This window comes from Marichromatium sp. AB31 (assembly GCF_003718685.1).
In the GTDB taxonomy this organism is placed as follows: domain Bacteria; phylum Pseudomonadota; class Gammaproteobacteria; order Chromatiales; family Chromatiaceae; genus Marichromatium; species Marichromatium gracile.
Genome location: NZ_RHFI01000011.1, coordinates 56827 through 113840 on the forward strand (window position 1 = coordinate 56827; position 57014 = coordinate 113840).

46 protein-coding genes (2 of these 46 only partly in view) are annotated in these 57014 nt (G+C 67.9%); 21 read left to right on the forward strand and 25 right to left on the reverse strand.

Features of this window, described 5'->3' with window-relative positions; all coding sequences use genetic code 11:
- The 4 genes from EBL84_RS10040 to EBL84_RS10055 form a co-directional block, all read right to left on the reverse strand.
- Positions 1-1145, reverse strand: the 5' portion of a protein-coding gene (locus EBL84_RS10040) for an ATP-binding protein (RefSeq protein WP_123140682.1). 724 nt of this gene lie to the left of the window's left edge; the window shows 1145 of its 1869 coding nt (coding positions 1-1145); its start codon is at positions 1143-1145; its stop codon lies off the left edge, out of view.
- A gap of 85 nt (positions 1146-1230) precedes the next feature.
- Positions 1231-2169 carry a U32 family peptidase gene (locus EBL84_RS10045; RefSeq protein ID WP_123140683.1) on the reverse strand — a complete coding sequence of 313 codons (939 nt, stop codon included), beginning with the start codon at positions 2167-2169 and terminating at the stop codon, positions 1231-1233.
- Between the two features lie 148 nt (positions 2170-2317).
- On the reverse strand, positions 2318-3313 hold the full coding sequence (locus EBL84_RS10050; RefSeq protein WP_123140684.1) for a peptidase U32 family protein: 996 nt from the start codon (positions 3311-3313) through the stop codon (positions 2318-2320).
- 20 nt (positions 3314-3333) lie between these two features.
- Positions 3334-4308, reverse strand: coding sequence for a TIGR01212 family radical SAM protein (locus EBL84_RS10055; protein WP_123140685.1), 975 nt, complete (start codon positions 4306-4308; stop codon positions 3334-3336).
- Between the two features lie 206 nt (positions 4309-4514).
- On the opposite strand from EBL84_RS10055, the gene EBL84_RS10060 reads away from it, so the two are divergent.
- The 6 genes from EBL84_RS10060 (at position 4515) to EBL84_RS10085 (ending at position 13117) form a co-directional block, all read left to right on the forward strand.
- Positions 4515-8372, forward strand: coding sequence for an FAD/FMN-binding oxidoreductase (locus EBL84_RS10060; protein WP_123140686.1), 3858 nt, complete (start codon positions 4515-4517; stop codon positions 8370-8372).
- 301 nt (positions 8373-8673) lie between these two features.
- Positions 8674-9603 (forward strand): chemotaxis protein CheV, encoded by a 930-nt coding sequence (locus tag EBL84_RS10065; RefSeq protein WP_123140687.1) that lies wholly within the window; start codon positions 8674-8676, stop codon positions 9601-9603.
- 108 nt (positions 9604-9711) lie between these two features.
- Positions 9712-10005, forward strand: coding sequence for a PilZ domain-containing protein (locus tag EBL84_RS10070; protein ID WP_123140688.1), 294 nt, complete (start codon positions 9712-9714; stop codon positions 10003-10005).
- A 77-nt stretch (positions 10006-10082) separates the two neighbouring features.
- Positions 10083-11804, forward strand: coding sequence for an AAA family ATPase (locus EBL84_RS10075; RefSeq protein WP_123140689.1), 1722 nt, complete (start codon positions 10083-10085; stop codon positions 11802-11804).
- Between the two features lie 17 nt (positions 11805-11821).
- Positions 11822-12283, forward strand: a complete 462-nt coding sequence (locus tag EBL84_RS10080) for a TIGR02281 family clan AA aspartic protease (RefSeq protein ID WP_123140690.1) — start codon at positions 11822-11824, stop codon at positions 12281-12283.
- Between the two features lie 147 nt (positions 12284-12430).
- Positions 12431-13117 (forward strand): putative metalloprotease CJM1_0395 family protein, encoded by a 687-nt coding sequence (locus EBL84_RS10085; protein WP_123140691.1) that lies wholly within the window; start codon positions 12431-12433, stop codon positions 13115-13117.
- Between the two features lie 126 nt (positions 13118-13243).
- Here the strand turns inward: EBL84_RS10085 and EBL84_RS10090 are convergent, their stop codons facing one another.
- Positions 13244-13474 carry a putative motility protein gene (locus tag EBL84_RS10090; protein WP_132230476.1) on the reverse strand — a complete coding sequence of 77 codons (231 nt, stop codon included), beginning with the start codon at positions 13472-13474 and terminating at the stop codon, positions 13244-13246.
- Positions 13475-13876: 402 nt separating this feature from the next.
- On the opposite strand from EBL84_RS10090, the gene EBL84_RS10095 reads away from it, so the two are divergent.
- From EBL84_RS10095 to EBL84_RS10115, 5 genes are all read left to right on the forward strand, one after another.
- Positions 13877-14194, forward strand: coding sequence for a hypothetical protein (locus tag EBL84_RS10095; RefSeq protein WP_123142081.1), 318 nt, complete (start codon positions 13877-13879; stop codon positions 14192-14194).
- Positions 14195-14266: 72 nt separating this feature from the next.
- Positions 14267-14557 carry a PilZ domain-containing protein gene (locus EBL84_RS10100; RefSeq protein ID WP_123140694.1) on the forward strand — a complete coding sequence of 97 codons (291 nt, stop codon included), beginning with the start codon at positions 14267-14269 and terminating at the stop codon, positions 14555-14557.
- Positions 14558-14740: 183 nt separating this feature from the next.
- Positions 14741-15703: a hypothetical protein gene (locus EBL84_RS10105; RefSeq protein WP_123140695.1), complete on the forward strand. Its 963-nt coding sequence runs from the start codon at positions 14741-14743 to the stop codon at positions 15701-15703.
- A gap of 121 nt (positions 15704-15824) precedes the next feature.
- Entirely contained in the window at positions 15825-17036 is a 1212-nt protein-coding gene (locus tag EBL84_RS10110; RefSeq protein ID WP_123140696.1) for an HDOD domain-containing protein, read from the forward strand.
- A gap of 117 nt (positions 17037-17153) precedes the next feature.
- Positions 17154-18008: an HDOD domain-containing protein gene (locus tag EBL84_RS10115; RefSeq protein WP_123140697.1), complete on the forward strand. Its 855-nt coding sequence runs from the start codon at positions 17154-17156 to the stop codon at positions 18006-18008.
- A gap of 25 nt (positions 18009-18033) precedes the next feature.
- On the opposite strand, the gene EBL84_RS10120 is transcribed toward EBL84_RS10115, so the two are convergent.
- The 4 genes from EBL84_RS10120 to motA form a co-directional block, all read right to left on the reverse strand.
- Positions 18034-18762, reverse strand: coding sequence for an OmpA family protein (locus tag EBL84_RS10120; protein WP_123140698.1), 729 nt, complete (start codon positions 18760-18762; stop codon positions 18034-18036).
- Positions 18759-19850, reverse strand: a complete 1092-nt coding sequence (locus EBL84_RS10125) for a hypothetical protein (protein ID WP_123140699.1) — start codon at positions 19848-19850, stop codon at positions 18759-18761. The genes EBL84_RS10120 and EBL84_RS10125 overlap by 4 nt, the downstream gene beginning before the upstream one ends.
- A 183-nt stretch (positions 19851-20033) precedes the next feature.
- Positions 20034-20903 carry a flagellar motor protein MotB gene (gene motB / locus EBL84_RS10130; protein WP_123140700.1) on the reverse strand — a complete coding sequence of 290 codons (870 nt, stop codon included), beginning with the start codon at positions 20901-20903 and terminating at the stop codon, positions 20034-20036.
- 5 nt (positions 20904-20908) lie between these two features.
- Positions 20909-21769, reverse strand: a complete 861-nt coding sequence (gene motA, locus EBL84_RS10135) for a flagellar motor stator protein MotA (RefSeq protein WP_123140701.1) — start codon at positions 21767-21769, stop codon at positions 20909-20911.
- A gap of 149 nt (positions 21770-21918) precedes the next feature.
- Between motA and EBL84_RS10140 the strand changes: the two genes are divergently transcribed.
- Positions 21919-23316, forward strand: coding sequence for an HDOD domain-containing protein (locus tag EBL84_RS10140; RefSeq protein WP_190287933.1), 1398 nt, complete (start codon positions 21919-21921; stop codon positions 23314-23316).
- Here EBL84_RS10140 and EBL84_RS10145 read toward each other — a convergent pair.
- The 3 genes from EBL84_RS10145 to EBL84_RS10155 all read right to left on the reverse strand — a co-directional run bounded on the left by EBL84_RS10145 (position 23309) and on the right by EBL84_RS10155 (position 29756).
- Positions 23309-24307: an HD domain-containing phosphohydrolase gene (locus tag EBL84_RS10145; protein WP_123140703.1), complete on the reverse strand. Its 999-nt coding sequence runs from the start codon at positions 24305-24307 to the stop codon at positions 23309-23311. The genes EBL84_RS10140 and EBL84_RS10145 overlap by 8 nt on opposite strands.
- Before the next feature lie 6 nt (positions 24308-24313).
- Positions 24314-28393 carry a response regulator gene (locus EBL84_RS10150; protein ID WP_123140704.1) on the reverse strand — a complete coding sequence of 1360 codons (4080 nt, stop codon included), beginning with the start codon at positions 28391-28393 and terminating at the stop codon, positions 24314-24316.
- 424 nt (positions 28394-28817) lie between these two features.
- On the reverse strand, positions 28818-29756 hold the full coding sequence (locus EBL84_RS10155) for a putative 2-dehydropantoate 2-reductase (RefSeq protein WP_123140705.1): 939 nt from the start codon (positions 29754-29756) through the stop codon (positions 28818-28820).
- Between the two features lie 300 nt (positions 29757-30056).
- Between EBL84_RS10155 and EBL84_RS10160 the strand changes: the two genes are divergently transcribed.
- Positions 30057-30308, forward strand: coding sequence for a hypothetical protein (locus EBL84_RS10160; protein ID WP_123140706.1), 252 nt, complete (start codon positions 30057-30059; stop codon positions 30306-30308).
- A gap of 86 nt (positions 30309-30394) precedes the next feature.
- On the opposite strand, the gene EBL84_RS10165 is transcribed toward EBL84_RS10160, so the two are convergent.
- From EBL84_RS10165 to EBL84_RS10190, 6 genes are all read right to left on the reverse strand, one after another.
- The gene (locus tag EBL84_RS10165; protein ID WP_123140707.1) at positions 30395-32125 is read right to left on the reverse strand and encodes a nickel-dependent hydrogenase large subunit; all 1731 of its coding nucleotides are present in this window, start codon (positions 32123-32125) and stop codon (positions 30395-30397) included.
- Between the two features lie 56 nt (positions 32126-32181).
- Positions 32182-33489 (reverse strand): (Fe-S)-binding protein, encoded by a 1308-nt coding sequence (locus EBL84_RS10170; protein ID WP_123140708.1) that lies wholly within the window; start codon positions 33487-33489, stop codon positions 32182-32184.
- Complete coding sequence (locus EBL84_RS10175; RefSeq protein ID WP_123140709.1) at positions 33486-34148, reverse strand: hypothetical protein; 663 nt, start codon at positions 34146-34148, stop codon at positions 33486-33488. Before EBL84_RS10175 ends, EBL84_RS10170 begins: the two co-directional genes overlap by 4 nt.
- Complete coding sequence (locus EBL84_RS10180; RefSeq protein ID WP_123140710.1) at positions 34145-35242, reverse strand: hydrogenase small subunit; 1098 nt, start codon at positions 35240-35242, stop codon at positions 34145-34147. The genes EBL84_RS10175 and EBL84_RS10180 overlap by 4 nt, the downstream gene beginning before the upstream one ends.
- A gap of 17 nt (positions 35243-35259) precedes the next feature.
- Positions 35260-35700, reverse strand: a complete 441-nt coding sequence (locus tag EBL84_RS10185; RefSeq protein ID WP_123140711.1) for a hydrogenase expression/formation C-terminal domain-containing protein — start codon at positions 35698-35700, stop codon at positions 35260-35262.
- Between the two features lie 120 nt (positions 35701-35820).
- Positions 35821-36321, reverse strand: coding sequence for a hydrogenase maturation protease (locus EBL84_RS10190; protein WP_123140712.1), 501 nt, complete (start codon positions 36319-36321; stop codon positions 35821-35823).
- 74 nt (positions 36322-36395) lie between these two features.
- Here EBL84_RS10190 and EBL84_RS10195 point away from each other — a divergent pair, with 74 nt between their 5' ends.
- Positions 36396-36626, forward strand: coding sequence for a HypC/HybG/HupF family hydrogenase formation chaperone (locus tag EBL84_RS10195; RefSeq protein ID WP_123140713.1), 231 nt, complete (start codon positions 36396-36398; stop codon positions 36624-36626).
- A gap of 8 nt (positions 36627-36634) precedes the next feature.
- Here EBL84_RS10195 and EBL84_RS10200 read toward each other — a convergent pair whose 3' ends face one another.
- On the reverse strand, positions 36635-37093 hold the full coding sequence (locus tag EBL84_RS10200) for a hypothetical protein (RefSeq protein ID WP_123140714.1): 459 nt from the start codon (positions 37091-37093) through the stop codon (positions 36635-36637).
- A 311-nt stretch (positions 37094-37404) separates the two neighbouring features.
- Between EBL84_RS10200 and EBL84_RS10205 the strand changes: the two genes are divergently transcribed.
- The 5 genes from EBL84_RS10205 (at position 37405) to EBL84_RS10225 (ending at position 42819) form a co-directional block, all read left to right on the forward strand.
- Positions 37405-38241, forward strand: coding sequence for a pyruvate, water dikinase regulatory protein (locus EBL84_RS10205; RefSeq protein WP_005220989.1), 837 nt, complete (start codon positions 37405-37407; stop codon positions 38239-38241).
- A 229-nt stretch (positions 38242-38470) separates the two neighbouring features.
- Positions 38471-39565: a Re/Si-specific NAD(P)(+) transhydrogenase subunit alpha gene (locus EBL84_RS10210; protein WP_123140715.1), complete on the forward strand. Its 1095-nt coding sequence runs from the start codon at positions 38471-38473 to the stop codon at positions 39563-39565.
- A gap of 44 nt (positions 39566-39609) precedes the next feature.
- Complete coding sequence (locus tag EBL84_RS10215; protein ID WP_005220991.1) at positions 39610-39906, forward strand: proton-translocating transhydrogenase family protein; 297 nt, start codon at positions 39610-39612, stop codon at positions 39904-39906.
- A 13-nt stretch (positions 39907-39919) separates the two neighbouring features.
- Complete coding sequence (locus tag EBL84_RS10220; RefSeq protein ID WP_123140716.1) at positions 39920-41323, forward strand: NAD(P)(+) transhydrogenase (Re/Si-specific) subunit beta; 1404 nt, start codon at positions 39920-39922, stop codon at positions 41321-41323.
- 338 nt (positions 41324-41661) lie between these two features.
- On the forward strand, positions 41662-42819 hold the full coding sequence (locus EBL84_RS10225) for an AI-2E family transporter (RefSeq protein WP_123140717.1): 1158 nt from the start codon (positions 41662-41664) through the stop codon (positions 42817-42819).
- An 81-nt stretch (positions 42820-42900) separates the two neighbouring features.
- Here EBL84_RS10225 and ppsA read toward each other — a convergent pair whose 3' ends face one another.
- Complete coding sequence (ppsA, locus tag EBL84_RS10230) at positions 42901-45276, reverse strand: phosphoenolpyruvate synthase (protein ID WP_123140718.1); 2376 nt, start codon at positions 45274-45276, stop codon at positions 42901-42903.
- A 365-nt stretch (positions 45277-45641) separates the two neighbouring features.
- Here ppsA and EBL84_RS10235 point away from each other — a divergent pair, with 365 nt between their 5' ends.
- Positions 45642-46724, forward strand: a complete 1083-nt coding sequence (locus EBL84_RS10235; RefSeq protein ID WP_123140719.1) for a hypothetical protein — start codon at positions 45642-45644, stop codon at positions 46722-46724.
- Positions 46725-46968: 244 nt separating this feature from the next.
- Here EBL84_RS10235 and lpdA read toward each other — a convergent pair whose 3' ends face one another.
- The 4 genes from lpdA to EBL84_RS10255 form a co-directional block, all read right to left on the reverse strand.
- Positions 46969-48660 (reverse strand): dihydrolipoyl dehydrogenase, encoded by a 1692-nt coding sequence (gene lpdA, locus EBL84_RS10240; RefSeq protein WP_123140720.1) that lies wholly within the window; start codon positions 48658-48660, stop codon positions 46969-46971.
- Between the two features lie 114 nt (positions 48661-48774).
- Entirely contained in the window at positions 48775-50463 is a 1689-nt protein-coding gene (gene aceF, locus EBL84_RS10245; protein WP_123140721.1) for a dihydrolipoyllysine-residue acetyltransferase, read from the reverse strand.
- Positions 50464-50493: 30 nt separating this feature from the next.
- Entirely contained in the window at positions 50494-53148 is a 2655-nt protein-coding gene (gene aceE / locus EBL84_RS10250; protein WP_123140722.1) for a pyruvate dehydrogenase (acetyl-transferring), homodimeric type, read from the reverse strand.
- Positions 53149-53275: 127 nt separating this feature from the next.
- Positions 53276-53935: a biliverdin-producing heme oxygenase gene (locus EBL84_RS10255; RefSeq protein ID WP_190287934.1), complete on the reverse strand. Its 660-nt coding sequence runs from the start codon at positions 53933-53935 to the stop codon at positions 53276-53278.
- A 93-nt stretch (positions 53936-54028) separates the two neighbouring features.
- On the opposite strand from EBL84_RS10255, the gene EBL84_RS10260 reads away from it, so the two are divergent.
- A complete protein-coding gene (locus EBL84_RS10260) occupies positions 54029-55597 on the forward strand; it encodes a GAF domain-containing protein (RefSeq protein ID WP_123140724.1) in 1569 nt (522 codons plus the stop codon).
- Here the strand turns inward: EBL84_RS10260 and fusA are convergent.
- Positions 55594-57014, reverse strand: the 3' portion of a protein-coding gene (gene fusA / locus EBL84_RS10265; RefSeq protein WP_123140725.1) for an elongation factor G. It continues 628 nt past the right edge of the window; the window shows 1421 of its 2049 coding nt (coding positions 629-2049); the start codon falls outside the window, past its right edge; its stop codon occupies positions 55594-55596. The genes EBL84_RS10260 and fusA overlap by 4 nt on opposite strands.

Genomic DNA, 57014 nt, shown 5'->3' on the forward strand with positions numbered 1-57014 from the left:
GCGCGCAGCCGCTCGTCGACCTCGGCGCGCAGCCGCCGATTGGTGCGGGTGAGCTCCTCGGTGCGGGTGGCGACCCGGGCCTCGAGTTCGAGGTTGATGCGCTCGAGGGTGGCGCGCGCGCGCTCGGTGAGTGCGGCATGGGCGCGGCGGCTGCGCTGGCGCTGTAACAGCAGCGCGACGCCGAGCGCGGTGACCGCGAGCAGCGCGCCGGCGAGCGCGGTGAGCTTGAGGCTGTCGCGCATCACCGTGCTGGTGTTGGAGAGCACGTGGACCTGCCAGCCGGCGTTCTGCATCGCGCGCGATTGCAGCAGGTAGGGCGGTGGCTCCGGCCAGGATGCGGGCGGGCCGAGCCGGACCAGGGTGCCGTCGGCGGTGGTGTCGCGCACCGCCAGCTCGAGTGGCTCGAGGCTGGCGTCGAGATAGCGGTTGCTCGCGCGGATGCGCCGTCTGACCTCGGGGGCGAGCGGGTGCAGGGTGCGAAAGCGTTGTGCCGGTTCGGTGGAGATGAAGATCACCCCGTCGGGGTCGGTGACGAGGAAGACATGCCCGGACTTCGCCCAGCGTCGCTCGGCCTCGGTGACGTCGATCTTGACCACCACGGCGCCGAGGATCTCGTGGTTCTCGCGCACCGGGTAGGCGAAGTAGTAGCCGCGTCGCTTGGAGGTGGTGCCGAGGGCGAAGTAGCGCCCGAGTTCACCGTCCATGGCGTCGTGGAAGTAGGGGCGGAAGCTGAAGTCGCGGCCGACGAAGGGGCGCTCGGCGTTCCAGTTGCTCGCGGCGATGGTCAGTCCCGCGGCGTCCATCAGATAGGTGTCGGTGGCGTCGCTGATGCGGTTGACCGTTTCCAGATAGCGGTTGAGCGCGACGATGCTCTCGCGCCCGCCCGGGGTGCGGAGGAACTCGGTCAGGCGCGGGTTGGTGGCGAGCAGCTCGGGCAGCGGTTCGTACTTGGCCAGCAGCCCCTGGAGATGGACGACGTAGAGGTCGAGGTCGTTGCGCGCCTGCTCGGCCAGCCGCTCGACGCCGTCGTGATAGGCCCAGCGCGCCAGCCCCCAGAGCCCGGCGCAGACGAGCGCGAACAGCGCCAGCCAGGGGAGATGGCGGGCGGGGTGCGGGCGGGGGGATGGCGGCTGCTCGACGATCAAGCGTGTCTTCCGGCCCGGGGCCGGACGCGCCGTCCCGCGTGATGGCGGGCGGCGCCTCGGGCCCCGAGGCGCCGGGGTGGCCGGATCAGGCCGGTCCGGGCACGGCGACGCCGGTGCCGCCGGCATAGCCCGCGGCACCGGTCCAGTAGCCGTCGCACAGCCCCGAAGGGGCGTACTCGCGTAGCTTGGCCAGGCCTTCGCCATGGCTCATGTCACCACGCAGACAGGCGTCGAACACGGCGATGATGTCGCTGGTGTGGCGCGACTGCGGGCTGATGCGCAGCAGCTCGACGCCGAGCGCGGTGACCTCGTCGAGCGCGCCGAGCAGGGTGTGGGTGCTCGCCGACTGGGTCTGGATGCCGTTGAGGGTGAGGAAGTGATCGCCCTCCTGGGTGTCGATGGTCAGTCCGTCGGGGTAGTCGATGCAGCAGAACTGGCAGTCGTCCTTGGCGAGATCGCGGTTGTAGGCGGTGAAGCAGCGTGCCGAGTAGGCCAGCGGCAGCCGGCCGAAGGCGAACAGCTCGCACTCGACGCCCTCGGGGCGGGTTGCGATCAGTGCGCGCGCGGTGTCGCGACCGAGTTCGACCGGCAGCACCCAGCGCTTGAGTCCGTGGCGGGCGAGAAAGGCCAGGGTGCGATCGTTGTAGAGGTTGATCGAGTGACCGGCGACGAAGGGGTGGCCGTCGAGATACTCCAGCGCGCCGAGATCGTTGGCCTCGACCAGGAAGCGCCGGTCGGAGCAGAGTCGCTCCAGGGTCTTGAGTTCGCCGTCGGACTCGATCAGCGCCAGGGTCGAGATCACCGGCTCCTTGCCGGCGGCGGCGACGCGCTCGGCCAGCTCCCAGTAGTCCTCGGGACGCAGCAGGCGGCGCTTGGAGCAGATGGTCTCACCGAGATAGATGGTCGCCACCGGGGTCTCGAGCATCTCGGCGTAGAAGTCCATCACCTGTTCGCGCGGCCAATGGTAGAGCAGGGGGCCGAGCGAGAGACGGGGGCGCTGGTTTGGCGTGTGCTGGGGTTGCATGGCTATCGGGTGTCAGTGGGGCTGTTGGGATGGATTGACCGGGGCGGCGATCGTCGTCACGCCCCCGGCTGTGTCCGTTCGGGTCTGGCGGCCGGGGAGCGACGCGTCGACCGGAGCGTGGTGACGCGCCGCCGATTCCCGGTGATCGCTAGTGCCACTGGCGGTGGTAGGGGCCGAGCGTGGTCTGGGTGCCCTCGGAGACCTGAGCCAGTGCCGCCCGCCAGTCGTCGCGCGGGCGGAAGTTCTGGGGGTCGCGGCGGCAGGCGTCGATCGCCTCGCGCCATACCCGGGTGACCTGGGTGACGTAGCGGGTGCTGCGCTGGCGTCCCTCGATCTTTATCGCGCTCACCCCGGAGGCGATGATATCGGGGAGGATCTCCATGGTGTTGAGGCTGGTCGGCTCCTCGATGGCATAGCGCAGCTTGCCGTTGACCTGATAGCGACCCTTGCAGATGGTCGGATAGCCGGCCGGCTCGCCGTGACCGCGGCGTTCGAGCAGCACCCCGCCGAGGCGCGTCTCCTGGCCCTCGGCGGTGTCGATCCACTCGACGTGGGAAGCCGGCGAGCAGGCGCCGAAGGTATTGGGCGACTGGCCGGTGGCATAGGAGGAGAGCAGGCAGCGGCCCTCGACCATCACGCACAGGCTGCCGAAGCCGAAGATCTCGACCGGTACGTCGCAGCGTTCGATCAGGTGTGCGACCTGGGCGAGCGAGAGCACGCGCGGCACCACCACGCGCTTGATACCGAACTGGCGGTGCATGAAGTTGATCGCCGCCGGGTTGGTCGCCGAGCCCTGCACCGAGAGGTGCAGGTTGAGCTGCGGGTGCGTGTTGGCGGCATAGTCGAGCACGCCCATGTCGGCGGCGATCATGGCGTCGACGCCGAGATCGGCGGCGCGGTCGACCGCCGCGCTCCAGCGCTCCCAGCCATTCGGTTGGGCATAGGTATTGACGGCGACCAGCACCTTGACGTTGCGATCGTGCGCGTAGCGCAGGCCGTCACGGATCTGCTTGTCGCCGAAGTTCAGGCCGGCGAAGTGACGGGCGTTGGTATCGTCGCGAAAACCGATGTAGACGGCGTTGGCGCCGTTGTCGACGGCGGCCTTCAGCGCCGGCAGGTTGCCGGCGGGACAGACGAGTTCCATGGTGGATGGTCTCCAGCGAGTCAGGCGGTACTTGCAAGTTTGCGGCAGGACGAGGGCGTGATCAGGTCACCCTGTCGGGTGCCGCGCCGATACAGCTCGGCTTCGATGCCGTTGAGCACGGCCCATTTCTGGCTACACCAGTCGGGGGCGAGCAGGATATCGCGCGAGGCGGTGCCGGTGACCCGGTGGAAGGTCACCTCGGGCGGGGTGCGCTCGATGATGTCGGCGCAGGTGTCGACGTAGTCCTCCAGCGCGAGCGGCTGGTAGTGACCGCGTCGCCAGTCGACCGCCAGGCGGGTGTGGCGCACGACGTGGAGGGCGTGCAGCTTGAGTCCTTCGACACCGACGCCGAGCACGCGCTCGAGGCTCTCGATGGCGTGGTTGCGTCCCTCGCCGGGGAGACCGACGATGAGATGGGCGCAGACCGGGATGCCGCGGCGGTGTGCTGCCTGCACCGCGCGCTGGTAGTCGGCGAAGGTGTGACCGCGGTTGACGCGCTCGAGGGTGCGATCATCGGCCGACTGCAGTCCGAGTTCGAGCCAGATCTCCTTGCCGCGGGCGCGATAGCGCGCGAGCAGGTCGAGCACCGCCTCGGGCACGCAGTCGGGGCGGGTGCCGATCGACAGCCCGATGACATCGGGGTGGACGAGCGCGCTGTCGTAGCGCTCGCGCAGCGCGTCGATCGGGTCGTAGGTATTGGTGTAGGCCTGGAAGTAGGCCATGAAGCGGCGCGCCCCGGTGCGCTTGGCGAGCACGGTGCGGCCCGACTCGATCTGCTCGGCGATCGAGGGCGGCTCCTTGGCGTTGGGGCTGAAGGAGACGTTGTTGCAGAAGGTACAGCCGCCCCGGCCCTTGGTGCCGTCGCGGTTGGGGCAGGTGAAACCCGCGTTGAGGGCGAGTTTGTGCACCCGCTGACCATAGCGGTTCAGCAGATACTGTCCAAAGGTATTGACGCGATCGCTGAGGATGCGCTGTTGAGCTTGGGGCGGGGGCATCCGACTAAAGCTAACCGTGCTCGATGAATAACCGTTTGATCCAGATCAACGAATGGGCAATCCGGGATCCGGGGCGAAGGCCGACGCGGTGGTCGGGATCTGGGGCGGAGGCTGACCCCTGACAATCTCGGGGGCATGTTCGGGCCAGCTTTGCAGTACCATTTTGTAGTAATGCAAGAAAAACCCAATTCAAGAACTGGAACTTCATGATAGCCGAATCCCAGCCCCGCATCCGCGAGATCCCCTACAACTACACCTCGTACTCCGACCGCGAGATTGTCATCCGGTTTCTCGGCGAGCCCATGTGGCGGCTGATCGAGTCGCTGCGGGGGAGTCGACGGACCGGGCGATCGGCGCGGATGCTGTTCGAGGTGTTGGGCGACATGTGGGTGGTCTCGCGCAATCCCTATCTGCAGGAGGATCTGCTCGAGAATCTCGATCGTCGTCAGCTGCTGCTGCAGGCGATGCGTCACCGGCTCGATCAGTTCGAACAGCGACTCAACGACAATCAGCGTGCTGCCGAGCTGCTGGAGGCGGCGCGCGGTGCGGTCGCCCGGCTCGAGGACTGGTTCACCCAGGAGACGGCCCATCGCGACCGCTTGCGCAAGGCGCTTGCCGGCATCACCCACCCCGACAACCTCGACTTCGGCGGGCTGGCGCGGGTCTCGCACGCCACCGATGCCACCGACTGGCGCGTCGAGCTGCCCTTCGTGGTGATCTCCCCCGACAGCGAGGCCGAGGTCGCCGCCATCGTGCGCGCCTGCATCGACTGCGGTCTGTCGCTGATCCCGCGCGGTGGCGGCACCGGCTATACCGGTTCGGCGGTGCCGCTGCATCAGCACACCGCGGTGATCAACACCGAGAAGCTCGAGTCGCTCTCGGGCGTCGAGCGAATCGAGTTGCCCGGGGTCGAGGGCCGGGTGCCGACGGTGCGCTGCGGCGCCGGCGTAGTCACCCGGCGGGTCTCGGACCTGGCCGACAGCAACGGCCTGGCCTTCGCCGTCGACCCGACCTCGCAGGACGCCTCCTGCATCGGCGGCAACATCGCGATGAACGCCGGCGGCAAGAAGGCGGTGCTGTGGGGCACCGCGCTCGACAACCTCGCCTCGTGGCGGATGGTCACCCCGGATGCGCAGTGGCTCGAGATCGAGCGGCTCGATCACAACCTCGGGCGCATCCACGATCAGGCGCTGGTGCGCTTCCGTGTCTCGCGCTACGACACCGACGGGCGCACCCCGGTCGGTGAGCCCGAGATCCTGGAGATGCCCGGCGCCTCGTTCCGCAAGGTCGGGCTGGGTAAGGACGTCACCGACAAGTTCCTCTCCGGCCTCCCGGGGGTGCAGAAGGAGGGCTGCGACGGGCTGATCACCTCGGCGCGTTTCATCCTCCACCGCATGCCCGATCACGTGCGCACCGTGTGCATGGAGTTCTTCGGCACCGATCTCGATCTCGCGGTGCCGGCGATCGTCGAGATCAAGGACTATATCGAGTCCTTGCCCGAGGTGCTGGTCGCCGGGCTCGAGCACCTCGACGAGCGCTATGTGCGCGCCGTCGACTACAGCACCAAGGCCTCGCGCCGCGAGTTGCCGAAGATGGTGTTGATCGCCGATCTGGTCAGCGACGACGAGGCCGCGCTCGATGCCGCCGCGGCACGGGTGGTGGAGCTGGTGGGGGCGCGCGACGGCGAGGGCTTCATCGCCGTCAGCCCCGAGGCGCGCAAGCGTTTCTGGCTCGATCGCGCGCGCACCGCGGCGATCTCGCGCCACACCAACGCCTTCAAGATCAACGAGGACGTGGTCATCCCGCTCGATCGGCTCTCCGATTACAGCCGGGGCATCGAGCGGATCAACATCGAGCAGTCGATCCGCAACAAGGACGCGATCATGGCCGCGGTGCTCGACTACCTCGGCAGCGGACTGGAGGAGGCGCGGCGTGCCGGCGACTACGAGGTCTCGGAGGAGGACGTCGCCATCCTCGCGGCCAAGCGCGATGCCGCGCGCGAGGTGCTGGAGACGGCACGGGCGCGCTGGCGCGCGATCCTCGAACACCTCGAGGCCCCGGCCGCCGAACATCTCGAACTGCTTCACGAGAAGGAACGCGCGCGGGTGCGTGAAGGCGACACCCTGTTGGCGATGATGCTGCGTCGCGACCTGCGTCAGTCCTATGTCCGCGAGGTCGCCGCGCAGCTCAATGAGATCTTCTCCGGCAAGGACCTGGAGCGGGTGCGCACGCGTCTGGTCGAGATCCATCGCCGGTTGCGCGATTCGCGACTGTTCGTGGCGTTGCACATGCACGCCGGCGACGGCAACGTCCACTCCAACATCCCGGTGCACTCCTCGGACTACGCCATGCTCCAGGAGGCCGACGAGGTGGTGGCACGGATCATGGCGCTCGCCTCCGGGCTCGGCGGGGTGATCTCGGGCGAGCACGGCATCGGTCTGACCAAGCTGCAATATCTCGAACCCGAGAAGCTCGAGGCCTTCGTCGCCTACAAGGAACGGGTCGACCCGGAGCAGCGCTTCAACCGCGGCAAGCTGATGCCCGGTGCCGGGCTCGAGGGCGCCTATACGCCCTCGCTGCGGCTGGTGCAGCAGGAGGCGATCATCCTCGAGGAGACCGAGCTCGGCGCCCTCAACGACGACGTCAAGAACTGTCTGCGCTGCGGCAAGTGCAAGCCCAAGTGCATGACTCACGTGCCGCGCGCCAACCTGCTCTACTCGCCGCGCAACAAGATCCTCGCCACCGGGTTGATCATCGAGGCCTTCCTCTACGAGGAACAGACCCGGCGCGGGCTGTCGTTGCGTCACTTCGACGCGATGAACGACGTCGCCGATCACTGCACCGTGTGCCACAAGTGTCTCGCCCCCTGTCCGGTGAACATCGACTTCGGTGACGTCACCATGCGGCTGCGCCGCATCCTGGTCGCGCGCAAACGCAACCGCTTCTCCCCCGGGGCCTGGGCGGCAATGCGCTTTCTCAACGTCACCGATCCGCGGGCGATCCGTCTGCTGCGCACCGCGCTGGCACGCTGGGGCTTTGCCGGGATCAATCTCGGACACCGGGTGGCGCGGTTGCTGGGGCTGACACGCGCGCCCAGGCGTCATCCGGGGATCACCACCGGCAAGCCGAAGGCGGTCGGTCAGGTGGTCGAGCTGGTGGCGCGACCGATCCGGGTGGAGCTGCCCAAGCAGACCTTCCGCCAGGTGCTCGGGCTCGAGGACAAGACCCAGATCCCGATCCTGCGTGACCCCGGGATCACGCAGGAGGAGGCCGAGGCGGTGTTCTACTTCCCCGGCTGTGGCTCGGAGCGGCTGTTCTCCGACATCGGGCTGGCGACCCTGGCGATGCTCTGGCGCGGCGGCGCCCAGACCATCCTGCCGCCGGGCTATCTGTGCTGCGGCTATCCGCAACGCGCCGCCGGGCTGGAGGCGCGCGGTCAGCGCATCACCATGGAGAACCGGGTGCTCTTCCATCGCGTGGCCAACACCCTCAACTACATGGATATCCGTACCGTGGTGGTCTCCTGCGGAACCTGCATGGATCAGCTGCTGAAGTACGAGTTCGAGCGGATCTTCCCGGGGTGCCGGCTGCTCGACATCCACGAGTGGCTGATGGAGAAGGGGATGAGCCTGCAGGGCGTCGACGGGGTCAAGTATCTTTACCACGATCCCTGCCACACCCCGATGAAGACCCACGCGCCGATCAAGGTCGCGTCGAGTCTGATCGGCGATCCGGTGACGCTCTCGGATCGTTGCTGCGGCGAGGCGGGCACCCTGGGTGCACAGCGCCCGGACATCGCCAACCAGGTGCGCTTCCGCAAGCGCGAGGAGCTCGAGGCCGGGGTGCGCGCACTCACCGGCGCCCCTCGGGTCGAGCACGGCGAGGCCAAGCTGCTCACCGCCTGCCCGGCCTGTCAGCAGGGTCTGGCCAAGTATCATGACGAGACCGGTCTCGAGACCGACTACATCGTGGTCGAGATGGCGCGTCGCCTGATCGGCGAGGACTGGCAGCAGCGCTTCATCGCGCAGGCCCGCGCCGGCGGCGTCGAGCGCGTGTTGCTCTGAGTCAGCCGCCAGCCGCCAGCCGCCAGTCAGCGGGGAGTGGTGGCTGGTCGCTGCTGAGCTGGCGGTTGGCGGTCTTTTCGCCGGACGCGCTGCGCTTTTCGCGACCTAACTGGGTTCAGAAGGCTTGTTCCCCTTTGCGCCCTTCGCGCCTTTGCGGTTCAATCCTTCTGGCCGCTGGCCGCTGGCCGCTGGCCGCTGGCCGCTGGCCGCTGGCCGCTGGCCGCGCAACCTTGAAAGCGTGTGTGTGCGCCGTGTAGCATCGCGCGATACCCTGTGACGTCAGAAGCGATTGAATTTCCTCATGTCGAAGAACAATACCGGGTCGACCCTCGAGTCCAATCAGGCCGCTGGCACCCGGCTCGAGTTGCTGCTGTTCCAGCTCGAACACAAGCAGCTGTTCGGGATCAACGTCTTCAAGGTCAAGGAGGTCATTCCCTATCAGCCGCTGACGCGCCCGGCCGGCGCCCACCCGCTGGTCAAGGGCATGGCGACACTGCGCGGCATCACCATGCCGATCATCGACCTCTCGCAGGCGGTCGGTGGTCCGGAGATGGCCGAGCCGGAAAAGGGCTATATCATCATCACCGAGTACAACCGCTCGGTACATGGCTTCCTGATCCGTCGCGTCGACCGCATCGTCAACACCCAGTGGGACCAGGTGCAGCAGCTGCCCTCGCATCTGGGCAAGAACGTCTATGTGACGGCGGTGACGCTGATCCAGGAGGAGTTGGTCGAGATCCTCGATGTCGAGAAGGTGCTCGACCAGGTGGTGCACGTGAGCACCGATGTCTCCAAGGACCTGAGTGGACGGATTCATGCCGAGAATCGCCGGGTGCTGGTGGTCGATGACTCGGCGGTGGCGCGCCACCAGATCCAGCGGGCGCTCGAGCAGCTCGGTATCGAGTGCACCCTGCTCACCGACGGCAAACATGCGATCGACCTGATCCACCAGATGCAACAGGAGGGCATCGACGTTGCCGAGCACTTCAGCATGGTCGTCTCCGACATCGAGATGCCGGAGATGGACGGCTATCAGCTCACCTCGGAGATCCGCAAGGATCCGCGTCTCGCGGATCTCTATATCCTGCTGCACTCCTCGATCAGCGGGGAGTTCAACGTCGACATGGTGAAACGGACCGGGGCCAATAAGTTCATCCAGAAGTACAGCCCGGACGACCTGGCCGAGGCGGTGCTGGAGCGGTTGAAGGAGCCGCCGGCGACCAGCGCCTGAGGGTTGCCAGGGGGGGGCGGGCTCGGAGCGGTGCATGAGCCGCCCCGAGCGGTAGACAGGGACGCTCGATCCATCATGAGGATCCCTTTTATCCATTGAGGAGGCGCTATGCTGGTCGATGACGAACGTCGTAAATTCCTGAGACTGAACGCCGATACCGAGGCCAACGTCAAGCGTCTGGATGGCGATGAGACGCTCTCGGTGCGCCTGACCGACCTCAGCCCGTCGGGTTGTGCGCTGGTCTGTGAGGCACCGCTCTCCCCGGGCGAGCGGCTCGAGGTCAGCATCAGCAGTCCGAGTGACCGTATTGCGCCGCTGGTCTGCAGCGGTCGTGTGGTGCGCGTCGATCGCGATGGCGAGCGCCAGGTCGTCGGGGTCGAATTCGTCTCCGACGCCGGCTGATCCCCTTACTTCACCTCTCAGGCGCGGGCCCGTCCGGTTATGGCGGGCCCGCGCTGGTTTTTGATGACGACTCTCTGATGGCGCTCGATCCCGATTGCTTGAGCCGCTTGCGGCTGACCCAGGACCCCTTCGACGAGCGCGCCGGCGAGGCCTTTCTCTACACCGACCTGCTGCTCGATCAGTTGCTCGAGTCCGCCGTCGAGCTGCTCGAGGCGCCGGGTGCGGTGCTGATGTTGACCGGCCCGGCAGGCAGTGGTCGAACGCTGCAGTTGATGCGTCTGCTCGGTCTGTTGCCGGATCGTTTCGAGCTGATCGCCTTTCGCGCGCGTCCCGGGACCTCGGTGGAGATGCTCGAGGCAACCCTCCGCGCCCAGCTTGGCGCCGATGGGCGGGTGGCGCGTTCGCTCGAGCAGTTGCTGGCGCAGCTGTTGAGCACCGGGGCCGAGCTCTGTATCGCGATCGATGATGCCCATCATCTCGGTATCGATCTGGTCCACGCCCTGATGCGGTTGCGTCATGGGTTGCTCGAGCGCACCGGTGAGCCGCCGCGTCTGGTGCTGACCGGCGACCCTGCGCTGGCGCGTTATCCACTCCAGCTCGAGTCCGACGATCCGGGGCGGATCAGCCGTCTCAGTCTGCGTCCGTTGAATCTCGAGCAGGCCCGCGCCTATCTCTGTCATCGGCTCGAGGCCGCCGGTCTGGACAATCCGCTCGGCCTGCTCGCGGATACCGATGTCGAGTCATTGCATGCCCGCAGCCAGGGCTGTCCGAAGGAACTCAATACACTCGCCGGCGCGTGGCTGGAGGCGCGCTGTTACGATGTCGAGACGGGTCCGCGCCAGCCCGAACCCGCTCCGCCTCCCCGGCAGCTCGCGCCTGAGACCGGCGAGAAGACCCCCGAGCAACTGATCGCCGAGCGTATCCGGGCGCTGTCGGCGAGTATCGATGAACACCAGGATGCGCCGCCGGCCGGGGCGGTGGCGCGGCGCGGCGCACCGGCCGAGGCGGTGGCTGGCGCGGCGCCGTCGGGTCGATCGATCAAGGCGCTGGCGTCGCTGCTGAGACGAACCAAAGGCGATCAGCCGGCGAGCAAAGCGGTCAGGGCGGGAAAGTCCGCCGCCGTCCCGGCGACGCCGATCTGGAACCAGCGCTGGTTCGTCCCGGCGATCGCCGGTGGCGCGGCCCTGGCGATCCTGTTGCCGGTGATCTTTCAGCTGCAGGGGCAGGATCCGCGTCCAGCCCCGTCGTCGGCGCCACGTGATCGTGCCCGTTTGTTGCTGGAGTCGGCAGAGGTTGCGCCACCACCGCGCCCGCGGCTGGCTCAGCCACCCGGGGAGCTGAGCCGTCCCGCGCCCGGCGCGGTGATGCCGCCAGCCCCTGAGCCCGCCCCACCACGTTCGTTGACGCAGCCGCCGCCCCGGGAGGAGCCGCCTGCGCCAGCTGCGCCGCCGCTCGAGCGCCCTCAGCCGGTCGCGCCGGCGCCGCCGCAACCCCGATCAGGCATCGATCTGACGGCGGATCGAGACTGGCTGGTGGCGCAGAATCCCAATCGCTACACCATTCAGCTGATCGCCGTCAGCAGTCTCGAGGCGGCGCGCGACTATGTGACGCGTCACCGTCTCGATGGCGTGCGCTTCCTGCCGATCCGCTCCCGCGATCGTGACTTCGTGGTCGTGCTCGCCGGGGCCTTTGCCAGTCGCGGCGAGGCCGAACGGGTTTATGCGGCCCTGCCCGATGCGGTACGCGCCGATCGGCCGTGGATTCGCGCGATCGGTTCGGTGCAGGGATCACTGCGGTGAGGGCGCATCGATGGGGAATGGCGCTCGTGCTGCTCTGTACCGTGACGACCGGCCCGGTGATGGCGCTCGACCCCTGTCCCGGCGGACAGGCTCAAGCCGCGGGGCCGGAGGCACGGTTCTATCGCGACAGTCGAGGCGACTATCGGTTGCGTGGTCGGATCGGTCGCTCGGCGGTGACCTTTCGGCTGGCGCCCGAGGCCGACACCGTGGTGCTCGGCGAGCGTGAGGCGGCCAGGCTGGGACTCAGATATTCACGCGGCCGCATCGTGCGCCATCAGGGGGCGGCAGGTGTGGGCCTCGGGCATGCCGTGGTGCTCGACAGCGTGCAGGTCGGCGGTCTCGTGCGCGAACGGGTCGCTGCAGTGGTCGTCACCGGCGACGGGTCTGGCGAGGTCCTGCTCGGGCAGAGCTTTTTGCGTGGGCTCAGGCGATGTCGTGATCCCGGAGCCATCGTGCTGCGCGCGCTGTATCATCGCTGATGCTGCCGGGATCGCTCGGTTGGTGGGGCAATGGCCGAATCGCGTAGCATTCTCATGGAGATCCAGGTCGCATTGTCGAGGTGATGCTGCGGCAGCGTCATGCGCTAACGGCTAGACTGAGAGACAGTCGATACCCGGTGAGTGCCGATGGAGATCCATTCCGGGGTCGGTGCGTCGCTTCGACCATCTCCCGCGCCCGTTGCCGATTCCTCCGGTGGCGCCACCCGCCAGCAAGAGACGGCATCCACCGCTGGTCGCGAGAGCGGTGAGAACGCACAGCCCCACCCCGTAGAGCAACCAGAACAGACGCCCCCGCCCGAAGAGCTGCGGCTGATCGAGCAGTTGCGCCAGCGCGACCGCGAGGTCCGCATGCACGAGCAGGCGCATGTCGCTGCGGGCGGGCGTTATGTCACTGGCGGTCCCTCCTATACCTATCAAACCGGCCCCGACGGGCGTCAGTACGCGATCGGTGGCGAGGTGCAGATCGACACCTCGGAGGAGGCCGATCCGGCGGCGACGCTGGAGAAGGCCGAAACCGTGCTGCGCGCCGCCCTGGCGCCCGCAGAACCTTCCGGCCAGGATCAGCGGGTTGCCGCACAGGCGCGCGCGATGCAGATCGAGGCCCAACGCGAGATGCGTGTCCTCGAGCAGGCGGATCAGGAGATGCGTCGAATGGAGGGCGAGGCGTCGGCTGCGCGGGCCGATGCGAATGCGCAGGATACGAACGCTGCGGGCATGCAGGAGCCGGGCGCCGAGCGTGACCGACTCGAGCGTAGGATTGCCGGATTCTTTGCGCCAGCGCGCTCGGCAGAACAGATCAACCAGTTCGCCTGAGTGTGGAGCGGTTAGCACCCGGGCGTTGGTGTCGTCTCTTGGCCGGGCTGTGTCGCCGGGGTGGCGTGTCCCGTCAGGCGGATGTGCTCCGGCGGGACACGCGCCTCGGTGTCGCGAGGCGTGGATTCAGGCGGTGACGTTGATGTTGCGCCCGACATTCTCCGGCAGCCCCCGCGTGCTCGAAGGCTCTTGCGGCGCCTGCTGAGGCGTCAGCGACTGGTCGACCTGCTGCGCGGCCTGTTGTGCCTGGGTGTCGAGTGCCTGGTTGAGCGATGCTGCACTCGTGTCGTTTGCGGTCTTGCTGCCGGCCATCGTGTTGGTTACGGTGGCGACGCCTGCCATCGATGAGATGTCCATGATCGAATCCCGTGTTCTCTGTGTGTCGATTGGCGATGCCGGGGCTTGTCGGTTTTCTGCTGCTGCGTCTTTACCTGTCCCGCATCGCGATAAACCGCGGCCGACTCCCGATCCTCTCAAGGGCGGTATCGCGGCGTCCGGCGCGAACTGGGGACGTTAAACCCCTCATCTGCGATGACTGCGGTTTACCTAAACTGTAGACCAAGGTGGCTATCCTTGACGTCGGGTGGCGCACAGTCCGGTGCGGCAATGATCTTGCCGTACCAACTATTGCTTGAGGGCGAGCCTGTGTAGACTCAAGTTCGTGGTGCCCGGGTCGTTATCGATGGGGGAGGCGATGTCAGCGTCTCCGCGCGGGATGCCGGGCTCGGCTCCCGGCGACAATGATCCTGGAGTCGAACGATGCTCGAGCAAGGTCCCCTCAGCCCCCGGTCAGGAACGCCGCCTCCTGCGACGAACCTGCCTTTGCCACAGTCTCTGCTGAGCGGCTTTCGTCCCGCCTTCTGCGACGTGCGCAGCGGCGAGGTCAGATTGTGCCGTACGATCGACGGCGAGCTGGCCGAGGCGCATACGTTTGAGCATCTGCCACAGGAGTGGGTGGCCGAGTGTGATGGCGGCGGCCGCCCGGTGCGGCTGCGCTCGGAGATTCGTGCGGGGTTCCTGCGTGGGATCGATTTCTGGCGGTTGTCGGATCTGTTGCGCCCCACGCTGGATGCTTGATCGATCGACATGCCCCGGCGGCTGTTGGCCGCCGCGATTCAGTGACGCGCCTGGGGCTAAGGGGGGGTGATAATGGATTCAGACAGGCGGCGTCATCCACGGTTGCCGATGCAGGTCGAGGTCGATCTCTTTCGGTCCGGTCGTCCGGCTCAGCGGGTCTGGACCAATGACCTCAGTGGCGGTGGGGTGATGATCCTGATGGATGACACCGACCGCCCCGCGGTTGGCAGCTGGGTCGAGCTGCAGGTGACCGGAACCCTCGGGGCAGGTGAAACGCCGCCCCTGGTGAGGGCGCAGGTGGTACGCCATCTGCCCGATGGTCTGGCGCTCTCGTTCGATGACGACGACGATCCCGTGGACTGATCCCCGCGCTTGCTCAAGATCTCGTGCTGGCGGCCGTTGTTGTTGCTGGGACGACGATTAAGCCTGCTCCCGCAGTGTCGGGAGGTGGGCGAGAGGGGCGTGTTGAGACGGAGTCTGCACGCCGATCAAGCGCGCGATCCCCTGGAGGCCGTCTCGTTCGTGCGCGCATCGGGAGTCGATGTCATGCTTGCCGCCCGTACCACCACGCTGTTCGCCACCGAACCCTTTCCCATGCGTCCAGCGCGTCCGCTGGCGCCGCCGGCGACTGCTCCTGCCAGTCAGCAGGTGGCCACCGCCGCGCTACCGAGCCAGGGCCTCGCTGCCGAGGTCGCCAATCGTGTCAATGCCGATCAGGACTATCAGATCCTGCGCAAGTCCTTCGATCTCGAAAAGGTTGCGGTTCCCCTCGCAGAAGGCCAATCCGGGACGCTCGATGCGCGTGCGACACGGATCAAGGAGCGGGTGATGAATGCCCAGGTCCGGCTCGCCCAGGAGCAGATCCATCGTCGTCTGGCCGAGCTCGAGCTCTCCTGGCAGAGCAGTAGCAGCCTGCGTCTCGAGTTCGGTGGCGGTGGCCTGCAGAGGCTCGAGTTTGCCCAGATGCAGAGTTTCAGCCTGAGTCTGCAGGCCGGTCCAGGCGGCGTGAACGTGCGTGACCCCCTGGTGCTCGACCTCTCCGGTGAGGGTATCCAGACCACCGGGATCGAGGGCGGGGTGAGTTTTGATCTCGACGCCGACGGTCAAGCCGAACAGGTCAGTTTCGTCACCGGCGGGACCTGGGCGCTGGCGCTCGATCGCAACGGCAATGGCCAGATCGACGATGGTCGCGAGCTGTTCGGTGATCAGAACGGTGCCGCCCACGGCTTCGGTGAGCTGGCGCGCTATGACTCCAACGGAGATGGGCAGATCAACGCCGACGATCCGGTGTTCGGCGCCTTGCGGCTGCTGCAGATCGGCCCCGACGGCACCCAGGTGCAGCGTACTCTGGCCGAGGCATCGATCCAGTCCCTGGAGACCGGCTATCAGCATACCCGCAAGGCGCTCAATGCCTATGATGTCGTGGCCCAGACCGGCCAGTTCGTGCGTGACGACGGTTCGCGCGGTGAGCTCGCCGATGTCCTGTTGGGCTATCGGGCCGAGGCGTGATCGCAATGCGGATCCCGTCCGGGACGCATGACACCGCTGATGCGTAGCGATGCTGGACGCAGGTGCGATACTGCTAGACTATGTGCGATCACCGCCTTGTCGACTGTTCAGGTAGCACTCAATGTCCCAGACGCTCGAGGTCCTCTCACTGCTCGCCGAGATGGACATCACCAAGGATCTCCCCCAGGCCGCGCGCGAGGAACTGGCCGCGCACTGTGGTTTCGGTGAGGTTCCGGCCAAGCAGCGCATCCGCCTGACCGAGTCAGGGGGGCAGCGCCTGTTCCTGGTCGACGGACACTTGGTGCGTCTGACCGACGGTTCGGGCGAACGCTTCCAGAGCTTTCGTGGCCTGAGTGATCCGATCGAGGTGTTCGATGGCGTGACCCGTGGCGAGTCGATGATCGTCACCGAGAGCCCCTGCCTGCTGCTCAAGGTGTCCTCGGCGGCACTCGAGTCGGCGCAGCAGTCGGGTCTGGAGGTCAGCGACATCGAGCTCGATGCCACCGAGGGCGAGTTCCTCGCCGAGCTCTACGGCCTGATCTCCAGCAATCGACTCGAGCTGCCGGCACGGCCCGAGGTGGCGTTCAAGATCCAGGAGCTCACCAACGATCCCGAAGCCGGGATCGTCGAGTTGACCGAGGTCATCCAGAGCGACGGGACCATCGCCGGGGCCCTGCTGCATGCCACCAACAGTCCGCTGTTTCGCGCCACCAAGCAGATCCAGTCGGTGCGAGACGCAGTCTTGCGGCTGGGATTCCGCAACACCCGGATGCTCACCACCAACCTGGCGTTGCGCCAGGCCTTCAAGGCGCGTCACGTGGTCACCCGCGAGGCGATGCAGCAGGTCTGGGCCGATGGCGTGCTGTGTTCGGCCTACAGCTACCTGCTGGCCGAGACGCTCGGGCTGCTGCATCGCGAGCGGGCGCTGCTCGCCGGGCTGGTGGCCGGGATCGGTGCCGTCCCCATCATCCAGTTCATCGAGATGCGCGACCCCGATCCCAGTCCTGAACTCATCGCCTCCCTGGTCGACAAACTCAGTGGTATCACCGGCGTTCTGGTGATCAACTACTGGGGGCTGGGCGAGGATCTGGTCGCGGTGGCCGAGCACTCGCACGACTGGTCCTATGTCGCGCCCGAGCCCGATTATGCAAGCATCGCCATCGTTTCCCGCTGGGCGGCGTTACAGAGCGAGGGCAGGGAGCACCCGGAGGCGAGCGAGGTTCCCGCCTTCGCCACCCTGGGGTTGACCCCGCCCGCGCCCGGTGAGCCAATCGGCGAACTGGCCTCGAGCACCGAAACGCTGGAGTCGCTGAAGATGATGTTCGATGTCTGATCCACTCCGCAGACGCGTTCGACCCGGGGGAATCCCCGGTCGTGTTTGCGATCCCGAGCCGCGCTTCCCTGTTGCCTGGCGCTCGGGACGATATTGGAGGATTGGCGCGTGTCCGCGATGACCATCGAAGGCCTGGTAAAGAACACGGGGCGGCTGCTGGCCATCCCTCGCGTGGTTGGCGAGGTGATGAAGCTGCTCGACGACCCCGACAGCCCGCAGCGCGAGATCGCCTCACGGCTGGAGCAGGACCCTGGGCTGGTGGCGATCCTGCTGCGGCTGGCCAACAGTCCGGCGTTCGCGCCGGCGCGCACCGTCGATTCGGTCGAGCGCGCGCTGGCGCTGCTCGGGCGTGAGCATGTGCGCAGACTGGTGATCGCCGGAGCGGTGACCCAGGCATCCGACCGTCTGCCGGTCCAGAACCTGTTGCCGCTCGAGGTGTTCTGGCACCACTCGGCCTACTGCGCGGTGATCGCACGCCTGCTTGCCGAGGATCGCTCGCGGGCCCTTGCCGGCACCGTGTTCCTCGGTGGCTTGCTGCATGACCTCGGTCAGCTGGTACTGTTCTCCGAGGTGCCCGAGGAGGCGCACCGCGCCTTCCTCAGCAGTCTCGATGCCCCCAACGAGATCTCGCCGCAGGCGGCCGAGCACGGCGAGCTGGGTTTCGACCACGCCGAGCTTGGTGGTGCCCTGGCCGAACGCTGGGGGTTGCCCGAGTCGCTGTGTGCCTGTCTGCGTTATCACCATGCCCCGCTGGATGCGCCCGCCGAGCACTTCGAGGCGGTCGCCATCGTCCATCTCGCCAACACCGGGGCCCATCTCGCCGAGCTCGATTCGCGTGACTGGAACGATGCGCCACCGATCGTTCCCGAGATCTGGGATCGTGTGGGGGTGACCCCCGATCAGCTGCTTGCCAGCCTCGATGCCGCGCAGTATCAGGTTTGCGCCGTCGAGGCATTGCGCGATCCCGGCTGAGTCCCGCGCCGCTCATGCGTCGGGCTCAGGGTGTCGCGGCGACATCGAGCCCGGTGGGGGCCAGCAGTCGGTCCTCGAAGTTGGTCAGCACGCTGAACTCCACCCGACGCGAGGCGGTCGGGTCCTCGTGTCCGGTGGCGTCGAGTACCAGCCGTGACGAGGACAGCCCGACCGCGGCCACCCGATACCTGAACCACTGCTCGTGACGCAGCGCCTCGAGTCCGTAGGCGAAGCGCAGCACTGCGCGGGTGCGTTTCTGACTGAGTTCCATGTTGGCGAAATAGGCCTCAAGCGGGCTGCTCCCCGGCGCCCATTCGCTGGAGGTATGACCCTCGATGCGGATCTCGCGGATCACCGTGCTGAACGGGCGCAGGCGCGCGACATAGCGTGGCAGGAAGTCGCTGAGGATGGCCTCGAACTCCGGCTTGATCCGCGACGAGCTGCGATCGAACAGCACGTCTGGCTCGCGAAAGCGCAGCGTCAGCGTGTCGCGCTCGAGTTCGGCGTTCCACCGCGGCAGGTCGTCGACGAACTCGTCTTCCAGCGCGTGATAGATCGCCTGACGCAGCTCGGCCGCGGAGGTGCGCACCTCGGTCTCGACCTCGTGGGCGCGCTCGATCTGCACCATGTGGAGCAGGGCGAGGAAGAGGAAGATCATCATCAGCGAGGCCATCAGGTCGGAGACCACCAGCCAGTGGCTGTCGCCCTCGTGCTGCTGGCGGTGTCCGGGGAGGCGTGGTGTTAAGGCGCTCATGCCCCGGCTCCCGCGGCCAGCGCCGTGCCGCGTGCGGGGGTGCTCTGGGCGATGCGTCGCTGTGCCTCGAGCGCCGAGAGCACTGCGTTCTCGATGTTCTCGAGCATCGCCTTGAGCCGGGTGTCCATCGCCGGGAAGGCCTCCTTGGCGCGATCACGCAGCTCGGCGATGCCGCTGAGCAGGGATTCGAGCTCCATGGTCTCGCGCCTCAGCCCGGCCATGGTCGTCTCCTGGTCCTCGACATGACGCGAGATCTGCATCGCCTGACGGGTGAGCGCCTCGATCGCGGTCTGTGACTGACCGACGGCACCGACGGCGTGGTCGAGTTGATCGCCGAGCGCCTGCATGTGCTGGCGATACTGCTCCTGCCATTGCAGCAGCTTGCCGACCGAGTCGTCGAGTCGGCGGAAGTTCTCACCGAACTGCACCCCGAGCTTGTCGTTGAAGTCGCGGATGGCGCCTTCGAGGGCTTCGATGAGCTGGCGTGAGCCCATCTCGCCGAGCCGCCGGGCGAAGTCGTCGAGCTGGCCGAGCAGCTGCGCGTGATGCGTCTCCAGGGTCTGGGTCAGGTCGTGGTCGAGATGCTCCAGCCGCCGTTCGAGCGTCTGGGTGGCTGCGAGCTGGGCGCGGGCGGCCTCGGCCTGGTGTTCGCCGAGCGCCACCAATCGCTCGAGGGCGTCGAGTTCCGGCCGCTCGATCTTGGTCGCGGCGTCGGACTGCATCTGCGCCGACGGGGTATCGGTGCCGAGCAGCAGCACCAGACGCAGGATGGCGCCGAGCAGGATGCCGATGATGCTGGTGACGAAGGCGAGCTTGAGTCCGTCGAGCAGCACCGGGATGCTGTATTCGATGTCGCGCACGTCGAATTCCAGCAGCCCGATGGCGATGCCGAGGAAGGTGCCGAGGATCCCCAGCGTGGTCAGCAGGGTCGGCGCACCGTGATAGAACTCCTCGCCGCGACCACGACCGATCGCCGCCAGCGCTGCGCCGAAGAGCGCGACCAGCAGCAGGGTGAAGGCGCCGATCACCGCCATCGCATTGAGTTGGTGAAGGGCCGAGAGTACGCCGAGTGCGATTGATTCGAGCATGGTTGAGCGTCCGCCGGTTATCGGGTTCGGGGCCATTCGGCCCTGGTCTGAAACCAGATAAGCAGGAAGCGCGCCACCTATTTGGTGTCACGAAACAATGTGGCGTCTGGGCTGTGTGCGTCAATAAGATGACGATTGTCGGCGGCGCTCTGGAGCAAGGCGTCGCGATGACGACGCCCGAACTCAGTCGCCGGGCAGCTCGATGGTGGCGCTGTCGTGTGCGAAGGCCGCCTCGGCTGCCTCCAGGCGCATCACCACGATGCTGATCCGCCGGTTGATCGGCGCGCTCGGATGCTCGGGGTCGGCCGGGGCGCTCGATCCCAGTCCGACGATGCGTCCAACCTGCTCGTCCGGCATTCCGCCGGCGATCAGCGCGCGCCGGGCGGCGTTGGCACGATCGGTCGACAGCTCCCAGTTGGTATAGTCCGGGCTGGTATAGGGGCGCGCGTCGGTATGCCCGGAGATGGCGGTGGGGTTGGGCACCGTCTCGATCATGGTGCCGATCTCCTCGAGGATGGCCGCGGCGTGGGGTCGCAGTCGGGCACTACCGAGGTCGAACATCGGTCGGTTCTCGCGATCGATGATCTGGATGCGCAGCCCCTCGGGGACGACATCGATCAGGAGTTGCTCCTTGTAGGGGGCGAGCGCGGCGCTGTCGTCGAGCGCCGCCTGCAGGCTGACCCGCAGGCTCTCGAGCCGTGCGGCATCGAGCCGTTGGGCCAGGGCCTCGAGCCGGGACGGACTCCACCCCTCGGGCGAGGGTGCGAAACCGCCCTCGAAGTCGATGATCGAGGGGGCGTTGCCGCTGCCCTCACCGGCCGGGACGGTAAGCACCGGGCTGCCGGCCTCGAACAGCGCCGGGTCCTGGAAATAGCCGGCGATCGCCGCGCGTTGCTGATCGTCGGTGGCGTTGAGGATCCACAGGAGCAGGAAGAAGGCCATCATCGCGGTGGCGAAGTCGGCGTAGGCGATCTTCCAGGCGCCGCCGTGATGAGCGCCCTTGCGGATCACCTTGCGGACGATCACCGGCTGTTTCTTCGGTTCGAGCGACATCCCGGCTACCTCGCCCGTCCGCCGTGCAGATGGCGCTCGAGCTCGGTGAAGCTCGGGCGCAGCGGGGCGTGCATCGTCTTGCGACCGAACTCGACGGCGATCTGCGGGCCGTAGCCCTGGACGTTGGCGAGGATGCAGGCCTTGATGCAGGTGAGGAACTGCAGCTCCTCCTCGGCGCGATGCTCCATCGCGGTGGCGATCGGGCCGATGAGGCCGTAGGCGATCAGCACCCCGAGGAAGGTCCCGACGAGCGCTGCGGCGACCAGGGCGCCGATCTCGTCGAGCGCGCCGCCGAGCGCGCTCATGGTCTTCACGATGCCGAGGACCGCGGCGACGATGCCGAAGGCGGGCAGGGCATCGGCGCTGCGCTGCACCGCGTGGGCCGCTGCGGTGCGCGACTCGTGATGGGCGTTGAGCTCGACATCCATCAGCGCGTCGAGCTCGAAGGGGTTCATGCCGCCGCTGACCACCAGACGCATGTAGTCGGAGATGAACTCGAGCGCGTGCGGGTGCTGCAGCAGTCGGGGATGGGCGCGGAACAGCGCGCTGTTGCGTGGTTCCTCGATATCGGCCTCGACCCCCATCAGTCCGTCCTTGCGAATCTTGCCGAAGAGCTTGAACATCAGCGCCAGCAGATCGAGATAGTCAGCGCGGGTGTAGCACGGTCCACGCAGCAGCTGCGGCAGGGTGGCGAGGGTCTCGCGGATGATCGCGCCGGGGTTGGCGATGACGAAGGCGCCGAGCGCGGCGCCGCAGATGATGATGATCTCGTAGGGTTGCCAGATCGCCAGCAGGTTGCCGCCGTGGGCGGCGAAGCCGCCGAGCACGGCGCCGAAGGTGATCAGCGCGCCGAGCAGTAACTTCATCCCATGCCCCCTGAGTTGCCCGGGGACCAGCAGACGCGTAAACCGATGGGGTCTGACCCACTGCGTCGCTTGTCGCCGGCTGGTCCTTTTGCGAATAATGCCGCCGATCGATCCGATGGAGGGAAGGGGCCGCGATGGAGCAGGACTGGATGGGTCAATTGACCGCGCTGGTCGAGCCCGGGCGCCTGCCGGTGCTGGCGCGCTCGCGCGAGCGGCTCAGGGGGCTGCTCGCTGGCCCCGAGACCTCGCGTCAGCGCATGGCTGCGGTGCTGCTCGATGACCCGGCGCTGGCGCTGCAGGCACTGCATCGCGCCAACGCCGTGCCGCATCGCCATTTCCGCACCGAGATCGCCACCCTCGAGGATGCGGTGCACATGCTCGGCGAGCGCGGTCTTGCGCGCCTCCTCGAAGAGGTCGTCGAGGCCGAGCGCGAGCTCGAGGGGAACCGGCTGCGCGCCTATCGCCATGCCCTGGCGCGCGGCGCGCTGGCCGGTGCGCTGGCCGCCGACTGGGCGGCCTGTGGGCGTGACATGTTCCCGGCCGAGGTGGCCGCGGCCGCGCTCCTGCACACCCTTGGCGAGTTCGTCCTGCTCGCGGTGGGCGATCGGCGGATCGGACGCTATCTGCAGCTCGTCTATCTCCATCATGTCTTGCCGCACGAGGCCGATTATGTCGCGCTCAGCGACAGTCTGGGAACCCTGGGCTACCGGCTGGCCTGCCGTTGGGCGTTACCCGAGATGGTGCGTGAATCGATGCGTCCGCACAATGCCGCGCACAGCCGTCCGCTGGGGGCGATGCTCGCTAACCAGATGGCACGCGACGCCTGTTCGGGGTGGCGCCATCCGTTTTCGGGGCGAGACCTGTGGCTGGCGAGCGAGCTGCTCGAGCTCTCTCCCGATGTCCTGACTCGACGGGTCAACCGGGTGTTGGCGCTGACGCGCGAGCGTCTTCCGGTGCTCGCCGAGACGGCGTTGATGCCCTTGCCGACGCCGGCGCGTGCGCCTGCGGTCTGGGATCTGCGGGCGCCTTATCAGGCGCCTTTCTGTCTGGCACCGCGCGCCGACGAGCTGGCTCGGTGCCGGCATCGGCTCGAGTGCGGGGGTGGGGAGGAGGCGCTGCTGACGACCCTGCTCTACGGGCTGCATCGCGGGCTCGGACTCAATCGCGTGGCCTTCTTCGCCTGCGCGCCCGACGACCGGACCCTGACCCCGCGGTTGTTCGTCGGTTCGGAGTTCGAGCCCGAGTTCAATCAGGGTGGTTGGCGGCATCGGGCGCGGACCTTGCTCGAGGGGTTGCTCGATGCTCCGGGCGTGGTGCGGGTCGGGTGCGGCGGTACGGTCACGCTACCCGATGAGCTGGCCGAGCGTCTCGGGGTCGATGCCTTCCTGGCGATGCCGTTGTGGCGCGGCGGTGTCGTGCTCGGTCTGATCTATGCCGATCGACGCTGTGTCTGCTGCCATCTCGATGCCGGGATCGAGGCGCGGTTTGCGGCGCTGGTCATGCGAGCCTCGGAGATCCTGTCTCGCTCCTCGGGCGAGCTCAGTTGAGTTCGTCGGGTTCGCGAGCATCCCAGGTCGCCTTGATCTCGAGGATGCGCTCGAGCGATGCGTTGAACAGGGTGATCAGCTCCGGTTCGAAGTGATGTCCCGCCTCGGTGTTGAGGGTCTCGACCACGCGCTCGACCGGCCAGGGATCCTTGTAGGGGCGGCGCATGCTCAGGGCGTCGAAGACATCGGCGACGGCGACGATGCGCGCCGACTGGGGGATCTCGGTTCCGGCGAGTCCTTCGGGATAGCCGCTGCCGTCCCAGCGCTCGTGGTGATAGAGCGCGATCTCGGCGGCGAGCTTGAAGACTCGCGCCTCGCTGCGCGCGAGGATGTCGTGCCCGATCCGCGCATGGGTCTTCATCACCGCCCACTCGGCGGCATCGAGCTTGGCCGGTTTCTGCAGGATGGCGTCGGGGATGCCCATCTTGCCGGTGTCGTGCATCGGCGCGGCGAGCTTCATCAGCGCGACCGACTCCTCCGACCAGCCGACGGCCTCGGCGAGCAGCGCCGAGTAGTCGGCCATGCGCCAGATATGGACGCCGGTATCGTTGTCGCGAAAGTGTCCGGCGCGCGCCAGCATGTCGATGGCGTCGCGCTGGCTGCGTTCGAGGTCGGTGGCGCGCACCAGTGAGAGGTGGGTACGCACCCGTGCCCTGAGTACCAGCGGCGAGATCGGTTTGGTGATGAAGTCGACCCCGCCGGCCTCGAAGGCCTCGTTCTCGTCGATCTCGTCGGAGCGCGAGGTGATGAACAGCACCGGGATCTGGTCGCCGCCGGGGCTGGCCTTGAGCCGGCGGCAGACCTCGTAGCCATCCATGTCCGGCATCTGCACGTCGAGCAGCAGCATCACCGGCGCGTGTTTGGCGACCGCCGCCAGCGCCTCCTGGCCATTGCGGGCGAATACCAGGTTGTAGTCCTCGCCGAGGATCTGCTCGATCAGTGCGAGATTGCTCGGCTCGTCATCGACGACCAGAAGCTTGCCGTGTTGCATTGCGGGTCACCCATCTAGCGTCGTATCCAGTGTCTCGATCAGGCGTCGAGTCGCCGTCTCCGCGGCGCGGAAATCGAAGGCCTCGAGTCGCTCGCGAATCGGGGCGAGCAGCTCGGGGGCGATGCGAGGTTCGAGGCTGTCGAGCAGCGGGCGAACCCTCGCCGGGTCGTCCTGATCGAGCGCTTCGAGCAGTTGCTGTACCAGGGCATCCGTCCCGGCCTCCGTGCTTGGCGATCGTTTTTGCGCCGCCGCGGCCGGCGGCGGGTGTTGCGCGATGTACTCGGCGATCGCGTGCAGGCTGGCCGTCATGGTGCGCGTCAGCTGGTCGATCGCCGATCTCGTCTGCTCGGCCATGCCTGAGTGCGCGGCCGTCTCCAGCTCCGTGGCCGCCTGCTGCAGCGACTTCAGCCCGAGGTTGCCGGCCGCTCCCTTGAGCTTGTGGGTGAGCGTCGCGATGGTGTTGCGATCGCCCGACTCCTCGAGCCGGTGGAGCTTGCTCCCGGTATTGGCGTACTCGTCGCCGAAACGGCGCAGGTTGGTCGTATAGACGGTCGCGTTGCGCCAGCGCGTCATCGCCTCGGCGCTGTCGAGCAGGGGCAGGCTGCCCTCTGTGTCATGGTGTGAGGGCGCCGGCGACTCGATTCCCTTGCCGTTCGTCGGCGTGTGACCGAGATGGCTGCGGATGGTCGCGATCATCTGGTCGACATCGAAGGGCTTGGGCAGGAAGTCATCCATCCCTGCGGCGAGCGCGGCCTCGCGCTGAGGCTGGAAGACGCCGGCGGTCAGGGCGATCACCGGCAGTTGCGCGAGACCGAGCCGTTGGCGGATCTCGTGGGTTGCCATGTAGCCGTCCATCACCGGCATCTGGATATCCATCAGCACCAGATCGACACCCTGCGGGTGCTGCTCGACCCAGTCGACCGCCTCGCGCCCGTTGGCGGCCTCGTGGACCTCGGCGCCCTCGCCCTCGAGGATGGTGCGGGCGACCTCGCGATTGATCTCGCTGTCGTCGACCACCAGCAATCGAACCTCTTCAAGACGTGGCTCTTGGTGTCCGGGGGGCTGCGCCGCCGAGCCGGCGTGTCGCGTCGTCGGCTGTTCGATCTGCTGCATGGCGTTGTAGAGCGCCGAAGGGGTGACCGGCTTGTGGATGAGCGCGTCGATCTCTGTGGCGAGTTCGTGTTCGCGGCCATAGGCGGTGGCCATGATCACGCGGGGCATCTGTTCGGAGGGGAGCGTGTCGCGCGCGATCCTGACCGTCTCGATGCCGTCCATCCCCGGCATCCGCCAGTCGATCAGCAACAGGTCGAAGGGGGACGGTCCGGGTTGGCGATCGAACAGCAGCGCCAGCGCCTCCTCGCCCGAGCTGGCTGTCATCGAGTCCCAACCGAGGGTCCTGGCGCAGGCCTTCAGGGTTGCGCGCGCGGCCTCGTTGTCGTCGACCACCAGCACATTGCAGCGCGGCAGCGGGGGACGCTGCGACATGGTGGGTGCCGCGGCGTAGGGCAGAGTGAACCAGAACTCACTGCCTTGACCGACCTGGCTGGTCGCGCCGAGCGTCCCGCCCATCGCCTCGACCAGGCGCCGGCAGATGGCAAGTCCCAACCCGCTGCCGCCGAAGCGCCGGGTGGTCGAGGTGTCGGCCTGGGTGAAGGCCTGGAAGATTGCCTGCAGCTTGTCCGGGGCGATGCCGATCCCGGTGTCCTTGACGCTGAAGTGCAGCCTGAGCTGATCGGGTTCGGAGTCGTCGCAGAGGACCCGCACCAGCACCTGGCCCTGCTCGGTGAACTTGAGCGCGTTGGAGACCAGGTTGGTGAGCACCTGCTGGAGTCGCAGGGCGTCGCCGTAGAGGGTGTCGACCCCCTTGGGCGGGACGCCGACGATCAGCTCGACCTGATGGTTGCCGCTCTCCGGGGCCATGATGGTGGCGATGTTCTCGAGGACCTCGCCGAGACTGAACGGCACATGCTCGACCTCGAGTCGCCCGGCCTCGATCTTGGAGAAGTCGAGGATGTCGTTGACCAGCGCGAGCAGGGCGCGGCTGGCGCTGTGGATCTTGACCACCAGTCGCCGTTGCTCATCGTCGAGCGCGGTCTGGTCGAGCAGATAGGTTAGGCCGAGCACGGCGTTGATCGGGGTGCGGATCTCATGGCTCATGTTGGCGAGAAATCCGCTCTTGGCCTCGGTGGCCGTCTCGGCCTGGCGCACCGCCTCGCGCAGCCGCTCGTTGAGGGCGAGCAGCTCGTGGGTGCGCTGGCCGACCTTGAGTTCGAGCTGACGGTTGGCGTCGATCAGTGCCTGCTCGGCCTTGTACTTGTCGGTCACGTCGCGGTTGGTGCCGACCATCTGCAGTGGCTGCCCTTGCTGGTCACGCTCGATCAGCGCCGCCGAGTGGATGTGACGGATCTCGCCGCTGGTGTGCTGGATGCGGAAGCTGAGCTCGTCGACCTGTTTGCCGAGCAACTGCAGTCGCAATCGCTCCTCGACATGGGGGCGGTCGAGTGGGTGGATCCGTGACAGCCAGGCGGTATAGTCGAGTGCCGGCCTGCCGTCGCGACCGTGCTCGAGTCCGTAGATGGCGTACATCCGCTGGTCCCAGGTCAACTGGTTGTCGTCGAGTTGCCACTCCCAGATGCCGATGCCCGCGGCATCGAGCGCCAGGCGCATGCGCGAGAGTGTGGTGCGCAGCTGGGCCTCCAGACGATGGTAGTCGCTGAGGTCGCGAACGATATAGGACAGCCCGATGATCCCGCCGTCGCCGTTGCGGACCGGTGAGATGGTCGCGGCCAGCTCGATGAGACGCCCGTCGCGATGGCGATGCTGGATGCCGAATCGACGCAGGGTCTGGCCGCTGCGGACCTGGGCAAGTCCCGCCTTCCAGGCCTCGACATTCCCCTTGGTATCGAGTACCGGCGGTGGCTGGCCGATCATCTCATCGGCACGGTAGCCGAACAGCCGCTCCGCCGCCGGGTTCCAGCTGACGACCCGATTGTCGAGTCCCTGGCCGATGATGGCGTCGTCGGTCGACTCGATGATGGCGGCGAGTCGGCCGCGTGACTCGGCCGTCTGCAATCGCTTGCGGGTATTGTCGAGATAGATCCACAGCAGCCCCGAGATCAGTGTCGAGAACAGCGCGATCAGCCCGGCGACATGCTGGGGATCGCGCAGGTTGAGGTTGGCGAGGAAGGCTGGCAGTACCTTGATCTCGATCTGCCAGCGTCGTCCGTAGAGCGCGATGGTGTGACGGGCGACGAGGTCGTCGATGATCGGCGTGTCGCTGCCGGGCGAGCTGTAGAAGCGTTCGGGTCGTTCGTTGTCGTCGAGGTCGGTGAGCGTCAGGCTGAACTCGTCGCCGCGGAAGTCGAAGTCCGCCAGGACCTCGTCGATCACCAGTGCCGTATAGGCCCAGCCGACCACGGTCGTCTTGTCGTCCCTGGCCGCTGCCGGCTCGGAGAGCGCCAGCAACAACAGGAAGGAGCGTAGAGGCTTGCCGCTGGCCTGCACCAGGGTGATCGGCGCGGTCAGGGTCGGCTGACCGCTGTGCATGGCGTTGATGGCTGCCTGGCGTCGATTGGACTCCGAGGCGATGTCGAGACCGATGGCCTCGCGATTGTGCTCGAGCGGCTCGATGATCTGGATCACGAAGCGCTCGCCATCGTGTTTCTGGAGCTGGTGGACAGTGAAGTCGGGACGTCCATCGTGACGAATGCGCCTGATGAAGGCGTCGACCTGGTCAGGAGCGACCCGGCTGATATAGCCATAACCCCGTGATCCGGGAAACTCGCGTCGGTGCTCGCGTGAGGCCATGTAGCGGCGGAAGTCGGCGAGTCGGACCTGGTCGCCGCCGGCGCTGATGATCGCGCCGCGGGCACCGCGCAGGCCGTATTCGTAGATCTGCATGCGATCCCTGAGCTGGTCGACGACCCGCTCGACCAGGAAGGCGAAGCGTTCGCGCTTGGTGGTCTCGTTCTCGTTGGCCAGCTGGGCGTGGACCACGACGGCGAGGACCAGCCCGGCCGCGAGCAGCAGCAGCGGGAGGTACAGCGGGACCGTGGCAGCGAGCCGGCGGAGTCTGGAGGTCGCCATCACGCTCAGTCGGGCAGGCGTCGGTCAGGATCCCGGCAGCAGAGTGCCGGCCATCGGTGGGGTGCCGGTCTTGGCGCGGAAGCGGCGTGATCGGTGAGCGTGGCTGCTCGGGTCGACATCATCGATTCCTCCACGAGGGCGCTTCCTGGGGGCTTCGTCCGGGTCCTTGTCGTTGCTGCTGGCGAGTGCGGTCTCGGCGCCTGTCACCGGTGTCGGCGACTGCTGCTGACGGGTGGACTCGGGCGCGCCCCCGCGGTGAGGCGCGGGTCAGTCCCGGGGTGGCGATCGTGCGTCCAGACCGCCGTTGGATGGTGGCGACGCTTGGGGTGGGTTCAAGCGCCGCTGGCCGGATCGTCGAGGTTGGCGGGAAACACCCGATGGGTGGCGCCCCATCTGCCGGGGCGCATCGTGGCTGCGAAGGGCTTCAACCGGCGGCGCGGTTGTGCCGATCGCGGAAGGCCAGGGCATCGGCGAGGGCGGTGATCACGGGCAGCTGCGCGCCGTGGCGCTCAGCCTCCCGCAGCGGGCGGCGATACATGTATTCGAGCTCCAGCGGACGCTTGTCGAGATAATCCAGCCGCATGCTCGGGGCATAGGGCCGCATCTGCTCGGTGAAGCGTATCAGCCGCTCGGGGAAGTCCGGTGCGAAGGGATGGCCGCAGGCCTCGGCGCCGCGCGCGACCTCGGCCATCAGCCGCTGGGCGAGGCGGCGCGCGTCGGGGTCGGCGATGATCCGGTCGGTATCGGCGTCGAGCAGCACCGAGAGACCGTTGAAGGGGATGTTCCAGGCGAGCTTGCGCCAGCGTGCCTGGTGCAGGTCGGGCAGGGACTCGACCTCGACCCCGGCAGCCGAGAAGGCCTGCATCAGCGGTTCGATGCAGGCGCGGTCGCGCTCGTCGAAGGGGGCGAAGCTCACGGTGCCGTAGTCGAGATGGACGATGTGTCCGGGTCCGACCTTGTTCGAGCACAGATAGCACATCCCCGCGATCACCCGCGCCTCGGGGAAGGCGGCGGCCAGCTCGTCCTCCATGGTCAGGCCGTTTTGCAGGTTGAGGATGATGGTGCCGGGACGGACCAGGGGGCGCAGCAGTGTCGGCAGGCGGTGGTTCTGGATGGTCTTGAGCGCGACGCAGACCACGTCGCTCGGCGGGATGGCGTCACTGTCGCGATAGACCTCGACCGGGTCGAGATGGAGGTCGCCGAGGGGCGAGTCGACGCGCAGCCCGTCGCGGGCGATGGTCGCCGCGTCGCTGCGGGCGATGAAGCGCACGGTCGCGCCGGCTGCCTGCAGCCGTGCCCCGTAGAAGCCGCCGAGCGCGCCGGTGCCGAGGATGGTGAAGCTGAGATCGGTTGATGCTGTCATGTCTTGCTGGTGATGCGTCCGGGGACGCACTGGAGGTTGGATTGCAACATCTCAGTATACGCCCTCGACGATGCCTCGCCCGCGAGGCGGCCCGTCGTGCTGGTCGAGCGAGTGAAACGCGACCCGGATCGCGTCGCTCCGCCCCTGTCTGGGTTACCCTGAACCCAGGACGAAAGCGATGGTGTCTGGCTCCGCTGAGTCGCCGGTGGCGATGTCGGCGCGAGACCATCCCAATCCGGTGTATGCGACAGGCGACGGACTCTCCTCGTACGCGCATCGATCAAGCAGTGGAGTCCGATCGTGACCTATTTCTACCAATCCTTCGGTCTGGTCCCCGCCTGGGCCTTCGCCTCCGGGTGGATGCTCGGCATGTGCTCGCCTGCGGCCTATCGCTGGGTGCCGAGCGCGCTGGGGCTGGGCCATGTCGAGTCGGCGCAGGTGAGCGCCGCAGCGCTCCCGGAGGCCGTCGCGCCATCCCGACCGGTCGGCGCGCACACGAGTCGCCCCCGGTCTGTGAGCCGGGTCGACGAGGTGCTGTCCGAGGCCTGCTGAGCGCGACCTGGCCGCCCTATGGGCATCTCCCATGCCGAGCGCGCCTGGCCATCAAGGTCGGGCGCTGAGCTGTCCGCGCACCGGGGTCAGCAGACCTTGATCTCCAGTTGCTCGCCGGAGTCGGGGTCGGCCAGGTGCACGGCGCAGGCGATGCAGGGGTCGAACGAGTGGATGGTGCGCAGGATCTCCACCGGTTGTCTGGGGTCGACCAGCTGGTGGTTGTGCTCCAGTGCCGCCTCGTAGGCACCGGGCTGCTCCGCGGCGTCGCGGGGGCCGGCGTTCCAGGTCGAGGGCACCACCGCCTGATAGTTCTCGATCCGACCGTCGCGGATCACGATCCAGTGACCGAGCGCGCCGCGCGGGGCCTCCATGTAACCGGCGCCGCGCGCCTCGCGCGGCCAGGTCTCGGGGTCCCAGGTGCGGGCGTCGAAGGTGCGGGTGTCGCCGGCGCGGATGTTGTCGATCAGGCCGCGATACCAGTCGTCCATGGCGTCGACCAGGATGCGGGTCTCGAGCGCGCGTGCGGCGGTGCGCCCGAGCGTCGAGTAGAGCGCGGTGATCGGCAGATCGAGCTGGCGCAGCGCCTGACCGACCAGTTCGCGGGTCTGTTCGTGACCGCGGGCGTAGAGGAGCAGCACCCGTGCCAGCGGGCCGACCTCGACCGCGTGGCCCTTCCAGCGCGGCGACTTCATCCACGAATAGCCATCGGCGACGTCGAGCTGGGTATAGGGCGGTCGCACCCCGCCGCGCCCGTCGTAGTCGAGCCGGGTCTCGCCGGCATAGGGGTGCAAGCCTTGATCCTTGCCTCCGGGATAGTCGTACCAGGCGTGGGCGACGAACTCCTGGATCTGCTCGGGGTCGTCGAGATCGATCTCGTGGATGGTGTCGAGGTCGCGCCCGAGGATCACCCCGCGCGGGAACAAAAAGCCCTCCGGGCTCAGCGTCTCGCCGCTGGGCAGGTCGCCGTAGCAGAGGAAGTTGCCGAGCCCCTCGCCGCGCTCGGCCCAGTCCTTGTAGAAGCCGGCGATGGCCAGGGTGTCGGGGAGATAGACCTGCTCGACGAAGGTGCGCATGCGCGCGATGATCGCGGCCACCTCGGCCAGTCGGCTGGCGTCGAGCGCCGAGTCGGAATCGAGGTCGATGGGGCAGGGTACGCCGCCGACGACGAAGTTCGGATGCGGATTCTTGCCGCCGAAGATGGCGTGCAGCCGGGCCGCGTCGCGCTGCCAGGCGAGCGCCTCGAGATAGTGCGCCACCGCCATCAGGTTGGCCTCCGGCGGCAGCCGGTAGGCCGGGTGCCCCCAGTAGCCGTTGGCGAAGATGCCAAGCTGGCCGGACTCGACGAAGCCGCGCAGCCGCTTGCGCACCTCGCTGAAGTAACCCGGCGAGGACTTCGGCCAGGCGCTGATCGTCTGGGCCAGGGTCGAGGTTGCCGCCGGATCGGCCTCGAGCGCCGAGACCACGTCCACCCAGTCGAGCGCGTGGAGGTGATAGAAGTGCATCACGTGGTCGTGGATGTACTGCGCGCCGATCATCAGGTTGCGGATGCGCTGGGCGTTGAGCGGCGGGGTGATGCCGAGCGCGTCCTCGACCGCGCGCACCGAGGCGATGCCGTGGACCAGGGTGCAGACGCCGCAGATGCGCTGGGCGAAGGCCCAGGCATCGCGCGGGTCGCGACCGCGCAGGATGGTCTCGATGCCGCGCACCGAGGTGCCCGAGCTGTAGGCGCGGGCGATGCGGTCACCGGACAGCTCGGCCTCGATGCGCAGGTGCCCCTCGATGCGGGTGACGGGGTCGACGACGACACGTTGACTCATGGAACTGGCTCTCCTGCTGCTGGCCGGGTCTCCCGGCCTGGCTCATGCGGGTTGGCTCAGGCCGGCTGGCCGGACTCGGTGCCCGCTTCGGGCTCGACGGCCGGTCGCTCGACCAGATGCTCGGCGATCATCTCGGTCAGCCCGACCACCGGGATGTCCATGTTGAACTCCTCGAGCCCCTCCTCGAGCTGGGTGCGGCAGGTGGCGCACATGGTCACCATGCGCTCGGGCTCGACCGCCTCGATCTGCGCCTTCTTGCGCTTGAAGGCGGCGAGCTTCAGCGGCTCGGCGCGCTCGTTGGAGCTGACCCCGCCGCCAGCCCCGCAACACCACTGGAAGCGCCCGTGCTCGTCGAGGTCGACGAAGTTCTCCGCCACCAGGCCCATCAGCGCGCGCTGCTCGCCGATCACCCCGCTCTTGCGCGCGAGGTTGCAGGGATCGTGCATCGACAGCCGGTCTGCCTCCTTGCCCTCGGTGTGCAGTCGTCCGTCGCGGCGCAGCTCGTCGAGCACCTCGATGATGTGGAAGACGCGGAAGGGATAGGGGCGCCCGATCAGGTTCGGGCCTTCCCAGCGGATCGCGGTGAAGGCGTGACCGCACTCGGGGCTGATCACCCGGCTCACTCCGAGCGCCGAGGCTGCGGCCACCACCCGCTCGACGAGCTCGGCGGCGATGTCCTTGCTGCCGATCTGGATGCCGGCGTTGGTGGCCTCGAAGCACTGGGTGGAGAGCGTCCAGCGCACCCCGGCGTGATCGAAGATGCGGGTGATCGCCTCGAGGTACTCGGGGAAGTTGATGATCTCCATCGACGAGAGCATCACCAGGTATTCGGCCCCGGCGCGATCGACCGGCACCGTCAGCCCGGTGCTGCGCTCGACGTGCTGGATCTGTACCGCCAGCGTCTTCCACTGCAGTCCCATCGGGCTGCCGGTCTGGATCGCGCGCACCGAGGCGGCGACCAGCCCTTCCGGGGCGTGGCCGGACTGCACCATGCCCTCACGGGTCTTGCGGATCATGTAGGCGAGGTCGTTGCCCACCGGACAGACCATGGAGCAGCGCCCGCACATGGTGCAGCTGTCGTAGAGCAACGGCTCCCACTCGGCGAGCATGGTGTCGCTGACCTCCTGTCCCAGACCCAGCCAGCGCTTGATCCGTCCCCACAGGGTGAATTCGGCCTCCCACACCCGTCGTAGCGGCTCGAGCTTGAGGATCGGGGTGTAGCGCGGGTCGCCGGTCTCCAGATAGAAGGGGCAGGACTGGGCGCACAGCCCGCAGCGCACGCAGCTCGAGAAGAAGGCCGCCACCGGGGCGTCGATCTCGGCGCGCAGCGCGGCCAGTCCACGTTCGAGAGAGAGTTCGCTCATGACCGCACCCCCTTGCGGCCGAAGGCCGCGCCGTTGTACCAGCGCGCGAAGACGGTGGTGAAGATATGGGTGAGCTTGGTGAAGGGCAGACAGATCAGCAGCAGCTCGGCGCTGAGGATGTGCATGCCGAGCGCCAGCGGATAGGGCTCGACCAGCCGGTGATAGGCGAGATAGCCGGTCAGCACCACGGCGAAGGTCAGTGCCCACACCAGATAGTCCTGGGGGATGCTGATCCGGCGCTTGACCGGGTGGAGCAGACGATGGAGCAGCGCCGCGACCAGCCCGGCCAGGGTGATGGCGGTGAGCAGGTCGATCACCGGGTTGGGCAGGGCCGGCCAGGAGACGCCGAAGACCCCGGCGATCAGCTCCACATGCGGCACGGAGAGCAGCAGCACAATGATGAAGCCGAGGTGCCAGACCCAGCCGACCAGCACGTCGAAGGGTGCGCGCCTGAAGGTGCCGGGGTCGGGGATGGTGCGGGTGAAGACGGTGCGCAGCCCCGGCAGCCACTCGCCGGCGCGCGCCTCGGCATGGTTGGTGGCGCGCCCGAGCAGCAGGATCTCGAACAGCCGCGCCAGCATCCCCACGGCGAAGATGCCGAGTGCGATCTGGAACATCGGCCCCTTGGTCCACTGCAGGAATTCCATCGCGCCGTTCATAGCTTCTTCTCCAGCTCTTCGACGGTGACCGGTTCGCGGTGCTGCTGCTCGTCGCGGGTGAGGTGCCTGGCGGCCAGCGCCGTGCCGGCGCCGAGCGCGGCCCCGGCGGCGCCGGCGCCGAGCAGTGCTGCGGCGTTCACCCGTGGTGGTACCGAGACGGCCCGGTAGAAGCCGCCGGCGTCCCAGAAGGCCGGCTCCGAGCAACCGAGACAGGGGTGCCCGGCCTCGATCGGCCAGCTGGTGCCGCCGTTCCAGCGCTGGGTGGCGCAGGCGTTGTAGGTGGTCGGACCCTTGCAGCCGAGCCGGTAGAGACACCAGCCCTGGCGCGCGCCCTCGTCGTCGAAGGACTCGGCGAACAGGCCCCGGTCGTAGAAGGGACGGCGATAGCAGCGGTCGTGGATCGACTCGCCGAAGAAGGCCAGCGGCCGCCGGTAGGCGTCGAGCTCGGGCAGTCGACCGAAGGTCAGGTAATGCGCCAGCACCCCGGTGATCGCCATCGGGATCGGCGGACAGCCGGAGATGTTGACGATCGGCTTGTCGTGCACCAGCTCCATCACCGCGCGCGCGCCGGTGGGGTTGGGGGCGGCGCGCGGCAGTCCGCCGAAGGCGGCGCAGGTGCCCACCGCGATCACCGCCGCGGCATGCTCCACGGTCTCCATCAGGATCGCGTGATTGCTGTGACCGGCGACGGTGGAATAGCCGGGGTTGGCCTCCGGACCGGGGATGGAGCCGTCGACCACCACCAGATAGGCCCCGGCATTGTCGCGCATCGCCTGCAGCCGTGCGGCCTCGGCCGCTTCGCCCGAGGCCGCCTGCAGGGTGTGGTGGTAGTCGAGCGAGATCGCCTCGAAGATCAGCCCCTCGAGGGTCGGGGCGTGGCTGCGGGTGAGCGACTCGGTGCAGCCGGTGCACTCCTGGAAGGAGAGCCAGATCACCGAGGGGCGGCGCGCCGCCTCCAGCGCCTCGGCGATCCTCGGGATCAGGCTCGGCGGCAGCGCCATCAGCGAGGCGGTGGCAGCGCAGAACTTGAGAAAACCACGCCGCGAGACCCCTTGGGCACGCAGCTGCTCGGCGAGTGTCTGGGAGGCGGCCATGATCCCTCCTCGTGGCGTCAGGACGGTGGAGACGGGTCGCCTGCGCCGGCCAGCCCGGCGTCGAGGCGCTGCAGACCAGCGCTGAGCGTGGCCCGATCGGTGCGCAGGATCTGCGGGACGGTGGCGATCTCGAGATGCAGCGCGAGCCGCTGGTCGTCGGCGTCGCGGTAGTCGACGACCCACACCCCGGCGATGGCCGACTCGTGGACCCGGGTCGGTCCCATGGCCTCGATCCGCGCCTCGACCTCGCCGCGACCGATGAAGGCCAGCAGCTGGTCGATCAGCGTGGCGTCGAGCGGCAGGGCATGGAGGTCGATGCGGTGTTCGCCGCCATCGGCGACGAGCCGGGCGAGCGCGTGGCGCACCTCATGGAGCAGCGGGACCAGTGGTCCGGGCAGGGGGGGGAGAGCGTCCGTGTCCGTGTCCCCGGCGGGGGCGATGGATTCCAGTGTGGGCATGTCGCTCACCTCGGACTGACCTTGGGAGGGAGTTTAGGCGCTTTGTCTGCGTTTCGAGTTGACTTGGCGCAGCTATTTAAGAAGGTTAGCAAGCTCCAATATAGTGAGTGTCTCGCGGGGTTATTCATCGTCCCAACGTCTGAGCAGGGCGTGAACCGCGGCGATGGCGCCGGGCAGCGCGGCCTCGACCGAGAGGCTCAGGTGTTCGCCCCAGTCGATCCGCTCGGGCTCGATGGCCACCAGCGCGCGCGGCTGCGGCAGGCTGTCGGTGAGCCGGGTGATGTCGAGCAGATCGGCGAGCCCGACCTCGTGCACGCTGCTGGCGTGGGCGCGCAGATGCGCATCCATCGCCGCGTCCTCGAACACCCGGATGGTGCCGGGGGGCTCGCCCAGGGTGGCGACATCGACCACGATCAGCCGCGCGAAGGCGGCGATGTCGGTGGCTAGGGTGAATCCCAGGGTGCCGCCGTCGAGACAGCGGAAGGGCGCGCCCGGGCCGGACTCGACCTCGAGCCGGCGGACCAGGCGCGGGCCGAGGCCCTCGTCGCTGAGCAGCAGGTTGCCGATGCCGAGGATCAGGGTATCGGGTTCGCGGGGTGGCGGTGATGGGGGCTGATGCATGGTCTGGGTCCATCCTGGTTGGATGCGGGCGCGCCGTGCTGGAGAGACGGCCTCGGGCCGTCGGGAGAGAACAGATGTGTTTCGGGATACCGATGCGGATCCGCGCGATCGACGGTCTGGTCGCCCACTGCGAGGCCGGGGGCGTGGAGCGACAGGCCAGCCTGTTGATGCTGGCGCACGAGCCGCTCGTCGTCGGCGACTACGTGGTGGTCCACCTGGGGCACGCGATCGAACGGGTCGATCCCGAGGCCGCCGCCGAGGCCTGGCGTCTCTACGACGAGATGCTGGCGGCGGGACGGGAGTAGCGGGCCGCTCAGCCCTGGACCTCGCGGGCGAGCGCGTATTGCGCCTCGACCTCGGCGGACTCCGACTGCGTATCGTCCTCCATCATCGCGCAGTTGATCGCCATGCGTGCCTGCACCGCCGCCTTCCAGGCGGGGTTGCGGGCATCGCGACGTACGTCCTCGGGGGCGAGCGCGGCGCTGGCGGCGGCGGCGACGAAGTGCTCGGCCTGGGCCATCCAGTCGGTGTCCTTGCCACAGTCGGTATAGGTGCGGGTGGCGTGCGCCTTGGCGATGCGGAAGGCCTCGGCGAGCGCCTCCGGGGGGCTGGCCGGATCGACCCCGGTGGCGATCGCCTGATGGACGCGCGCATCGCTGCACAGCGCGCCGACACGCTCGGCGAAGCGGCAACCGAGGACGCGTCGCTCGCGATGCGTGAGCGCGTCGAGCGCGGCGCGAAGGTCCTGGTCGGTCTCGATACGGATGGCCATGATCGGCTCCTCGAGTTGGCGGGTGAAGGACCGGCTGAGATCGCGTCAAGAATATCAGTAAATGATCATATTGCCAGCCGCCAGCCGCCAGCCGCCAGCCGCCAGCCGCCAGCCGCCAGCCGCCAGCCGCCAGCCGCAGTCTGCCCTCGATCGCTGGGCGTAGGGACGGGGCGGCAAGCGCGCGCCGTCGTTGCGGATACAGGCCCACTGGAGGCTGGCGGCTGATAGCTGGCGACTTTATGCGAGGATAGGGACAGTGGCCGGGTGTGCCCCGGTCGCGGGTGTCTTCCTCCCCGTCTGGAATCGAGTCTATGAACAGAACCGTCTTCTTCGTCTCCGAGAGCACCGGCATCACCGCCGAGACCCTTGGCCACAGCCTGCTGTCGCAGTTCGACACCGTCGACTTCGAGCAGGTCTACATGCCCTACATCAACACCGAGATGCGCGCCAAGGCGCTCACCCAGCGGATGCAGGAGGCGGCCGAGCGCGACGGGGTGCGACCGATCGTCTTCGCCACCATGCTCAACGACGAGATCCGCGACATCCTCAAGACCGGCAACTGCTTCTACATGGAGCTGTTCGAGGGCTTCGTCGAGCCGCTCTCGGCCGAACTCGGGGTCTCGCCGAGTCGCGAGTCCGGGCGCAGCCACGCCATCACCCGACCGAACTTCTACACCAAGCGGATCGAGGCGATCAATTTCGCCATGGCCAACGACGACGGCGTGCGCCCCGACAACCTGAGCCGCGCCGACGTGGTGCTGCTCGGCGTCTCGCGCTCGGGCAAGACCCCGATCTGTCTCTATCTGGCGATGCACTACGGGCTGCGTGCGGCCAACTACCCGATCACCGAGGAGGACTTCGAGCACGGCGACGTGCCCAAGCAGGTGTGGGACTGTCGCGACAAGCTGTTCGCGCTGATCATCGACCCCCAGCGCCTGCAGCTGATCCGCGAGGAGCGTCGCCCCGGCAGTCCCTATGCCTCGCTGTCGAAGTGCCAGCAGGATCTGCGTCAGGCGCAGCAGATCTTCCGCCGTCTCCAGGTGCCGGTGATCAACACCACCAGCCAGTCGATCGAGGAGGTCTCGGCGCAGATCATCAAGAGCTTCAAGGAAAACCAGGAGCGACCGCTGGCGCTACGGGTACGCTGAGCGCGTGGGCGGGCCACGCCCGCCCGATCCCGTTTGGGTGTTGAATAAGCATTTAAAGATATTTTAAATTGCCGATTAACCCCTGATCCGAACAGGGTTTCGACCGCCGCTGTCGAGACGCGCGTGCCGGCTGACCGGCGCGGTTGCGGGCTGCTTTGGCGGTCCTGATAATGACTTGCAGGCACGACCATGCACGTGTCGAGACGAGGACGAGAAGGGACAGACGCGAATGAAGATAGGCATTCCCATGGAGCGCCGTCCCGGCGAGGCCCGCGTGGCCTCGACCCCGGAGGTGGTGCGCAAGCTGGTGGCCAAGGGCCTGGAGGTCTGGGTCGAGGAGGGCGCCGGTGCGCGCGCCGGTTACCCCGATGCGGACTATGCCGAGGCCGGTGCGAGCCTCGGCGCGCGCGAGACGGTCTACGACGCCGACCTGGTGCTCAAGGTGCGCCGCCCCGAGCCCGATGAGGTCGCGCTGATGCGCCGCGGCGCGCGTTATCTCGGCTTTCTGGAGAGTTGCGGCGAGGACGACCTGCTGGCGGCGATGCAGGCGCGCGAGCTGCTGGTCTTCCCGCTCGAGCGGATGCCGCGCACCTCGCGCGCGCAGTCGATGGACGCGCTCTCCTCGCAGAGCAGCATCGCCGGCTATCGCGCCACCCTCGAGGCGGCGAGCCGCTACGGGCGCTTCTTCCCGATGATGATGACCTCGGCCGGCTCGGCCAAGCCGGCGCGGCTGGTGGTGCTCGGCGCCGGGGTCGCGGGGCTGCAGGCGATCGCCACCGCACGGCGGCTCGGCGCCGATGTCCACGCCTATGACGTGCGCCCCGAGACCCACGAACAGATCCGCTCGCTCGGCGCGCGCCCGATCGAGCTCGATCTCGGCGAGAGCGGCGCCGGCGAGGGCGGCTACGCCCGCGAACTCTCCGACGAGGCCAAGGCCCGCCAGCAGGCCGCGCTCGCCGACGAGCTGGCGCGCGCCCAGGTGATCATCACCACCGCGCAGATCCCCTGTCGCCAGGCCCCCATGCTGATCCCGGAGACGGTGGTCGAGCGCATGCGCCCGGGCTCGGTGATCGTCGATCTGGCCGCCGCCAGTGGCGGCAACTGCCCGCTCACCGTCGCCGACGAGGTCGTCGAGCGTCACGGCGTCACCCTGGTCGGGCTGACCAACTACCCGGCACTGCTCGCCGCCGACGCCAGCGCCTTCTACGCGCGCAACCTCGCCAACCTGCTCGAGCTGATGATCGAGACCGGGGCGTCCGGACCCCAGCTCAGGGACCCGGCGGACGACGAGATCACCGCCGCGATGGTGGCGCGCGCCGACTGAGCGCGCGCCCGCCATCCGTCCATCCATTGCCAACGGAGAGACTCATGCCCGAGTTGCTCGATCCAACCATCATCGCGCTCTATGTCTTCATCCTCGCCTGCTTCATCGGCTACTGGGTGGTGTGGGGCGTGACCCCCTCGCTGCACACCCCGCTGGTGGCGCTCACCAACGCCATCTCCGGCATCGTGCTGATCGGCGCGCTGCTGGTCGCCGGTGACCCCGAGGCCGGGCTGCTGACCCAGTTGCTCGGTTTCCTCGCGGTGCTGCTCGCCTCGATCAACGTCTTCGGCGGCTTCCTGGTGACGCACCGCATGCTCTCCATGTTCAAGAAGAAGCGATAGGGACGGCATTTCGATGGAGCTTTCAGTCAATCATCAGGCGCTGGCCTATCTCGCCGCGGCCGTCCTCTTCATCCTCGGGCTCAAGGGGCTGACCCACCCGGCCACCGCGCGACGCGGCAACCTCTACGCCATGCTCGGCATGGTGATCGCCATCGCCGCCACCCTGCTCGGCGCTCAGGTGCAGTCCTACGGCTTCATCATCGCCGGCATCGCCATCGGCGCGGTGATCGGCGCGGTGGTCGCGGTGCGTATCCAGATGACCGCGATGCCGCAGCTGGTCGCGGCGCTGCACAGCTTCGTCGGCATGGCCGCGGTGCTGGTCGGCATTGGCACCTTCCTCGAGCGCAGCGCCAGCGGCGGGCTCGACGCCCTGCTGATGAGCGAGATCTCGGCCGGGGTGGTGATCGGCGCGATCACCTTCACCGGTTCGGTGATCGCCTTCGGCAAGCTCCAGGGGCTGATCGGCGGCGCCCCGGTGCGCTTTGCCGGGCAGCATCTGCTCAATGCCCTGATCGCGCTGGCGACGGTGGCGCTGGCGGTGCACTTCGCGCTCACCGGCAGCCTGCTCTCGCTGCTGCTGATGACCCTGCTCGCGCTGCTGCTCGGTTTCACGCTGATCATCCCCATCGGCGGCGCCGACATGCCGGTGATCATCTCGATGCTCAACAGCTACTCCGGCTGGGCGGCGGCGGCCACCGGCTTCACCCTGCACAACAACCTGCTGATCATCGTCGGTGCGCTGGTCGGCTGCTCCGGCGCCATCCTCTCCTTCATCATGTGCCGGGCGATGAACCGCTCGATCCTCAACGTCGTCTTCGGCGGTTTCGGCAGCAGCGGCGGTGGCGGCGGCGAGAGCGCCGGCGCCCAGGCCGCCGAGCGCGGGGTCAAGTCGGCGGCGGTCGAGGACGCCGTCTACTGGATGGAGGACGCCGCGCGGGTGATCGTGGTGCCCGGTTACGGCATGGCCGTCGCCCAGGCCCAGCACGCGCTCAAGGAGCTGATGCAGCAGCTCGAGGGGCGCGGGGTGGAGGTGCGCTTTGCCATCCACCCGGTCGCCGGGCGGATGCCGGGGCACATGAACGTGCTGCTCGCCGAAGCGGACATCCCCTACGAAAACGTCCAGGAGATGGACGAGATCAACCCCGACTTCCCCGGCACCGACGTGGTGCTGGTGGTCGGCGCCAACGATGTGGTCAACCCCGCCGCGCGCGAGGACGCCTCCAGCCCGATCTACGGCATGCCGATCCTCGAGGCCGGTCGCGCGCGCCAGGTCTACTTCCTCAAGCGCTCGATGCGTCCCGGCTACTCCGGCGTCGACAACCTGCTCTTCTACCAGGACAACACCTCGCTGATCTTCGGCGACGCCAAGGACACCATCGAGGCGATCAACGCCGCGCTCAAGGGCGGCGGGCACTGAGACCCCGGCAGGGTCGCCCGGGCCCCGTGCGGGGCCCGGGTGCCCGCTTCGAACAGGTCGGGTCGGCCGAGACTGATCTGGCGCGGCTGGTCGTCTACTCTGGCTCGCCTCACTGTTCGATGGCGGGGTTGCTGTCGGGTCGGTTGTGTCTCTCTGCGCCAGTCTTGTCTGCCCCGTGTGATTCGCGCCAACGTCCTCGACTGCATCCGTTAACCCCGAGCGGCTATGCTGTGCGCTCACGGGGCGGGGTGCGTGGCCGGGGAGGGCGCGTATCCTGTTGATCCCGTCCCCTTCGATGTCGCGCGCTTTGGCGCGGCGACTGCAAGACGAGAGCGAAGATGAATCAAGATTACGTCAACAAGACCGTGGTGCTGTTGCTGGCGCTGGGGATCTCGGCGCTGTTCCTGACGATGATCCAGCCCTTTCTGATGGCGCTGTTCCTCGCCGGGCTGTTCAGCGCGCTGGCCAGGCCGCTGTTTCTGAGGTTGCAGACGCGCTTCTCCGGGCGGCGTCATCTGGCCTCGATGACGACCCTGCTGATCATGGCGGTGGTGGTGCTGATCCCGCTCGGGGTGCTGTTCTGGGTGCTGTTGGCGCAGGCGCTCGATGTCAGCCACGCCATCGGCGAGTGGTTCAAGGGCTCGCTGCAGGACCCCGGCGTGCTCGCCGATCATCTGCACCGCCTGCCCTTCTACGATCAGCTGATGGTCTACGAGGACGAGATCCTCGGCCAGCTCGGCAATGCCACCACCGCGCTCAGCAAGCTGCTGGTGGAGTGGGTCTCGGGGGTGACGCTGGGGACGGCGAACTTCGTCTTCATGACCTTCGTGCTGCTCTACAGCATGTACTTCCTGCAGATGGACGGGTCCAAGCTGATCGAGCGCATCCTCTACTACCTGCCGCTCAAGACCAGCGACGAGCGGGTGATGCTGGAGAAGTTCACCTCGGTGACCCGCGCCACGCTCAAGGGCTCGCTGCTGATCGGGTTGTTGCAGGGGACGCTCGCGGGGATCGCCTTCGCCGTCGCCGGCATCGACAACGCGGTGTTCTGGGGCACGGTGATGGCGGTGCTGTCGGTGATCCCCAACGTCGGCGCGGCGCTGGTGTGGGCGCCGGCGGTGGCGATCCTGGTGGTGCAGGGCGATGTGGTGACCGGGGTGACGCTGGGGCTGTTCTGCGGCCTGGTGGTCGGCTCGCTCGACAACCTGCTGCGCCCGGTGCTGGTCGGCAAGGATACCAAGATGCACGAGCTGATGATCTTCTTCGGCACCCTCGGCGGCATCTTCATGTTCGGGCTGGCGGGGATCTTCATCGGCCCGGTGGTGGCCTCGCTGTTCATCTCGGTGTGGGAGATGTACGGGGTCGAGTTCGCCGAGGTGCTGCCCGACGTCGAGGAGGTGCTGGAGGGCATCGACCTGATCGAGGAGCCGCCGACCGCCCCCGAGCCCGCGCCGAGCGAGACAGGCGGCGATCAGGACGACGCCGCAGGGCGCTGAACGGGCATGAAAAAACCCCGGCCGCCGTGGCGGTCCGGGGTTCGTTGCGACCGGCGCCGCGGCGCCGGTGCGGGGTCGACCTCAGAGGGTCTTGGCCTGTTCGGCCAGGTAGAGCCAGGTGTCGATCACGGTGTCGGGGTTGAGCGAGATGCTGCTGATCCCCTGCTTGAGCAGCCAGTCGGCGAAGTCCTTGTGGTCCGACGGGCCCTGGCCGCAGATGCCGACGTACTTGCCCTTGGCGCGGCAGGCGGCGATCGACATGGCGAGCATCTTCTTCACCGCCGGGTCGCGCTCGTCGAAGTAGTCGGCGACCAGACCGGAGTCGCGGTCGAGCCCCAGGGTGAGCTGGGTCATGTCGTTGGAGCCGATCGAGAAGCCGTCGAAGTACTCGAGGAACTCGTCGGCCAGCACCGCGTTGGAGGGCAGCTCGCACATCATGATCAGGCGCAGCCCGTTCTTGCCGCGCTCCAGACCCTGGGCGGCGAGCGCCTCGCTGACCGCCTTGGCCTGACCGAGGGTGCGCACGAACGGGATCATGATCTCGACATTGGTCAGGCCCATGTCGTCACGCACCCGCTTGAGCGCCTCGCACTCCATCTCGAAGCACTCGCGGAAGTGATCGGCGACGTAGCGCCCGGCGCCACGGAAGCCGATCATCGGGTTCTCTTCCTCGGGCTCGTAGCGCGGACCGGCGATGAGGTTGGCGTACTCGTTGGACTTGAAGTCCGACATGCGCACGATCACCGAGTTGGGCGCGAAGGCCGCGGCGAGGGTGGAGATGCCCTCGGCGAGCTTGGCGACGTAGAACTCGCGCGGGCTGTCGTAGGCGGCGATGCGCGGGGCGATCTGGGCGCGCAGCTCCTCGGGCAGCTGGTCGTACTCGAGCAGCGCCTTGGGGTGGATGCCGATCATGTTGTTGATGATGAACTCGAGTCGCGCCAGACCGATACCCGCGTTGGGGGTGGCGGCGAAGGCGAAGGCCCGGTCGGGGTTGCCGACGTTCATCATGATCTTGACCGGGATCTCTGGCATGGCCGAGAGCTCGATGCGCTTGTGCTCGAACGCCAGCTTGCCGTTGTAGATGAAGCCGGTGTCGCCCTCGGCGCAGCTGACGGTCACCGCCTGGCCGTCCTTGACCACATCGGTGGCGTTGTTGCAGCCGACCACCGCGGGGACGCCCAGCTCGCGGGCGATGATGGCGGCGTGGCAGGTGCGCCCGCCACGGTTGGTGACGATGGCCGCGGCGCGCTTCATCACCGGCTCCCAGTCGGGGTCGGTCATGTCGGTGATGAGCACATCACCGGGCTCGACACGGTGCATGTCGGCGATGCTGTTGACGATCTTGGCAGCACCCGCGCCGATGCGGTTGCCGATGCTGCGTCCGGTGGTGAGCACCTCGCCCTTCTCTTGCAGGGTGTAGCGCTCGATGACGTTGCCCGAGCGGCTCTGCACCGTCTCGGGACGGGCCTGGACGACGTAGAGACGCCCGTCGATACCGTCCTTCGCCCACTCGATGTCCATCGGGCGGCCGTAGTGGCGCTCGATCAGCAGCGCCTGCTTGGCCAGCGCCTCGACCTCGGCATCGCTGATGCTGAAGCGTTGCTGGTCGGCCTCGGGCACCGGCTCGGTGCGCACCAGCTGGTCGCTGTCGGCGTCGCTGTAGACCATGCGCACGGCCTTGTCGCCGACGCTGCGACGCAGGATCGCCGGGCGACCGGCCTCGAGGGTCGGCTTGTGGACGTAGAACTCGTCGGGGTTGACCGCGCCCTGCACCACCATCTCGCCGAGACCGTAGCTGGCGGTGATGAACACCGCGTCGCGGAAGCCGGACTCGGTGTCGAGGGTGAACATCACGCCGGAGGCGGCGAGGTCACTGCGCACCATACGCTGGATGCCGGCCGAGAGCGCGACGTTGTGGTGCTCGAAGCCCTGGTGGACACGGTAGGAGATGGCGCGGTCGTTGAACAGGGAGGCGAAGACCTCCTTGATCCGATGCTTGATGCTGTCGAGGCCCTGGACGTTGAGGAAGGTCTCCTGCTGTCCGGCGAAGGAGGCATCGGGCAGGTCCTCGGCGGTGGCCGAGGAACGCACCGCCCAGGACACCGCATCGCTGCCGGCCTCTTCGACCAGCTTGGCGTAGGCGGCGTCGATGGCCGACTCCAGCCCCTCGGGGAAGGGCTGCTCCATCACCCAACCGCGGATGCGCGGGCCGACCTCGGCGAGGGCGGCGACATCGTCGACGTCGAGCGCGTCGAGCGCCTCCCGGATGCGCGCATCCAGCCCGTCCTTGGCGAGGAACTCGCGATAGGCCTCGGCTGTGGTGGCAAATCCGCCCGGCACCTGGACACCGACATCGGTCAGGTTCTGGATCATCTCGCCCAGGGAGGCGTTCTTGCCACCGACGATGGGCACGTCATCCATCCCGAGGTCGCTCAGCCAGCGGACGTAGTCGGTCATTGTGTTCTTTCTCCGGTCTTAGAGGTTGCGCCGCCCGGGCGTTGGCCGGGCGGTCGCGGTTCGTTGCGAGGTGAACGATAAAGCGGGCACGACCCACAGATGACGGCAGGTTTGATCGATCAGCCCCAGAAGAATCATAGGAATATAACGTATCGCCCGCATGACCGTCCCGGCGCTCAGTCAATAGTAAGTATTGTCTGAGTCAAGCCTTGATCGGCCCGTCACCCCGCGCCGCGGCTCTCTGGGCTGGGTGATTCTCCCTTGAACCCTTGCGCCTATTCAGGCAGCCTAGGCAGGCTATACAAACACTCATCGCATGTTGTCGCCCCTGACATCCTGCACGTTCACGAAAGAGGACCAGTTTGATGAATGAGAGCGCGACCCGGCTCGCGAAGGCGAGGGAATCTTTAGAAACGGTCGACATTGGGAAGATACTCGTCTGGGCAGTGGGTATCGCCGTGATCTGCGGCGGTATCTATGTCGCCGTCGCGGAGAAGCGTGCGGAGAACCGGGTTGAGCCCTCTCCGGTTGAGGTGGCCGAGCATCTTGCCCCGATCGGCAGTGTGAAGCTCACCCCCGCGCCCGAGCCGGCCCCGGCGCCTGCCGCCCCGGCTGAAGAGGTCGCGGCGCCGGCCGAGGCTGCAGCGGTTGAAACGACCGCTGCCGCCGAGGAGGCCCCGGCTGCCGAGGCTGCGCCCGAGGTTGCCGAGGAGGCTGCCCCGGCCGAGGAGAGCGCCCCGGCTGAGCCGGCGGTGATCTCGAAGCCACGTCCGGCCTGGATGGAGCACATGGCTCCGCTCAAGCCGAAGGCCGAGGAGCCTGCTGCTGCTGAGCCTGCCGTCGCCGAGGCCGCCGAGGAGAGCGCCGCACCGGCCGAGGCAGAGGCTGCCGAGCCTGCCGTCGTCGAGGCCGCCGAGGAGGCGCCTGTCGCCGCTGAGGAGACCGCCGCACCGGCTGAGGCCGAGGCTGCCGAGCCTGCCGTCGTCGAGGCCGCCGAGGAGGCGCCTGTCGCCGCCGAGGAGACCGCTGCACCGACTGAGGCAGAGGCTGCCGAGCCTGCCGTCGTCGAGGCCGCCGAGGAGGCGCCTGTCGCCGCTGAGGAGGAGAGCGCTGCACCGGCTGAGGCCGAGGCTGCTGAGCCTGCCGTCGCCGAGGCCACCGAGGAGGCGCCTGTCGCCGCTGAGGAGGAGAGCGCTGCACCGGCCGAGGCAGAGGCTGCCGAGCCTGCCGTCGTCGAGGCCACCGAGGAGGCGCCTGTCGCCGCTGAGGAGACCGCTGCACCGGCCGAGGCAGAGGCTGCCGAGCCTGCCGTTGCCGAGACCGCCGAGGAAGCGCCTGTCGCTGCTGAGGAGGCCGCTGCCGAGCCGGTCGCCGAGGAGCCTGCGCCTGCCGCCAAGCCGATCAACAAGCCGATGCCGGCCTGGATGATCCACTTCCAGTCGCGTTGATCCCCGCCGTCGTCGGACCGTCCGTCTGGTCGGTCCGATGGCACTTCGATCAGGCCGTCCCCCCGATGGCCTGATCGCCTCTCGAACAAGACCCTATCGATCCGTCGATACCGACGTGCACGATTCGTCGGGCGTGTTCGCGTGCCCGACAGATGCATGCGCCGGCGACGTCATGCGGTGTTGCTTGTCCTGGGTTGGGGGAGATCGCGCGCCGCGCACCCTGATGGCCGCGACGCGCGTCGGCTCAACGCTTCTTCGGCGGGAGCAGGTCGGTGATCGAGCCGTGCGCCATCTCGGCGGCCAGCCCGATGGTCTCGTTGAGCGTCGGATGGGGGTGGATGGTGAGGGCGATGTCCTCCATGTCGGCGCCCATCTCGAGCGCGAGCACCGCCTCGCCGATCAGCTCACCGGCGTTGGGACCGACGATCCCGGCGCCGAGGATGCGCTTGGTCTCGGGGTCGAACAGCAGCTTGGTCATGCCCTCGGTGCGATGGATGCCGAGCGCACGACCGCTCGCCGCCCAGGGGAAGACCCCCTTCTCGTAGGCGATACCCTCGGCCTTGGCCTTGGTCTCGGTCAGGCCCATCCAGGCGACCTCGGGGTCGGTATAGGCCACCGAGGGGATGGTGAGCGGGTCGAACAGCGCCGGCTGGCCGGCGATCACCTCGGCGGCGACCTTGGCCTCGTGGGTGGCCTTGTGGGCGAGCATCGGGCCGCCGACCACATCGCCGATGGCATGGATGTGCGGCACATTGGTGCGCATGTGCTGATCGACCTTGATGAAGCCGTGCTGGTCGACCTCGACGCCCGCCGCCTCGGCGTCGATCAGCGCGCCATTGGGGCGCCGACCGACGGCGACCAGCACCTTGTCGTAGGTCTCCTCGCCGTCGTGCTTGCCCTCGAAGCGGACCTGGATGCCGTCATCGGCGGCGGTCATCGCCGCGACCTTGGTCTCGAGCATCAGCTTGCGATAGCGCTTCTTGGCGACCTTCTCGAAGCTGCGCACGAGATCGGCGTCGCATCCCGGCATCAGCTGCGACTGCAGCTCGACCACGTCGATCTCGGTGCCGAGCGCGGCGTAGACGGTGGCCATCTCCAGTCCGATGATGCCGCCGCCGACGATCAGCATCCGCTCGGGGATGTCGCGGATCTCGAGCGCGTCGGTCGAGTCCATCACCCGCGGGTCGTCGTGCGGGAAGCCGGGGATGGTCATCGGCGAGGAGCCGCAGGCGATGATGCAGTGATCGAAGCGCACGCGTCGCTCGCCCTCGGCGGTGTCGACGACGATGCGGTTGGGGCCGCTGAAGCGGCCCGTGCCCTGGATGACCTCGACGCCGCGCTGCTTGGCCATGCCGGCCAGTCCGCTGGTGAGCTTGGCCACCACCTTGTCCTTGCCGGTGCGCATCTTGTCGAGATCGATCTCGGGTGCGGCGAAGGTCACGCCCATGGCGCCGAGTTCCTTGGCCTCGTTGATGATCGCGGCGGTGTGCAGCAGCGCCTTGGAGGGGATGCAGCCGACGTTGAGACAGACCCCGCCGAGGGTCGCGTGACGCTCGATCAGGGTGACGCGCTTGCCCAGGTCGGCGGCGCGGAAGGCGGCGCTGTAGCCGCCGGGGCCGGCACCCAGCACCACCACCTCGGTGACCTGCTCAGCGGGGTCCGTAGTGGTGTCTGGAGCCGGCTCAGTGCCTGCCGCCAGCGGCGCCAGGGTCAGGATGGTGGCGCCCTGCGAGACCCGGTCACCGACGCCGAGATGGATCTCCTGGACACGTCCGGCGGCGGGGGCGGGGATCTCCATGGTGGCCTTCTCGCTCTCCAGGGTGATCAGCGAGGTCTCCTGCTGCACGCTGTCGCCAGGGGCGACCAGGACCTCGATGACCTCCACATCCTTGAAATCCCCGATGTCCGGGACCGTGACCTTGATGGTGTCGCTCATAGTGTGCTTGCTTCTCGATGGGCCGCGATGGGCGCTCTATGGGTGGTCGGGTTCGGCGCCTCATCCTATACGATCCCGGGGGCCAGGCGAAGGCTGACCCCGAGGATCAGGGGGTCATAGCAGCAACTCGCGGATGTCGCCGAGCAGGTCGCCGAGCAGGGTGGTGAAGCGGGCCGCATCGGCGCCGTCGACCACCCGGTGGTCGTAGGAGAGCGAGAGCGGCAGCAGCAGGCGGGGGACGAAGCGCTCGCCGTCCCACACCGGTCGGGTGGCGGCGCGGGAGACGCCGAGGATGGCCACCTCCGGGGCGTTGACGATGGGGGTGAAGGCGGTGCCGCCGATGCCTCCGAGGCTGGAGATGGTGAAGCAGCCGCCCTGCATCTCGTCGGGGCGCAGTCGTTGGGCGCGGGCGCGGGCGCCGAGATCGGCCAGCTCGCCGGCGAGGGTGCGCAGCCCCTTGCGATCGACGTCGCGCACCACCGGCACCATCAGCCCGTTGGGGGTGTCGACGGCCACGCCGATATGGGTGTAGTGCTTGTGGATGAGGTGCTCGCCGTCGGCGTCGAGCGAGGCCTTGAGCAGCGGCATCCGGGTCAGCGCGGTGGCCACCGCCTTGAGCAGGAAGGGGATCAGGGTGAGCCTGACCGAGGCGTCGTCGGGGTCGGTCTTGTGGGCGGCGCGGAAGGCCTCGAGCTCGGTGATGTCGGCCTCGTCGAACTGGGTGACGTGAGGGATGCCGGTCCAGCTCTGGTGCAGGTGGCGCGCGCTGATCCTGCGGATGCGTCCGAGTTCGACCCGCTCGACGGGGCCGAACCGGCCGTGGTCGATCGCCGGCGCCGGCGTCGCAGCGACCGTCGCCGGCGAGGCGGTGGAGTGGCTGGACGGCTCGGCGATGGTGAGGCTGCGCTTGACGAAGGCGCGTACGTCCTCCTTGAGTACGCGCCCCTTGGGACCTGTCCCCTTGACCACGTCGAGATCGACGCCGAGTTCGCGGGCGAAGCGCCGCACCGCCGGGCTGGCGTGGGCCTTGCGCCCCCGGGCGATCGCGGCGACGTCCTCGGGGCGTGGCAGCACCGGGGCCTTGCGCGGCGCCGTCTCGCCCGGCTGCGGCGCGGTGGTGGGCGCGGCTGGTGGCGTGTTGTCGGCGTTTGGGCGCGTCGGCTCGGGCGTTGCGGGCGCGTCGGTCTCGGCGGGGGCATCGGCGCGCAGCATCAGGATCAGGTCGCCGGTGTTGAGGGTATCACCGACGGCGACCGCCAGCTCGCTGACCACCCCGGCGGCGGGGGCGGGGATCTCCATGGTCGCCTTGTCGCTCTCCAGGGTGAGCAGCGACTGGTCGAGCTCGACCCGGTCGCCGGGCGCGACCAGCACCTCGATCACCGGGATCTCGGAGAAGTCGCCGATGTCGGGCAGCAGCACCGCGGTGTCCTCGGTCGCCGTTGCCGTGGGTGGCGTGCCCGTGACCGGTTCCCGTGCCGCTGGCGCGTCCTCTGGCGCGGGGGTGGGCGGTGCTGCCTCGCGCGCAGGCTGTGGTGCGGCGGTGGGCGTCTGCGCCGGGGTGTCGGTCGGGCGGATGCTGAGTAACGGCGCGCCCATGCTCACCCGGTCGCCGACGGCGACCTTGAGGCGCTCGACCACCCCGGCGCGCGGCGCCGGGATCTCGATCGTCGCCTTGTCGCTCTCCAGGGTGAGGATGGATTGCTCCGCCTCGATACGATCGCCGGGGGCGACCAGGATCTCGATGATCTCGACGTCGGTGAAGTCCCCGATGTCGGGCAACAGGATGTCTTCGACGGTGGCCACTCGATGTCCTCCAATGCTGTGCGGGCGGTCTCAGACCGTCGTCGGGTTGGGCTTCTCCGGGTCGATCCGGTAGCGTTCGATCGCCTCGCTGACCCGCGCCGGTGGGATGGTGCCGGCGTCGGCGAGGGCCTTGAGCGCGGCCAGCGCGACATAGTGGCGATTGACCTCGAAGAAGCGGCGCAGCTGGCTGCGGGTATCGCTGCGCCCGAAGCCATCGGTGCCGAGGGTGACATAGGCGCGCGGGACGTGCGGGCGGATCTGCTCGGCATAGGCGCGGATATAGTCGGTGGCGGCGATCACCGGTCCTTCGGTGGCGCCGAGCTGGGTCTCGACATAGCTGGTGCGCGGGGGCTGCTCGGGGTGGAGTCGGTTCCAGCGCTCGGCGTCGATACCGTCGCGGCGCAGTTCGTTGAAGCTGGTCACGCTCCACACGTCGGCGGCGATGTCGAAGTCGCGCGCCAGCAGCTCGGCGGCGGCGAGGGTCTCGCGGAGGATGGCGCCGGCGCCGAGCAGCTGTACCCGGTGCACGCCCTGCTCGACGACATGGACGCGATGCAGCCCCTTGAGGATGCCGGTCTCGGCGCCTTCGGACATCGGCGGCTGGACGTAGTTCTCGTTCATCGCGGTGATGTAGTAGAAGCGATCCTCCTGCGCCTGGTACATCCGTCGCATCCCGTCCTGCACGATCACCGCCAGCTCGTAGGCGTAGGCGGGGTCGTAGGTGATGCAGTTGGGGATGGTGGCGGCGAGCACCGGGCTGTGACCGTCCTGGTGCTGCAGCCCCTCGCCGGCGAGGGTGGTGCGCCCGGCGGTGCCGCCGATGAGGAAGCCGCGCGCGCGCATGTCGCCGGCGGCCCAGGCCAGATCGCCGATGCGCTGGAAGCCGAACATCGAGTAGTAGATGTAGAAGGGGATCATGCTCTGGCCGTGGTTGGCGTAGGCCGTGGCCGCGGCGATCCAGGAGGACATGGCGCCGGCCTCGTTGATCCCCTCCTGGAGGATCTGCCCCTGCTTGTCCTCGCGGTAGAACATCACCTGATCGGCGTCGACCGGCTCGTAGAGCTGCCCCTGCGAGGAGTAGATGCCGAGCTGGCGGAACATCCCCTCCATGCCGAAGGTGCGCGCCTCGTCGGGGACGATGGGGACGACATAACGGCCGATTCCGGGGTCGCGGATGATCAGGGTGAGCAGCCGCACGAAGGCCATGGTGGTCGACATCTCCTTCTCGCCGCTGCCCTGCAGCAGCGACTCGAAGCGCTCCAGCGGCGGGATCTCGAGCGCCGGGGCCTCGACCTTGCGCGCCGGCAGGTGGCCGCCGCGCTGGGCCTCGCGCTCGCGCAGATAGGCCATCTCGGGGCTGTCGTCGGCGGGTTTGTAGAAGGGCGCGGCACCGATCTGGTCGTCGGAGATGGGGATGTTGAAGCGATCGCGGAAGGCCTTGAGCGCGACCTCGCCCATCTTCTTCTGCGAGTGGGTGATGTTCATGCCTTCGCCGGCCACGCCCATGCCGTAGCCCTTGACCGTCTTGGCAAGGATCACGGTGGGCTTGCCGTTCGCCGTGGTCGCCGCGAGATAGGCGTTGTAGACCTTGATCGGGTCGTGTCCGCCGCGATTGAGTCGCCAGATGTCCTCGTCGGTCATGTTGGCGACCAGTTCCTTGAGCTCGGGATACTTGCCGAAGAAGTGCTCGCGGGTATAGGCGCCGCCCTTGGCCTTGTAGGCCTGATAGTCGCCGTCGACGCACTCCTCCATGCGCTTGAGCAGCAGGCCCTGCTTGTCGCGGGCGAACAGCGGGTCCCAGTAGCGCCCCCAGACCACCTTGATGACGTTCCAGCCGGCGCCACGGAACACCGCCTCCAGCTCCTGGATGATCTTGGCGTTGCCGCGCACCGGGCCGTCGAGTCGCTGCAGGTTGCAGTTGACCACGAACACCAGGTTGTCGAGGCGTTCGCGCGCGGCCAGCGAGATCGCGCCGAGCGACTCGGGTTCGTCCATCTCGCCGTCACCGAGGAAGGCCCAGACCTTGCGGTCGGCGCTGTCGATCAGGCCGCGATGGTCGAGATAGCGCATGAAGCGCGCCTGATAGATGGCCATCAGCGGTCCCAACCCCATGGAGACGGTGGGGAACTGCCAGAACTCGGGCATCAGCCAGGGGTGGGGGTAGGAGGGCAGGCCGTTGCCGTCGACCTCCTGGCGGAAGTTGTAGAGCTGATCCTCGCTGATCCGTCCCTCGAGGTAGGCGCGGGCATAGATGCCTGGGGCCGAGTGTCCCTGCAGGAACACCAGATCGCCGCCGTGCCGCTCGCTGCGCGCGCGCAGGAAGTGGTTGTAGGCGACATCGAGCAGGGTGGCCGAGGAGGCGAAGCTGGCGATGTGGCCGCCGAGTTCGGACGACAGCCGGTTGGCCTGGATCACCATCGCCATCGCGTTCCAGCGCACGAAGGAACGGATGCGCCGCTCCATCGCCAGGTCGCCGGGGAAGCGTTGCTCCTGGTGGACGGGGATGGTGTTGAGATAGGCGGTGTTGGCGCTGTAGGGCAGGTAGGCCCCGGAGCGGCGCGCCTTGTCGATCAGCCGCTCGAGCAGGAAGTGGGCGCGGTCGACCCCTTCGTTCTCGAACACGGCATCGAGCGCGTCGAGCCATTCCTGGGTTTCCTGGGGGTCGATATCGGGCTGCTTGGTCATGACGGTTCCCGGAAGAAGGTCCAATGCAATCGCACGAGCAGGGTCGCAGTATACTGACCTTTGCTAGAAATTAAATACTAATGATCCATTTTCTTAATATTAACGATCACTGATCGATTGTCCTGTTTCATCCCTTCTCTGCCTGCGCCCGTGCTCGCCCGATATCAAGGGGCGCGAGGGATAGCGCACCTGCGATGTCGGCGAAGACGGTCACGGCACCGTGCAGCACCCGAGGACGATCGATCCGGCCCTCATGCTCGAGTGCGTCGAGGGTGAGGGTGAATGCCCGCCAGCGCGCCCCGACCGCGGCACCGTACGGATCGATGGCCTCGGTGGCGGTGAAGCGTGCGCCGAAGCGCGCGCGCAGACGGCGCGCGATCAGTTGTCCGCCGAGTGACGAGCCTTCGAGGACATAGAGCGCGCCGATGCCGCAGTCGATGCCCTGCTCGGCACACAGCCGTGCCGGCAGCGTGTTGTGCGGGGCGGGTGGTTCGGTGTCGAGTCGGGCAAGATCGTCGCGTAGCGCCGCGAGTCGTGGTCGAGCCCCGAGGCGTCGTCGCAGCGCGTCCGGCACGATCGTGGTGAGATGGGGCTCGAGCCCCTGATGGAGCAGGGTCAGGCGATAGAGATAGTCGCGGTATTCGTCCAGGGTCAGGTCGGGGGCGAGGAGGCGTCTGGACAGCGGCAGCGTCTCCACGGCCCGGTGCGCGGTTGCGGTGGCTTGACGCAGGGCTGTCGCCAGGGCGGCGGCGGGGGGAGGCGATATCGGTCGGGGGGCTTGGCTCATCGCGGCGCGCTCCAGCTCCATGAGGGCACAGGCAGTGTAGCATTGGCCCTGTGACGTCGATGGCGGGCATGATCGTTCGAGAGGGTCGGAGAGATGAGTGAGCTGGCGACACAGGGGTTCATCGCCGAGTGCGAACGCGAGCAACTGCAGCGCGCGCAGTCGATCCAGCCGTGCGGAGCGCTGCTCGGCGGTCGTCCCGGCGATGCGCGGATCCGCTTCGCCAGCGCCAATCTGGCGCACTGGCTCGGCGAGGAAGCGCAAGCGGTGCTCGGGCGGTTGTTGACCTCGCTGCTCCCCGACTTCCCGCCGCCGAGCGTGCCGGGTACCGAGGAGGGCGGCGACGATGCGTGGTTGCGTCCGAGCAGCGACAAGCGGTTCTATCCAGATCTCTGCATCGGTCCGCGGGGTGCGCTCGATGCGCTGCTTTCCTGCAGCGCCGAGACCTGGCTGCTGGAGTTCGAGCCAGCGCTTGCGCCCACCGAGCGTCACGCGGCCTATCGGCCCGTTCCCCATCAGCTCTATCGCATGCCCTATAGCGCCGAGGACTGGTCGCGTCAGTGTCAGTTCCTGGTCGATACGCTGGGTCACATCACCGGTTTCTCGCGGGTGCTGCTCTATCGCTTCCGCGACGACGATTGCGGCGAGGTCGTCGCCGAGAGTCTGCGAGAAGGGCTCGATCCCTATCTCGGGCTGCGCTACCCGGCCTCGGACATCCCGCAGATCGCCCGTCGTCTGTATCTGCTCAATCCCCATCGCCAGATCCCCGACATCGCGGCAGCGCCGGTGCCGTTGCTCGCCGATCCCGAGGGGACGCTCGCCGACCTGACCCTGTCCGAGCTGCGCGCCGTCTCGCCGGTGCACCTGACCTATCTGCGCAACATGGGGGTGAGCGCCTCGCTCTCCTTCTCGCTGGTCGTCTCCGGGCGGCTGTGGGGGCTGATCGCCTGTCACCACGACCAGCCCGCGCAGCTGGCGCCGGCGTTGCGCGCGCGCTGCGCCGAGATGGCGCGCGCCTTCACCCTGGCCATCTACGGTTATCAGAGCACGCGGCGACTGATGGACGTCAGCGAGAGCGATCGCGAGATCGCCGCGCTGGTCGAGCGGCTCGGCAGTGGTGGCAACATCGAATCGGTGGCGACGGCGGGGGAGGGCTCACTTGCCGGGCAGTTGCTGGCGCTCGTCGGCGCGAGCGGCGCGGCGTTGATCGACGGTGAGCGCTGCACGACCTTCGGCCAGACGCCGCCGTGCGCGGCGCTCCTCGCGCTGTGTCGTTGGCTGGAGGCGAGCGAGACGCCGACGGTGTTCGCCACCGCGGCGCTTGCCGAGCACTATCCGCCGGCGCGGGAGTGGCGCGATCGCGGCAGCGGATTGCTCGCGGTACGGGTCGAGCGCGCCGGTGTCTCTGTCTCGCGCACCTTTCTGTGGTGGCGCCCGGAGCAGCCGCAGGAGGTGCACTGGGCGGGCGATCCACGCAAGGACGCGCTGGTGCGATCGGGCGATGGCGAGCTCTCGCCACGCGCCTCGTTCGCGCGTTGGGTCGAGGTCACCTCCGGCCAGGCCGAGCCCTGGGGCGAGCGCGAGCTGTTGCGGGCGAAGAGGTTCCGTGGACTGATCCTCCACGCCATCAACGCCGATCTGCTCGGTGCGCTCGGTGCAGGCTAGGTCCGATCCTCCTGCTGGTGCGTCTCGATCAGTTGCCGCTGGATCGCCGCACCGACCGGCTCGTAGTGGCTGAACTCGATGCTGTAGACCCCCTCGCCGCCGGTGATCGCCTTGAGCCGTGACTCATAGCCCTCGAGTTCGGCCAGCGGCACCTCGCCCTCGATCACCACTCGCCCCTGCGACCTGGTCTCGCTGCCGCTGATGCGACCGCGTCGTCCCGCAAGATCGCCGGCGAGGTCGCCCATCGCCTGCTCCTGGGCGCTGATGCGGATCTGCACGATGGGTTCGAGGATCGCCGGACGGGCCTGTTCGACGGCGGCGACGAAGGCCTTGCGCGCGGCGGTGACGAAGGCGATCTCCTTGGAGTCGACGGCGTGCGACTTGCCGTCATAGACGGTGACCTGGATGTCCTGCAGCGGGTAGCCTGCGATCACCCCTTCGTCGAGGACCTGGCGTACCCCCTTCTCGATCGAGGGGATGAAGTTGCCGGGGATGGCGCCGCCCACCACCGCGTCGACGAAGCGGAATCCCGTGCCGCGCGGGGTCGGCTCGATGCGCAGGTAGACCTCGCCGAACTGACCCGCGCCACCGGTCTGCTTCTTGTGCCGATAGTGTCCCTCGGCGGGGGCGGTGATGGTCTCGCGATAGGGGATGCGCGGCGGTCGGGTATCGACCTCGACGTGGAACTGGTCGGCGAGGCGCTCGATCAGCAGCTTGAGGTGAAAGGCGCCGAGTCCGCGGATCACCGTCTCGTTGGTCGCGGCGTGATGATCGACCTTGAAGCAGGGGTCCTCGTCCTGGAGCTTGTGCAGCGCCTCGGTGAGCTTCTGCTCATCGCCGCGACGACTCGGCGTGATCGCCAGTCCGTGGAGCGGGATCGGGTAGTCGGTACGGGCGAGGTGGAAGTGATCCTCGTCGTGCGAGTCGTGCAGCACGGCATCGAGATGGACCTCGTCGACCCGGGAGACGGCGAGGATGTCACCCGGTACCCCGTCCTCGACCTCGATCAACTCTCTGCCCTGCAGCCGGTAGAGATGGGTGACCTTGAACGGCTTGCGCGCGTCGCCGACGAACAGTGCGCTGGTCGGGGTGATGCGTCCCTGGTGGATGCGGAAGATGCCGAGTCGACCGCGGTAGGGGTCGTTGAGCACCTTGAACACATGGGCGATGGCGTGACGCTCGGGGTCGGGACTGACGGCGACCGGCTCGGCGCGCTCGCCCTCGCCCTTGAGGAAGGCCGGCGGGTTGCCCTCGGCGGGGTTGGGCATCAGCCGGGCGATCACCTCGAGCAGCTCGGGGATGCCGGCCCCGGTGCGTGCCGAGACGAAGCAGATCGGAATCAGGTGGGTGTCGCGCAGCGCCGCTTCGAAGGGGTCATGAAGTTGCTCGGGCGCGAGGGTCTGACCCTGTTCGAGAT

Excerpts from the sequence above, each read along its gene's own strand:
- EBL84_RS10045 (WP_123140683.1), bottom strand. The coding sequence starts at position 2,169 with ATGCAACCCCAGCACACGCCAAACCAGCGCCCCCGTCTCTCGCTCGGC.
- EBL84_RS10050 (WP_123140684.1), bottom strand. The coding sequence starts at position 3,313 with ATGGAACTCGTCTGTCCCGCCGGCAACCTGCCGGCGCTGAAGGCCGCC.
- EBL84_RS10055 (WP_123140685.1), bottom strand. The coding sequence starts at position 4,308 with ATGCCCCCGCCCCAAGCTCAACAGCGCATCCTCAGCGATCGCGTCAAT.
- EBL84_RS10060 (WP_123140686.1), top strand. The coding sequence starts at position 4,515 with ATGATAGCCGAATCCCAGCCCCGCATCCGCGAGATCCCCTACAACTAC.
- EBL84_RS10065 (WP_123140687.1), top strand. The coding sequence starts at position 8,674 with ATGTCGAAGAACAATACCGGGTCGACCCTCGAGTCCAATCAGGCCGCT.
- EBL84_RS10070 (WP_123140688.1), top strand. The coding sequence starts at position 9,712 with ATGCTGGTCGATGACGAACGTCGTAAATTCCTGAGACTGAACGCCGAT.
- EBL84_RS10075 (WP_123140689.1), top strand. The coding sequence starts at position 10,083 with ATGGCGCTCGATCCCGATTGCTTGAGCCGCTTGCGGCTGACCCAGGAC.
- EBL84_RS10080 (WP_123140690.1), top strand. The coding sequence starts at position 11,822 with ATGGCGCTCGTGCTGCTCTGTACCGTGACGACCGGCCCGGTGATGGCG.
- EBL84_RS10085 (WP_123140691.1), top strand. The coding sequence starts at position 12,431 with ATGGAGATCCATTCCGGGGTCGGTGCGTCGCTTCGACCATCTCCCGCG.
- EBL84_RS10090 (WP_132230476.1), bottom strand. The coding sequence starts at position 13,474 with ATGGACATCTCATCGATGGCAGGCGTCGCCACCGTAACCAACACGATG.
- EBL84_RS10095 (WP_123142081.1), top strand. The coding sequence starts at position 13,877 with ATGCTCGAGCAAGGTCCCCTCAGCCCCCGGTCAGGAACGCCGCCTCCT.
- EBL84_RS10100 (WP_123140694.1), top strand. The coding sequence starts at position 14,267 with ATGGATTCAGACAGGCGGCGTCATCCACGGTTGCCGATGCAGGTCGAG.
- EBL84_RS10105 (WP_123140695.1), top strand. The coding sequence starts at position 14,741 with ATGCTTGCCGCCCGTACCACCACGCTGTTCGCCACCGAACCCTTTCCC.
- EBL84_RS10110 (WP_123140696.1), top strand. The coding sequence starts at position 15,825 with ATGTCCCAGACGCTCGAGGTCCTCTCACTGCTCGCCGAGATGGACATC.
- EBL84_RS10115 (WP_123140697.1), top strand. The coding sequence starts at position 17,154 with ATGACCATCGAAGGCCTGGTAAAGAACACGGGGCGGCTGCTGGCCATC.
- EBL84_RS10120 (WP_123140698.1), bottom strand. The coding sequence starts at position 18,762 with ATGAGCGCCTTAACACCACGCCTCCCCGGACACCGCCAGCAGCACGAG.
- EBL84_RS10125 (WP_123140699.1), bottom strand. The coding sequence starts at position 19,850 with ATGCTCGAATCAATCGCACTCGGCGTACTCTCGGCCCTTCACCAACTC.
- motB (WP_123140700.1), bottom strand. The coding sequence starts at position 20,903 with ATGTCGCTCGAACCGAAGAAACAGCCGGTGATCGTCCGCAAGGTGATC.
- motA (WP_123140701.1), bottom strand. The coding sequence starts at position 21,769 with ATGAAGTTACTGCTCGGCGCGCTGATCACCTTCGGCGCCGTGCTCGGC.
- EBL84_RS10140 (WP_190287933.1), top strand. The coding sequence starts at position 21,919 with ATGGGTCAATTGACCGCGCTGGTCGAGCCCGGGCGCCTGCCGGTGCTG.
- EBL84_RS10145 (WP_123140703.1), bottom strand. The coding sequence starts at position 24,307 with ATGCAACACGGCAAGCTTCTGGTCGTCGATGACGAGCCGAGCAATCTC.
- EBL84_RS10150 (WP_123140704.1), bottom strand. The coding sequence starts at position 28,393 with ATGGCGACCTCCAGACTCCGCCGGCTCGCTGCCACGGTCCCGCTGTAC.
- EBL84_RS10155 (WP_123140705.1), bottom strand. The coding sequence starts at position 29,756 with ATGACAGCATCAACCGATCTCAGCTTCACCATCCTCGGCACCGGCGCG.
- EBL84_RS10165 (WP_123140707.1), bottom strand. The coding sequence starts at position 32,125 with ATGAGTCAACGTGTCGTCGTCGACCCCGTCACCCGCATCGAGGGGCAC.
- EBL84_RS10170 (WP_123140708.1), bottom strand. The coding sequence starts at position 33,489 with ATGAGCGAACTCTCTCTCGAACGTGGACTGGCCGCGCTGCGCGCCGAG.
- EBL84_RS10175 (WP_123140709.1), bottom strand. The coding sequence starts at position 34,148 with ATGAACGGCGCGATGGAATTCCTGCAGTGGACCAAGGGGCCGATGTTC.
- EBL84_RS10180 (WP_123140710.1), bottom strand. The coding sequence starts at position 35,242 with ATGGCCGCCTCCCAGACACTCGCCGAGCAGCTGCGTGCCCAAGGGGTC.
- EBL84_RS10185 (WP_123140711.1), bottom strand. The coding sequence starts at position 35,700 with ATGCCCACACTGGAATCCATCGCCCCCGCCGGGGACACGGACACGGAC.
- EBL84_RS10190 (WP_123140712.1), bottom strand. The coding sequence starts at position 36,321 with ATGCATCAGCCCCCATCACCGCCACCCCGCGAACCCGATACCCTGATC.
- EBL84_RS10195 (WP_123140713.1), top strand. The coding sequence starts at position 36,396 with ATGTGTTTCGGGATACCGATGCGGATCCGCGCGATCGACGGTCTGGTC.
- EBL84_RS10200 (WP_123140714.1), bottom strand. The coding sequence starts at position 37,093 with ATGGCCATCCGTATCGAGACCGACCAGGACCTTCGCGCCGCGCTCGAC.
- EBL84_RS10205 (WP_005220989.1), top strand. The coding sequence starts at position 37,405 with ATGAACAGAACCGTCTTCTTCGTCTCCGAGAGCACCGGCATCACCGCC.
- EBL84_RS10210 (WP_123140715.1), top strand. The coding sequence starts at position 38,471 with ATGAAGATAGGCATTCCCATGGAGCGCCGTCCCGGCGAGGCCCGCGTG.
- EBL84_RS10215 (WP_005220991.1), top strand. The coding sequence starts at position 39,610 with ATGCCCGAGTTGCTCGATCCAACCATCATCGCGCTCTATGTCTTCATC.
- EBL84_RS10220 (WP_123140716.1), top strand. The coding sequence starts at position 39,920 with ATGGAGCTTTCAGTCAATCATCAGGCGCTGGCCTATCTCGCCGCGGCC.
- EBL84_RS10225 (WP_123140717.1), top strand. The coding sequence starts at position 41,662 with ATGAATCAAGATTACGTCAACAAGACCGTGGTGCTGTTGCTGGCGCTG.
- ppsA (WP_123140718.1), bottom strand. The coding sequence starts at position 45,276 with ATGACCGACTACGTCCGCTGGCTGAGCGACCTCGGGATGGATGACGTG.
- EBL84_RS10235 (WP_123140719.1), top strand. The coding sequence starts at position 45,642 with ATGAATGAGAGCGCGACCCGGCTCGCGAAGGCGAGGGAATCTTTAGAA.
- lpdA (WP_123140720.1), bottom strand. The coding sequence starts at position 48,660 with ATGAGCGACACCATCAAGGTCACGGTCCCGGACATCGGGGATTTCAAG.
- aceE (WP_123140722.1), bottom strand. The coding sequence starts at position 53,148 with ATGACCAAGCAGCCCGATATCGACCCCCAGGAAACCCAGGAATGGCTC.
- EBL84_RS10255 (WP_190287934.1), bottom strand. The coding sequence starts at position 53,935 with ATGAGCCAAGCCCCCCGACCGATATCGCCTCCCCCCGCCGCCGCCCTG.
- EBL84_RS10260 (WP_123140724.1), top strand. The coding sequence starts at position 54,029 with ATGAGTGAGCTGGCGACACAGGGGTTCATCGCCGAGTGCGAACGCGAG.